General features: G+C 63.4%; 49 protein-coding genes, 2 tRNA genes, 1 pseudogene and 1 riboswitch (2 of these 53 only partly in view). Of the genes and pseudogenes, 16 read left to right on the top strand and 36 right to left on the bottom strand.

Annotated features, from left to right (window positions below):
• On the bottom strand, positions 1-1,515 hold the 5' portion of the coding sequence (rnr, locus tag APH33_RS25715) for a ribonuclease R (protein ID WP_054887855.1). Its footprint begins 1,062 nt before the window's first position; 1,515 of the gene's 2,577 nt are visible here — the first part of the coding sequence; its start codon is at positions 1,513-1,515; its stop codon lies off the left edge, out of view.
• A gap of 272 nt (positions 1,516-1,787) precedes the next feature.
• Between rnr and APH33_RS25720 the strand changes: the two genes are divergently transcribed.
• The 4 genes from APH33_RS25720 (at position 1,788) to APH33_RS25735 (ending at position 4,869) form a co-directional block, all read left to right on the top strand.
• Positions 1,788-1,874, top strand: a tRNA-Leu gene (locus tag APH33_RS25720).
• Between the two features lie 87 nt (positions 1,875-1,961).
• Positions 1,962-2,048 (top strand) — tRNA-Leu (locus tag APH33_RS25725).
• Between the two features lie 242 nt (positions 2,049-2,290).
• Positions 2,291-3,304 (top strand): extracellular solute-binding protein, encoded by a 1,014-nt coding sequence (locus tag APH33_RS25730; RefSeq protein WP_054887856.1) that lies wholly within the window; start codon positions 2,291-2,293, stop codon positions 3,302-3,304.
• Complete coding sequence (locus APH33_RS25735; protein ID WP_054887857.1) at positions 3,304-4,869, top strand: iron ABC transporter permease; 1,566 nt, start codon at positions 3,304-3,306, stop codon at positions 4,867-4,869. The genes APH33_RS25730 and APH33_RS25735 overlap by 1 nt, the downstream gene beginning before the upstream one ends.
• A gap of 9 nt (positions 4,870-4,878) precedes the next feature.
• On the opposite strand, the gene APH33_RS25740 is transcribed toward APH33_RS25735, so the two are convergent.
• The 14 genes and pseudogenes from APH33_RS25740 to APH33_RS25800 form a co-directional block, all read right to left on the bottom strand.
• Positions 4,879-5,361, bottom strand: coding sequence for a DUF2867 domain-containing protein (locus APH33_RS25740; protein WP_054887858.1), 483 nt, complete (start codon positions 5,359-5,361; stop codon positions 4,879-4,881).
• A 183-nt stretch (positions 5,362-5,544) separates the two neighbouring features.
• On the bottom strand, positions 5,545-6,429 hold the full coding sequence (locus APH33_RS28095) for a methyl-accepting chemotaxis protein (RefSeq protein ID WP_371263275.1): 885 nt from the start codon (positions 6,427-6,429) through the stop codon (positions 5,545-5,547).
• A gap of 21 nt (positions 6,430-6,450) precedes the next feature.
• Positions 6,451-7,143, bottom strand: a pseudogene (locus tag APH33_RS28100) (methyl-accepting chemotaxis protein); the annotation flags it as partial.
• 543 nt (positions 7,144-7,686) lie between these two features.
• Complete coding sequence (locus APH33_RS25750; protein ID WP_003249542.1) at positions 7,687-8,979, bottom strand: adenylosuccinate synthase; 1,293 nt, start codon at positions 8,977-8,979, stop codon at positions 7,687-7,689.
• Between the two features lie 56 nt (positions 8,980-9,035).
• Complete coding sequence (locus APH33_RS25755) at positions 9,036-10,223, bottom strand: ATP phosphoribosyltransferase regulatory subunit (protein ID WP_054887860.1); 1,188 nt, start codon at positions 10,221-10,223, stop codon at positions 9,036-9,038.
• A 301-nt stretch (positions 10,224-10,524) separates the two neighbouring features.
• Entirely contained in the window at positions 10,525-11,394 is an 870-nt protein-coding gene (gene hflC / locus APH33_RS25760) for a protease modulator HflC (RefSeq protein WP_054887861.1), read from the bottom strand.
• The gene (gene hflK / locus APH33_RS25765) at positions 11,394-12,572 is read right to left on the bottom strand and encodes an FtsH protease activity modulator HflK (protein ID WP_054887862.1); all 1,179 of its coding nucleotides are present in this window, start codon (positions 12,570-12,572) and stop codon (positions 11,394-11,396) included. Before hflK ends, hflC begins: the two co-directional genes overlap by 1 nt.
• A 96-nt stretch (positions 12,573-12,668) precedes the next feature.
• Positions 12,669-13,970, bottom strand: coding sequence for a ribosome rescue GTPase HflX (gene hflX / locus APH33_RS25770; protein WP_054887863.1), 1,302 nt, complete (start codon positions 13,968-13,970; stop codon positions 12,669-12,671).
• A gap of 12 nt (positions 13,971-13,982) precedes the next feature.
• A complete protein-coding gene (gene hfq, locus APH33_RS25775) occupies positions 13,983-14,243 on the bottom strand; it encodes an RNA chaperone Hfq (protein ID WP_027920748.1) in 261 nt (86 codons plus the stop codon).
• Between the two features lie 92 nt (positions 14,244-14,335).
• The gene (gene miaA, locus APH33_RS25780; RefSeq protein ID WP_054887864.1) at positions 14,336-15,307 is read right to left on the bottom strand and encodes a tRNA (adenosine(37)-N6)-dimethylallyltransferase MiaA; all 972 of its coding nucleotides are present in this window, start codon (positions 15,305-15,307) and stop codon (positions 14,336-14,338) included.
• 1 nt (position 15,308) lies between these two features.
• Positions 15,309-17,198, bottom strand: a complete 1,890-nt coding sequence (gene mutL, locus APH33_RS25785; protein ID WP_054887865.1) for a DNA mismatch repair endonuclease MutL — start codon at positions 17,196-17,198, stop codon at positions 15,309-15,311.
• Positions 17,195-18,625: an N-acetylmuramoyl-L-alanine amidase gene (locus APH33_RS25790; RefSeq protein WP_054887866.1), complete on the bottom strand. Its 1,431-nt coding sequence runs from the start codon at positions 18,623-18,625 to the stop codon at positions 17,195-17,197. Before APH33_RS25790 ends, mutL begins: the two co-directional genes overlap by 4 nt.
• 11 nt (positions 18,626-18,636) lie before the next feature.
• On the bottom strand, positions 18,637-19,110 hold the full coding sequence (gene tsaE / locus APH33_RS25795) for a tRNA (adenosine(37)-N6)-threonylcarbamoyltransferase complex ATPase subunit type 1 TsaE (protein ID WP_054887867.1): 474 nt from the start codon (positions 19,108-19,110) through the stop codon (positions 18,637-18,639).
• Complete coding sequence (locus APH33_RS25800; RefSeq protein WP_054887868.1) at positions 19,098-19,958, bottom strand: NAD(P)H-hydrate dehydratase; 861 nt, start codon at positions 19,956-19,958, stop codon at positions 19,098-19,100. The genes tsaE and APH33_RS25800 overlap by 13 nt, the downstream gene beginning before the upstream one ends.
• A gap of 64 nt (positions 19,959-20,022) precedes the next feature.
• Here APH33_RS25800 and queG point away from each other — a divergent pair, with 64 nt between their 5' ends.
• Positions 20,023-21,087 (top strand): tRNA epoxyqueuosine(34) reductase QueG, encoded by a 1,065-nt coding sequence (gene queG, locus APH33_RS25805; protein WP_054887869.1) that lies wholly within the window; start codon positions 20,023-20,025, stop codon positions 21,085-21,087.
• A gap of 108 nt (positions 21,088-21,195) precedes the next feature.
• On the opposite strand, the gene APH33_RS25810 is transcribed toward queG, so the two are convergent.
• Positions 21,196-21,807, bottom strand: a complete 612-nt coding sequence (locus APH33_RS25810) for a trimeric intracellular cation channel family protein (RefSeq protein ID WP_054887870.1) — start codon at positions 21,805-21,807, stop codon at positions 21,196-21,198.
• Positions 21,808-21,898: 91 nt separating this feature from the next.
• Positions 21,899-22,441 carry an oligoribonuclease gene (orn, locus tag APH33_RS25815; protein WP_054887871.1) on the bottom strand — a complete coding sequence of 181 codons (543 nt, stop codon included), beginning with the start codon at positions 22,439-22,441 and terminating at the stop codon, positions 21,899-21,901.
• A 141-nt stretch (positions 22,442-22,582) separates the two neighbouring features.
• On the opposite strand from orn, the gene rsgA reads away from it, so the two are divergent.
• Positions 22,583-23,614 (top strand): small ribosomal subunit biogenesis GTPase RsgA, encoded by a 1,032-nt coding sequence (rsgA, locus tag APH33_RS25820; RefSeq protein ID WP_054887872.1) that lies wholly within the window; start codon positions 22,583-22,585, stop codon positions 23,612-23,614.
• A 40-nt stretch (positions 23,615-23,654) separates the two neighbouring features.
• On the opposite strand, the gene motB is transcribed toward rsgA, so the two are convergent.
• A complete protein-coding gene (gene motB, locus APH33_RS25825; RefSeq protein WP_054887873.1) occupies positions 23,655-24,689 on the bottom strand; it encodes a flagellar motor protein MotB in 1,035 nt (344 codons plus the stop codon).
• A 3-nt stretch (positions 24,690-24,692) separates the two neighbouring features.
• Positions 24,693-25,544 (bottom strand): flagellar motor stator protein MotA, encoded by an 852-nt coding sequence (motA, locus tag APH33_RS25830; RefSeq protein ID WP_054887874.1) that lies wholly within the window; start codon positions 25,542-25,544, stop codon positions 24,693-24,695.
• Positions 25,545-25,674: 130 nt separating this feature from the next.
• On the opposite strand from motA, the gene APH33_RS25835 reads away from it, so the two are divergent.
• From APH33_RS25835 to asd, 3 genes are read left to right on the top strand one after another with little or no spacing between them, the layout of a single operon-like run.
• Positions 25,675-27,210 (top strand): HDOD domain-containing protein, encoded by a 1,536-nt coding sequence (locus APH33_RS25835; RefSeq protein ID WP_054887875.1) that lies wholly within the window; start codon positions 25,675-25,677, stop codon positions 27,208-27,210.
• Positions 27,211-27,254: 44 nt separating this feature from the next.
• Positions 27,255-28,082, top strand: a complete 828-nt coding sequence (locus APH33_RS25840; RefSeq protein WP_054887876.1) for a rhodanese-like domain-containing protein — start codon at positions 27,255-27,257, stop codon at positions 28,080-28,082.
• Positions 28,079-28,942 carry an archaetidylserine decarboxylase gene (asd, locus tag APH33_RS25845; RefSeq protein WP_054887877.1) on the top strand — a complete coding sequence of 288 codons (864 nt, stop codon included), beginning with the start codon at positions 28,079-28,081 and terminating at the stop codon, positions 28,940-28,942. The genes APH33_RS25840 and asd overlap by 4 nt, the downstream gene beginning before the upstream one ends.
• A gap of 57 nt (positions 28,943-28,999) precedes the next feature.
• On the opposite strand, the gene serB is transcribed toward asd, so the two are convergent.
• Positions 29,000-30,214, bottom strand: coding sequence for a phosphoserine phosphatase SerB (gene serB / locus APH33_RS25850; protein WP_054887878.1), 1,215 nt, complete (start codon positions 30,212-30,214; stop codon positions 29,000-29,002).
• Positions 30,215-30,349: 135 nt separating this feature from the next.
• Here serB and APH33_RS25855 point away from each other — a divergent pair, with 135 nt between their 5' ends.
• The gene (locus APH33_RS25855; RefSeq protein ID WP_054887879.1) at positions 30,350-31,807 is read left to right on the top strand and encodes an AhpA/YtjB family protein; all 1,458 of its coding nucleotides are present in this window, start codon (positions 30,350-30,352) and stop codon (positions 31,805-31,807) included.
• Positions 31,808-32,005: 198 nt separating this feature from the next.
• Here the strand turns inward: APH33_RS25855 and APH33_RS25860 are convergent, their stop codons facing one another.
• The 9 genes from APH33_RS25860 to APH33_RS25900 all read right to left on the bottom strand — a co-directional run bounded on the left by APH33_RS25860 (position 32,006) and on the right by APH33_RS25900 (position 41,300).
• Complete coding sequence (locus APH33_RS25860) at positions 32,006-32,716, bottom strand: membrane integrity-associated transporter subunit PqiC (protein WP_054887880.1); 711 nt, start codon at positions 32,714-32,716, stop codon at positions 32,006-32,008.
• Between the two features lie 174 nt (positions 32,717-32,890).
• A complete protein-coding gene (gene parC, locus APH33_RS25865; protein WP_054887881.1) occupies positions 32,891-35,149 on the bottom strand; it encodes a DNA topoisomerase IV subunit A in 2,259 nt (752 codons plus the stop codon).
• 10 nt (positions 35,150-35,159) lie between these two features.
• A complete protein-coding gene (locus APH33_RS25870) occupies positions 35,160-35,678 on the bottom strand; it encodes a TIGR02281 family clan AA aspartic protease (protein WP_054887882.1) in 519 nt (172 codons plus the stop codon).
• Positions 35,675-36,661: an esterase-like activity of phytase family protein gene (locus tag APH33_RS25875; protein WP_054887883.1), complete on the bottom strand. Its 987-nt coding sequence runs from the start codon at positions 36,659-36,661 to the stop codon at positions 35,675-35,677. Before APH33_RS25875 ends, APH33_RS25870 begins: the two co-directional genes overlap by 4 nt.
• Complete coding sequence (gene parE / locus APH33_RS25880; protein ID WP_054887884.1) at positions 36,658-38,562, bottom strand: DNA topoisomerase IV subunit B; 1,905 nt, start codon at positions 38,560-38,562, stop codon at positions 36,658-36,660. The genes APH33_RS25875 and parE overlap by 4 nt, the downstream gene beginning before the upstream one ends.
• Positions 38,563-38,596: 34 nt before the next feature.
• On the bottom strand, positions 38,597-39,205 hold the full coding sequence (locus APH33_RS25885) for a YqiA/YcfP family alpha/beta fold hydrolase (protein WP_054887885.1): 609 nt from the start codon (positions 39,203-39,205) through the stop codon (positions 38,597-38,599).
• 145 nt (positions 39,206-39,350) lie between these two features.
• The gene (gene cpdA / locus APH33_RS25890; RefSeq protein ID WP_054887886.1) at positions 39,351-40,154 is read right to left on the bottom strand and encodes a 3',5'-cyclic-AMP phosphodiesterase; all 804 of its coding nucleotides are present in this window, start codon (positions 40,152-40,154) and stop codon (positions 39,351-39,353) included.
• Between the two features lie 85 nt (positions 40,155-40,239).
• Positions 40,240-40,692, bottom strand: coding sequence for a DUF1249 domain-containing protein (locus APH33_RS25895; RefSeq protein ID WP_054887887.1), 453 nt, complete (start codon positions 40,690-40,692; stop codon positions 40,240-40,242).
• Complete coding sequence (locus APH33_RS25900) at positions 40,683-41,300, bottom strand: NUDIX domain-containing protein (protein WP_054887888.1); 618 nt, start codon at positions 41,298-41,300, stop codon at positions 40,683-40,685. The genes APH33_RS25895 and APH33_RS25900 overlap by 10 nt, the downstream gene beginning before the upstream one ends.
• 185 nt (positions 41,301-41,485) lie before the next feature.
• On the opposite strand from APH33_RS25900, the gene APH33_RS25905 reads away from it, so the two are divergent.
• Complete coding sequence (locus tag APH33_RS25905) at positions 41,486-42,232, top strand: RsiV family protein (RefSeq protein ID WP_054887889.1); 747 nt, start codon at positions 41,486-41,488, stop codon at positions 42,230-42,232.
• Here the strand turns inward: APH33_RS25905 and cytX are convergent.
• Positions 42,201-43,484, bottom strand: coding sequence for a putative hydroxymethylpyrimidine transporter CytX (gene cytX / locus APH33_RS25910; RefSeq protein ID WP_054887890.1), 1,284 nt, complete (start codon positions 43,482-43,484; stop codon positions 42,201-42,203). The two genes, APH33_RS25905 and cytX, sit on opposite strands and share 32 nt — an antisense overlap.
• 144 nt (positions 43,485-43,628) lie before the next feature.
• The gene (gene thiC, locus APH33_RS25915) at positions 43,629-45,509 is read right to left on the bottom strand and encodes a phosphomethylpyrimidine synthase ThiC (RefSeq protein WP_054887891.1); all 1,881 of its coding nucleotides are present in this window, start codon (positions 45,507-45,509) and stop codon (positions 43,629-43,631) included.
• A 153-nt stretch (positions 45,510-45,662) separates the two neighbouring features.
• Positions 45,663-45,769, bottom strand: a riboswitch (TPP riboswitch).
• A gap of 161 nt (positions 45,770-45,930) precedes the next feature.
• Here thiC and APH33_RS25920 point away from each other — a divergent pair.
• Positions 45,931-47,364 carry a TolC family outer membrane protein gene (locus APH33_RS25920; protein WP_054887892.1) on the top strand — a complete coding sequence of 478 codons (1,434 nt, stop codon included), beginning with the start codon at positions 45,931-45,933 and terminating at the stop codon, positions 47,362-47,364.
• Between the two features lie 152 nt (positions 47,365-47,516).
• Here the strand turns inward: APH33_RS25920 and waaA are convergent, their stop codons facing one another.
• Together waaA and APH33_RS25930 are read right to left on the bottom strand one after the other, a co-directional pair.
• The gene (gene waaA / locus APH33_RS25925) at positions 47,517-48,788 is read right to left on the bottom strand and encodes a lipid IV(A) 3-deoxy-D-manno-octulosonic acid transferase (protein WP_054887893.1); all 1,272 of its coding nucleotides are present in this window, start codon (positions 48,786-48,788) and stop codon (positions 47,517-47,519) included.
• 11 nt (positions 48,789-48,799) lie between these two features.
• Complete coding sequence (locus APH33_RS25930; RefSeq protein WP_054887894.1) at positions 48,800-49,690, bottom strand: LysR family transcriptional regulator; 891 nt, start codon at positions 49,688-49,690, stop codon at positions 48,800-48,802.
• An 87-nt stretch (positions 49,691-49,777) separates the two neighbouring features.
• Here APH33_RS25930 and APH33_RS25935 point away from each other — a divergent pair, with 87 nt between their 5' ends.
• Genes APH33_RS25935 through APH33_RS25950 form a run of 4 tightly spaced genes read left to right on the top strand, consistent with a single transcriptional unit; the run spans position 49,778 to position 53,165 of the window.
• A complete protein-coding gene (locus APH33_RS25935) occupies positions 49,778-50,110 on the top strand; it encodes a multidrug efflux SMR transporter (protein WP_054887895.1) in 333 nt (110 codons plus the stop codon).
• 46 nt (positions 50,111-50,156) lie between these two features.
• Positions 50,157-51,332 (top strand): FAD-binding oxidoreductase, encoded by a 1,176-nt coding sequence (locus tag APH33_RS25940; RefSeq protein WP_054887896.1) that lies wholly within the window; start codon positions 50,157-50,159, stop codon positions 51,330-51,332.
• Positions 51,329-52,141, top strand: a complete 813-nt coding sequence (locus APH33_RS25945) for an aldo/keto reductase (RefSeq protein ID WP_054887897.1) — start codon at positions 51,329-51,331, stop codon at positions 52,139-52,141. Before APH33_RS25940 ends, APH33_RS25945 begins: the two co-directional genes overlap by 4 nt.
• Before the next feature lie 55 nt (positions 52,142-52,196).
• Positions 52,197-53,165 carry a hypothetical protein gene (locus tag APH33_RS25950; protein ID WP_054887898.1) on the top strand — a complete coding sequence of 323 codons (969 nt, stop codon included), beginning with the start codon at positions 52,197-52,199 and terminating at the stop codon, positions 53,163-53,165.
• 34 nt (positions 53,166-53,199) lie between these two features.
• Here the strand turns inward: APH33_RS25950 and hldE are convergent, their stop codons facing one another.
• From hldE to APH33_RS25965, 3 genes are all read right to left on the bottom strand, one after another.
• Positions 53,200-54,621, bottom strand: a complete 1,422-nt coding sequence (gene hldE, locus APH33_RS25955; RefSeq protein WP_054887899.1) for a bifunctional D-glycero-beta-D-manno-heptose-7-phosphate kinase/D-glycero-beta-D-manno-heptose 1-phosphate adenylyltransferase HldE — start codon at positions 54,619-54,621, stop codon at positions 53,200-53,202.
• A 129-nt stretch (positions 54,622-54,750) separates the two neighbouring features.
• A complete protein-coding gene (msbA, locus tag APH33_RS25960; RefSeq protein WP_054887900.1) occupies positions 54,751-56,559 on the bottom strand; it encodes a lipid A export permease/ATP-binding protein MsbA in 1,809 nt (602 codons plus the stop codon).
• Between the two features lie 15 nt (positions 56,560-56,574).
• Positions 56,575-57,671, bottom strand: partial view of an O-antigen ligase gene (locus APH33_RS25965; protein ID WP_054887901.1) — the 3' portion only. Its footprint extends 79 nt past the window's final position; 1,097 of the gene's 1,176 nt are visible here — the last part of the coding sequence; its start codon lies off the right edge, out of view — the gene reads right to left on this strand; the stop codon is at positions 56,575-56,577.

The following is a 57,671-nucleotide window of genomic DNA, read 5'->3' on the forward strand; positions in this document are numbered from 1 at the left end:
GGGCGGTGGGCCGTCGTGCACACGGTAAAGGGCAGGCACTTCATGCTTCTGCAGGAACGCTGCGGTGGCGACGTTGGCCGCCAGCATGCACTCTTCGATCAGCTTGTGGGCATCGTTGCGCACGGTCGGGCGGATTTCCGCGATCTTGCGCTCGTCACCGAAGATGATGCGGGTTTCCTGGGTCTCGAAATCGATGGCACCCCGGGCGTGACGGGCGTCCAGCAGCACCTTGTACAGGTTGTACAGGTTCTTGAGGTGCGGCACGACTTCCTTGTATTCCTCGCGCAGCGCCTTGCCCTCACGGGTACGGGCATGCTCGAGCATGCTGCTGACCTTGTTGTAGGTCAGGCGGGCATGGGAATGGATCACCCCCTCGTAGAACTGGTAGTCGACCATCTGGCCGGCTTTGTTCATGGTCATTTCGCAGACCATGGCCAGGCGGTCGACATGCGGGTTCAGCGAGCACAGGCCATTGGACAGCTCCTCGGGGAGCATCGGCACCACGCGCTCTGGGAAATACACCGAGTTGCCACGCTGCTGGGCTTCGTTGTCCAGGGCCGAGCCCAGGCGCACGTAGCTGGAGACGTCGGCGATCGCCACGTACAGGCGCCAGCCGCCAGAGAACATGCGCAGCTTGCCCAACGGTTCGCAATAGACGGCGTCATCGAAGTCGCGGGCATCCTCGCCGTCGATGGTGACGAACGGCAGGTGGCGCAGGTCGATGCGCTTTTCCTTGTCTTTCTCTTCGACTTCGGAGCGGAACTTGCGCGCTTCCTTGACCACATCGTTGGGCCAGACATGGGGAATGTCATAGCTGCGCAGGGCAACGTCGATTTCCATGCCCGGGGCCATGTAGTTGCCGATCACCTCGACCACATCACCCTGTGGCTGGAAGCGCGGCGTAGGCCAGTGGGTGATCTTGATCTCGACGAACTGGCCAATCTTGGCGCCACCGTTACGCCCGGCCGTCACCAGCACTTCCTGCTGGATCTTCGGATTGTCCGGGGTCACGTAGCCAATGCCGCCTTCTTCGAAGTAGCGGCCGACCACGCTTTCATGCGCCCGGGAAATGACCTCGACCAGCACGCCTTCGCGACGACCACGGCGGTCGACGCCCGAGACGCGGGCCAGGCCACGGTCGCCGTCGAACACCAGGCGCATCTGCGACGGGCTGAGGAACAGGTCTTCGCTGCCGTCATCGGGGATAAGGAAGCCAAAGCCGTCACGGTGACCGGAGACACGGCCACAGATCAGGTCCAGCTTGTCTACCGGGGCATAAGTGCCGCGCCGGGTATAGATAAGCTGGCCGTCACGTTCCATGGCACGCAGGCGGCGGCGCAGGGCTTCGATCTGGTCTTCTTCATAAAGACCGAACTCTGCCGCCAGCTCCTCGCGCGCGGCCGGTTCGCCACGGTCGGCGAGGCGCTGCAGGATCAGCTCACGGCTGGGAATGGGGTTGTCGTATTTTTCCGCTTCGCGAGCGGCCTCGGGATCGAGGGATTGCCAATCGGCCATCAGAAGGGGTTCACCTTGGGGTATATAGATAGGAATTCTGGCATGTGTGTATTGAAACCGGAAATGTCAGCCTTGGACAGCCCCCGCTGCAGTCTGTAGAGGGGAGCAATAGGCCTTCGGAATCAACAAGTTGAATTTTTTGAAATTTTTTTCGCTTGGGGGGTTTACAGCCCCCAGGACCGTCCGTATAGTGCGCACCACAACGACGGACAAGCCCGAAGTTGTAGTAGAGATGAACGGCGCTGTAAAGCATCTTTTAATCTCGAATGTGTGCCCAGGTGGCGGAATTGGTAGACGCGCTGGTTTCAGGTATCAGTGACCGCAAGGTCGTGGAAGTTCGAGTCTTCTCCTGGGCACCAAAATTTTCTGGTAACAGATGACCAAGGATCTGTTACTACTGTGTGAAAGCGAACGATAGTCGCCTTCTCCAGATGATGTAAAGCTTTGCCCAGGTGGCGGAATTGGTAGACGCGCTGGTTTCAGGTATCAGTGACTTAACGGTCGTGGAAGTTCGAGTCTTCTCCTGGGCACCATATAAAAACCCACTAGCTTGCTAGTGGGTTTTTTCTTGCCTGCGATTTTTATATCCCCTCCCCCAATGCCCAGCACAACCCCTGTGGGAGCGGGCTTGCCCGCGAAGAGGCCAGCACTGCAGGCACACCTTCATGGGTTGCACTTTCGTCTGCCGATGAATTTCTCGTCACCCGGCCACTTGAGAAACGATTTCGTTTACCATTGTTTCCGAATATGAAGCCGTAAGCGAGGAAGTACCCGCATGACGATCCGCCCGCAACCGCTGATGCGTACACTGGCTGCCGCAGTTCTGAGCCTGGTGATCGGCGCTCCGGCAGCCCTGGCAGATGAACCGGTCACGCTGACCATGTACAACGGCCAGCACAAGGAAATCGGCGAAGCCATCGCCAAGGCCTACGAGGCCAAGACCGGTATCCATATCAATATCCGCAAGGGCAGCAGCAACCAGCTGGCCAGCCAGATCATCGAAGAAGGCGACCGCTCGCCGGCCGACATCATCTATACCGAAGAATCTCCGCCACTGAACAACCTGGGCGAACTGGGCCTGCTGGGGAAGATCGACGACGCCACGCTGAACATGCTGCCCAAGGAATACGTTGGCGCCAACGGCACCTGGATGGGCGTGACCGCCCGCACCCGCGTGGTGGTGTACAACCCGAAGAAAATCGACGAAAAAGACCTGCCGACCACCGTGATGGACTTCGCCGGCCCTGAGTGGGAAGGCCGCGTCGGCTACGTGCCAACCAGTGGCGCATTTCAGGAGCAAGCTGTAGCCATCCTGAAGATGCACGGGCGTGAAGCCACCGAAGAATGGCTGACTGGCCTGAAAGCCTTCGGCAAGACCTACACCAACAACATGGTCGCCCTCAAGGCCGTGGAAAAAGGCGAAGTCGCCGCCGTACTGGTCAACAACTACTACTGGTATGCTTTGGAGCGCGAACGCGGCAAGCTCGACTCCAAGCTGTACTACCTGGCCGACGGCGACGCCGGCAACCTGGTGACCATCTCCGGCGCGGCCGCGGTCAAGGCCAGCAAGCATCCGAAGGAAGCCCAGGCCTTGCTCAACTGGATGGCCAGTGAAGAAGGCCAGCGCGTGATCACCCAGACCACCGCCGAGTACCCGTTGCACAAGGGCATGGTGTCCGACCGTGGCCTGAAGCCGTTCGAGGACCTGCGCCCGCCGAAAATCTCGCCAGCCGACCTGGGCAATGCCGAAGAAGCGATCGAGCTTGAACGCGAGGTCGGTCTGCTCTGATGACTGCCGCCCTGTCCGAGCCGGTGCCGGTACGTTACGTGCCGCGCCGCAAGCGCCCCTCGATCTGGGTGCTGCTGCCTGTGCTGTTCCTGGTGGCGATGAGCTTGCTGCCGCTGCTGTACGTCGCCATGAAAGCCTGGGAGGCCGGCTGGCGCGAAGCCCTGCACCTGCTCTGGCGCCCTTTCGTCTGGGGGCTGATGCGCAACACCCTCATGCTGATGGCCGGGGTGACGCTGGCGTGCCTGGTGGTTGGCCTGGCCCTGGCATGGCTACTGGAGCGCAGCAACCTGCCCGGCCGCCGGCTGTGGGGCGTGGTGCTGTGCCTGCCGTTCGCGGTGCCGTCGTTCGTCAGCAGCTTCACCTGGGTATCGCTGAGCTCGGACTTCGAAGGCTTGGGCGGTGCGATCCTGGTCATGGCACTGTCCAAGTACCCGCTGGTGTTCCTGCCGGTGGCGGCAACCCTGCGCAACCTCGATACGTCGCTTGAAGAGTCGGCACGCACCCTGGGCTACAGCCGCTGGGGCGTGTTCCGCAAGATCACCCTGCCGCTGCTGTGGCCGTCGATGCTCGGCGGCGCACTGCTGATTGCGTTGCACATGCTGGTCGAGTTCGGCGCGCTGTCGATCCTTGGCCTGCAGACCTTCACCACGGCGATCTACCAGCAATTCGAGCTGGAGTTCAGCAACGCCAACGCCGCCATGCTCTCGGCCGTGCTGCTCGCACTGTGCCTGCTGATGCTGTGGCTGGAACTGCGCGTGCGCGGCAAGGCCCGTCATGTGCGTATCGGCCAGGGCGTGGCCCGCCGTGGGCAACCGGTGCGCCTGCGTGGCTGGACGCCGTTGGCGCAGCTGTTTTGCCTGGCCTTGGCGATTCTCGGCAGCGGCATCCCGCTGGCCATGCTGGGTTACTGGCTGAGCGTGGGTTCGTCGGCCGCCTTCCCGGTGGCGGCGATCAGTAAAGCGCTGCTGACTTCGCTGTCGGTCTCGCTGGGTGGCGCAGGCTTCTGTGTGCTGCTGGCCCTGCCAGTCAGCTTCCTGGTGGTGCGCTACAAAGGCCGCCTGGCGATCTGGGCCGAACGCTTGCCGTACCTGCTGCACGCCCTGCCCGGCCTGGTGATCGCCCTGACCCTGGTGGTGTTCTCGCTGCACTACGTGCCGGCCCTGTACCAGACCACCGCGCTGTTGCTGCTGGCCTATGCGCTGCTGTTCCTGCCCCTGGCGCAGTCACCGGTGCGTACTGCACTGAACAAGGCATCGCCAACGCTAGAAGAAGCCGCACGCACGCTGGGTGCGAGCAGCTTCGCCGCGTTTTGCCGGGTAACCTTGCCGATCATCTTCCCTGCGATGGCGGCGGCTTTCGCGCTGGTGTTCCTCGATGCCATGAAGGAGCTGACCGCTACCCTGCTGCTCAGTCCGACAGGCATGACCACCCTGGCCACCGAGGTCTGGGCGCATACCGCCAACGTCGAGTTCGCAGCGGCGGCGCCTTATGCGGCGCTGCTGATTGTGGTGTCGGGTTTGCCTGTCTATCTGCTGACTACGCGGATGTACCTGAACAAGGCATGAGCCCACGGCTCAGGCCGCCTGGCGGCCTGGGCCACTGCTTTCGATATTGCGCAGCATGCGCTTCACGATAGACCCATGGGCCAGCCCTACCGGCAGCATGTACAGCCGGCCAAAGGCGTTGAAACACCGCACCGACGTGGTCACTTTCAAGCGCTGCCCTTCGACATCCATGCAGACCATCACCGCCAAGTGCGTATCACGCGAAGTCAGCACCAATTGCTCGTCGCTGATGGCCTCGACGGTGAAGAAGTCCAGGTGTTCGCCGACAGCTGGCACATGCGCTGGATCGCGGGTAGAGAAGCCGTGGATATCGGCGACATTGAAACGACGGGAGATGAAGTCGCGAATGCGGAAGGCCCTGGCCAGCCAGCCTGGGACATTCGAGGTCATGGCGCAGTAGGCTTGCAGGGCGGTCATCGGGGCAGTGAGCTGTACGCTGTCACTGTGCAGGAAATCCAGGTCGGCCTGGGCGGCGACCAATTGGGCGGACATGAGCAACTCCCTTTGTCATGTGTCGCCGACAGCATAGCAACATGACTCGCTGTAGGAGCGGCCTTGTGTCGCGAAAGGGCCGCAAAGCGGCCCCGGCAATGTCAGCGTTGAAGCAGAAATCCCAGGCCTGCTGCGCAGCCCTTTCGCGACACAAGGCCGCTCCTACAAGGGACCGCGCAAGCTTCAAGCCCTGAACTGACCAAGGCTGGCGCGCAATTGGGCCGCCAAGTCATCCAGCACCTTGCTGCTGGCCGTGGTCTGCATCACCACCTCGGCCGAGCGCTCGGCCTGGGCATGGATGTTCTCCACTCGCCCGCGCACTGCCTGCGCGCCGCTGGCCTGCTGCTCAGCAGCGCGGGTCGCCAGGCCGATCGCCGCGTGCACCTGCTCCACGGCGGCTTGCACCGACTGCTGGCGACGCTCGTTGTCCCGCAACACCAACAGCCCTTCGCTGGCCTTGAGCCCGGCCTGGCTGATGGTCGCTACCGCCTCCTTGGCACCTTTCTGCAGGGCAGCAATGTGCGCCTGGATGTCGCCGGTAGAGCTTTGGGTCTTGCTCGCCAGCGCTCGCACCTCATCGGCCACCACGGCAAAGCCGCGACCCGTCTCACCAGCGCGCGCAGCTTCGATTGCAGCATTAAGGGCCAGCAGGTTGGTCTGCTCGGCAATACCATGGATGACAGTCAGCACCACTTCGATCTGCTCGCTCTGCTTGGCAAGACGCTCGATCACCTGCGAACCCGTTTCGACCTGGCCGGCCAGGTTCTCGATCAGGCTCGCCAGTTGCGTGGAAGAACGGCTGTTCTCGTCGGTTGCCTGGCGAATGTCCACGACCTGCTGCAACGCCGCCTGCATGGCGTGGCTTTCGGCCTGGGCCTCGTCAGCCATGCTCGACAGGTCGCGCAGGCTGGCGGCCACTTCATCACGCTGCAACGCCGCTGCGGCATCGGCACCGGCGTTGCGCTGGGCCATGGTGCCGATCTCGACCCCGGTACGCTGGGCCACCTCACCGGCTTCGCGGACGATAGGCTGCAGCTTGTCGACAAAGCGGTTGACCGCCGACGCCATGTCACCGATCTCGTCGCGGCTGTCGAGGGTCACGCGCTTGGTCAGGTCGCCTTCGCCGGCAGCCAGATCGTTGAGCGCTGCAATCAGCAGGCGCAGCTTGCTGAGCACGCGGCGACCCAGCACCACGGCGACCACTAGCAGCACACCCAGGCCGACCACCACCAGGCCCAGGCCAATCCGCCAACGCAGCTCGGCAGCCGCATCGCGCACGGTCTGTGCGGTGTTGGCCTGCATCGCGCTGGCGCTGGCCTGCGCGGTTTGCAGGCGCTCGCGCAGGGCCTTGCCACTGTCGGCGGCCGCCGCACCCAGGCTATCGCCAACCAGTTGCTCACCGCTGGCGATCAGGGCACTGAACCGCTGGTCGAGAGCCTTGAGCTGCTGGTCAACACCGGCCGTGGAAACCCCCATCAGCACTTTGCCGATCTCGGCACCATTGGGGTTGATCGACGCTTCGACGAAATACACCGATGGATCGCGACGCGCAGCATCGAGCACCTTATCCAGCGCTCTCTCACCCTGGCCCTTCTCGATCAAGGCCTGGTTGATCGGATTCTGCCGGTTCAAGTAGCGGGTAAGGTGCTGGCCCTGGGCATCGTCATAAATCACGAACAGCACGTTGGGGTTGCGCTGGGCGCGGCGAGCGAAGTCGGAGAGCATCGGCACATCGTTGTCCCAGATCGCCCGCGGGGCGACCGATGCCAGCAGCTCGGCCATGTCGTTGGCCGAATCCTTGAGGTTTTTCTCCAGGGTGGCCCGCAACTGCTGCTGTTCGTCCTGCAGCCGCGTGGAAAGACCCGCGCTCAAGCGCTGACGGGTGCTGCTGGAGAGGCTCTCCAGGCCCCCGCGAACATCTTGCCCGGCCTGCTCCAGCTCGCTGGCGAGCTGGCGGCTGTCTTTGCCCAAACGCTCCCCCAGGTCGGCCTCCAAAGCCGTCACGGTGCTGCGGGTCAGCGCAACGGCCACCAGCACTTGCACCAAAAGGGCGATACCAAGGGCAACAAACACAGGCCGCAAGAGGCGGCTTCGTAACAGTGAAAGGATGGCAGACACGGTGTAACCCTCGTGTTTTCTGGCGCCACTATTTTGATGGCATCTACAGAAACTTCTTACAGCAAGGGTTGTGCCGTATACCGCAGGGAAAAACGCCAAGGTCTAGCAATGAGTTTTCCTGTACTGGCCTCTTCGCGGGTAAACCCACAAATAAAAACGCCGCGATCCTTTTCAGGACCGCGGCGTCAGATCAGCCTGGAGGGCAGATCAGGCGAACGGATGACGCAGGACGATGGTCTCGTTGCGGTCCGGGCCGGTCGAAATGATGTCGATCGGCGCGCCTACCAGCTCTTCAATGCGCTTGATGTAGTCACGCGCAGCTTGTGGCAGCTCTTCCAGGGTTTTCACGCCCAGGGTCGATTCGCTCCAGCCTGGCATCTCTTCGTACACCGGCTCCAGGCCGATGTAGCTGTCGGCATCGGACGGGGCGTCAATGACGGCACCGTTCTCGTTCTTGTAGCCAACGCAGATGTTGATGGTTTCCAGGCCGTCCAGCACGTCCAGCTTGGTCAGGCAGATGCCCGAGATGCTGTTGACGTCGATGGCGCGACGCAGGATGACGGCATCGAACCAGCCGCAACGGCGGGCACGGCCGGTGGTCGAACCAAACTCGTGGCCGCGCTTGGCCAGGGTGGCGCCGGTCTCGTCGAACAGTTCGGTCGGGAACGGACCGGAACCCACGCGAGTGGTGTAGGCCTTGGTGATGCCCAGGATGTAGTCGAGGTACATCGGACCCACGCCAGAACCGGTGGAGATACCGCCAGCGGTGGTGTTGGAGCTGGTGACGTACGGGTAGGTACCGTGGTCGATGTCCAGCAGCGAACCCTGGGCGCCTTCGAACATGATGTCCTTGCCAGCGCGACGCAGGTTATGCAGCTCGGCGGTAACGTCGAGCATCATCGGCTTGAGCTGTTCAGCGTAGGCCATGCACTCGTCCAGGGTCTGCTGGAAGTCGATGGCCGGCTCTTTGTAGTAGTTCACCAGCTGGAAGTTGTGGTAGTCCAGCAGCTCACCCAGCTTGGCAGCGAAACGCTCGCGGTGGAACAGGTCGCCAACGCGCAGGCCGCGGCGTGCGACCTTGTCTTCGTAGGCTGGGCCGATGCCGCGGCCGGTGGTACCGATCTTGGCTTCGCCACGGGCTTTTTCACGGGCCTGGTCCAGGGCCACGTGGTACGACAGGATCAGCGGCGCAGCCGGGGAGATGCGCAGGCGCTCGCGCACCGGTACGCCCTTCTCTTCCAGCTTGGTGATTTCACGCATCAAGGCGTCCGGAGCAACGACCACGCCGTTGCCGATCAGGCACTGTACGCCTTCACGCAGGATGCCCGAGGGAATCAGGTGCAGAACGGTTTTCTCACCGTTGATCACCAGGGTGTGGCCCGCGTTGTGGCCACCTTGGTAGCGCACTACGGCGGCAGCATGTTCGGTCAGCAGATCGACGATCTTGCCTTTGCCCTCATCACCCCACTGGGTGCCCAGGACGACGACATTCTTACCCATTACATTGGTCCTCATTCACGCAAACTTGGTTGCCGGCCTACTGCCGACGCAGAAACTCACTGGGCCAGCGGCAGAACCTGCCAGCGCCCGTCTTGCTGAATCAATTGCCGATCACAATCCGCCTCGAGAGCAGCACTCAACGGCTGGCCAGGCAGAGCCTGGACCACACGCTGGCCCTCGTTGCGCAACTGGCAGACCTGCTGCCAGAGGGCCGCGTCGCCACTGTCCGGCATCCAGATGCCGCCAGTTGGCAATACGACCTCCGCTCGCCCCAGTGTGACCAGGGTCTTCAAATCCGTGGAGAAACCGGTGGCCGGGCGTGCCCGGCCAAAGTCGGCGCCGATGTCGTCATAGCGGCCGCCCTGGGCGATGGACTGACCTTCGCCCGGAACGAACACGGCGAACACCACGCCCGTGTGATAGTGGTAACCGCGCAGCTCGCCGAGGTCGAAGTACAGCGGCAGCTCCGGGAAGCGCGACGCCAGGCGATCGGCGATCGCCAGCAGGTCGTCGAGCGCCGCCAATACGCTGGCCGGGGCACGGCCCAGGCGCACTCGCGCTTCGGCCAGCACTTCTCGGCCACCGCACAGCTCGACCAGGGCGCGCAGCATGTTGCCCAAGTCCTTCGGCAAATCGGCAGTCAGCGCCTGTACCTCATCAACCGATTTGCGCTGCAGGGCATCGAACAACTGCTGTTCGACCGCGCCCGACAGGCCGGCGGCACGGGCCAGGCCGCGGTAGATCCCGACGTGGCCGAGGTCCATGTGCACGTCGGCAACGTCAGTCAGCTGCAGCGTGGCGAGCATCAGGCTGATCACTTCGACATCGCTGGTCGGGCTGGCGTCGCCGTACAGCTCTGCACCCAGCTGAATCGGGCTGCGCGAGGTGGACAAGGCACGTGGCTGGGCGTGCAGCACGCTACCGGCATAGCACAGGCGGCTCGGGCCTTCGCGGCGCAGGGTATGGGCGTCGATGCGCGCGACCTGCGGGGTGAAGTCGGCGCGGAAGCCCATCAGGCGACCGGACTGCGGGTCGACCACCTTGAAGGTGCGCTGATCCAGGTCCTGGCCGGCGCCGGTGAGCAGCGACTCCAGGTACTCGATATGCGGGGTGACGACCAGCTCGTAGCCCCAACTCTGGAACAGGTCCAACACCTGGCGGCGCGCGATCTCGATACGCGCAGCCTCAGGTGGCAGTACTTCCTCGATGCCATCTGGCAGCAGCCAGCGGTCTACCGTTGCCATTACGCCATTTCCCCTCTGGTCCGGGCGGCTTGCCAGCTGGCGAGCCGTCAGTAAAGCCGGTATCGCGCACAGCAGCGGGCAGCACTGATCCCAGCGCAGCCACCGTACCCGATACCCTCAAATTGCCTTGCGACCTGACCAAACCGTCAACTGGCGCTTTGCCAATCAACCTTGCAGACGCAAAAAAGCCGGGAAATTTCCCGGCTGCCTCATCATACACCCCTTTTCATACAGGATGCACCCCGCCTGGTGTTTTAGCTGCCAGGCGGGGTGCCGCTGCATGGAAATCAGGGCCTGAGCGTCACGGCTTGCTCTTGTCCAGGAAGCGGAAGAACTCGTTCTTCGCATCCAGGACCAGCACGTCGCTCTTGCTCGAGAAGCTCTCGCGGTACGCCTGCAGGCTACGGTAGAACGCATAGAAATCGGCGTCCTGGGTGTAGGCCTTGGCGTAGATGGCGGCCGCCTGGGCGTCGCCATCACCGCGGGTCTCTTCCGCCTCGCGGTAGGCTTCGGCCAGCAGTACACGGCGCTGACGGTCGGCATCGGCGCGAATACCTTCGGCCAGCTCGTTACCTTTGGCGCGGTGCTCGCGGGCCTCACGCTCACGCTCGGTACTCATGCGGTCGAAGACGCTGCGGTTGACTTCCTTCGGCAGGTCGATGGCCTTGACGCGCACGTCGATGACCTCGATACCCAACTCCTTGCTGGCCATGCGGTTCAGCGATGCGGTGATGTCAGCCATCAACGCGTCACGTTCACCGGAAACCACCTCGTGCAGGGTACGTTTACCGAACTGGTCACGCAGGCCGCTTTCCAGACGACGCGACAGACGCTCGTCGGCAATCTGCTTCATGCCGGAAGTGGCGGTGTAGAAGCGCTCGGCATCCTTGACGCGCCACTTGGCATAGGCGTCGACCATCACCGCTTTCTTCTCCAGGGTCAGGAACCGCTGGGTCGGGGCGTCGAGGGTCATCAGGCGTGCGTCGAACTTGCGTACCTGGTTCACGTACGGAATCTTCACATGCAGGCCCGGCTGGACATCCGCCTGGACCACCTTACCGAAGCGCAGCAGCACTGCACGCTCGGTCTGGGACACGATGTAGAAGCTGTTCCAGGCCACAATGGCCAGAACCACGGCGGCAATCAGGGCGATCAGCGATCGGTTGCTCATCAGCGGCTCTCCCTAGTACGCAGTGGCGGCTGTTGCTGTTGCAGGTCCTGCGCCGCACGCGCGGCCGCATCGTTGACCGACGGGCTGACGCTGGCGCCTGGCGCGGCCGTGTTGCGGCTGCCTTCGACCATCTTGTCCAGCGGCAGGTAGAGCAGGTTGTTCTGCCCATCCTTGGCCGTGACCAGGACCTTGCTCGAATTGCTGTAGACCTCTTGCATGGTCTCCAGGTACAGACGCTGACGGGTCACCTCAGGTGCCTTGCGGTACTCGCTGACCAGTTTGCTGAAGCGGTCAGCCTCACCCTTGGCGCGGGCGATGACTTCGTCGCGGTAACCGTTGGCATCCTCGATGATGCGCTGGGCCTGACCGCGGGCTTCCGGCACCACGCCATTGGCGTAGGACTCGGCCTGGTTACGGGCACGCTGCTCATCTTCGCGGGCACGGATCACGTCGTCGAAGGCTTCCTGCACTTCACGCGGGGCCGCCGCGCTCTGTACGTTGACCTGGGTGACGGTGATACCCGTGCGGTAGTTGTCGAGGAAACGCTGCAGGCGCTCGCGGATATCCACGGCCATCTGCTCACGGCCCTCGGTCAGCACCTGGTCCATCGAGGTGGAACCCACCACGTGGCGCAGGGCGCTGTCGGTCGCATGCTGCAGGCTGACCTCGGGCTGGTCGACGTTGAGCACGAAGTCCTGCAGGTTGCTGATCTTGTACTGGACGGTCAGCGGCACCTCGACGATGTTCTCGTCTTCGGTGAGCATCTGCCCCTGCTTGGTGTAGGCACGCTCGCGCGTGACGTTTTCCATGTACTTGCGATCAATTGGCGGGAAGTAGATGTTCAGGCCGGGACCGACCGTCTCATAGTACTTGCCGAAGCGCAGCACCACGGCCTGCTCCTGCTCATCGACCACGTACACGGCGCTGTACAGCCAGATTGCAGCAAGCACCGCCAGGCCGATGCCCAGCAGGCCGTAGCCGCCCCCCTTGCCGACATTGCGGTCACCGCCGCCACGTTTCTTGCCACTGCCGAACATGCCGTTCAGGCTGTCCTGCAGCTTGCGGAAGGCCTCGTCCAGATCCGGCGGACCCTTCTTGTCGCCACCACCGCCGCCACCGCGACGGCCGCCCCAGGGATCCTGATTGTTCGAGTTGCCACCCGGCTCGTTCCAAGCCATAGCGCTCTCCATCTGATAAAGCAAAGACGCGCCCACGGCGCGCCGTCCAATGCTACAGAATGCCTGCCACTGCTGCCCGGTGACCTCACCGGGCATTTATTGCAAAGTGTGTTGCTCGACAAACACTTGCGGCTCCATGCCTTCGCGACTGACCAGGCGATTCAACTCGACCCTGGGCAGGCGAACACTCAGCAGGCTGCGCCCTTCTTCGTCATGCTCTTCACTCTGCACGGCACCCAGGGCAAAGAATTGCGCGCGCAAGCGGGCAAAACGCTGCTCCAGACACAGGGTACCGACAAACAGATCATCCCCCAGCAACTCGGCAATCGCCTGGCCGACCAGCTCCAGGCCACGTCCATCTCGTGCCGACACCCAGACCCGCTGCGGCTTGCCATCGGCATCGCGCTGAATCTGTGGCTCGACATCTTCGAGCAGGTCGAGTTTGTTATAGACCTCAAGGATCGGCAAGCTTTCGGCACCAATCTCGCCCAACACGGCCAGCACTTGCTCGATCTGCTCCATGCGCTCTGGCTCATGGGCGTCGATCACATGCAGCAGCAGGTCCGAGTTGCTCGATTCTTCGAGCGTAGCCCGAAATGCCTCGACCAGCTTGTGCGGCAGGTGGCGAATGAAACCCACGGTATCGGCCAGCACGATCGGCCCCAGGTCGGCCAATTCGAGCCGGCGCAGGGTCGGATCGAGCGTGGCGAACAACTGGTCCGCCGCGTAGACCTCGGATTCAGTCAGGGCATTGAACAGCGTGGACTTGCCGGCGTTGGTATAGCCGACCAGCGACACCGACGGGATATCCGCGCGCTTGCGGCCACGACGGGCCTGCTCACGCTGGCTGCGCACCTTTTCCAGGCGCCCCTTGATCTGGCGGATACGTACCCGCAACAGACGGCGGTCGGTTTCCAGCTGGGTTTCACCCGGGCCACGCAAGCCAATCCCCCCCTTTTGCCGCTCAAGGTGAGTCCAGCCGCGCACCAGCCGTGTGCTCATGTGGTCGAGCTGGGCCAGTTCGACCTGCAGCTTGCCTTCATGGGTACGCGCCCGCTGGGCGAAGATATCGAGGATCAGCCCGGTTCGGTCAAGCACGCGACACTCGAAGACTCGCTCGAGGTTGCGCTCCTGACTGGGCGTGAGGGTGTGATTGAAAATCACCAGGTCTACCTGTTCGGCTTTGACCAGGTCGCGCAACTCCTCGACCTTGCCGCTGCCAATCAGGTATTTGGCCGTAGGCTGATGCCTGGCTACCGTGGCCAACGAGACGATGTCGGCTCCGGCCGACAGTGCCAGTTCCTGAAACTCCTGCGGGTCTTCGCGCGCCTCAGGGTTCTGACCTTCCAAGTGAACGAGCAACGCTCGCTCACCACCACCGTGGCGCTCAAAGAACAATGCAGGCTCCTATCAGGCGTTGCCTGGCTCGCTGTCGCCGTGTTCGGAATCGGACGGGCTTGGCAGGCGAACCGGACGGGCAGGTACCACGGTCGAGATGGCGTGCTTGTAGACCATTTGGCTGACGGTGTTCTTCAGCAGCACCACGAACTGGTCGAAGGATTCGATCGAGCCCTGCAGCTTGATCCCGTTGACCAGATAGATCGATACCGGGACCTTTTCTTTTCTCAGTTGGTTCAAGTAAGGGTCTTGTAGCGAATGCCCTTTTGACATATGCCGCACTCCTGTAAGGATAAATAGAAAAATCAGAAAAATTGATAAGTCAGGCCGCCCCTTCGCAAGAATAGACGGCAATCAGCAGGGACTCAGCTCAATATGGAGACCGCCCCAAGGTATTTCAAGGTGCGGGACAGATTGTCGCAGGCCAGGCTGTCAAGCCAGTGCACGCCAGGCCAGCCACGCAACCAGGTGAACTGCCGCTTGGCCAGCTGTCGAGTGGCAATGATACCGCGTTCACGCATCTCATTCTCAGTCAGCTTGCCGTCGAGGTAGTCCCAGACCTGTCTATAACCCACTGCCCGTATAGACGGCAGCCCGGCGTGCAAGTCACTTCTGGCTCGCAACGTTCGGACCTCATCGACGAAGCCCTGTTCCAGCATCTGCGAAAATCGTAGCGCAATTCGCTTATGCAAAATGTGACGATCCGCAGGCGCAATCGCCAAACTCGCGACAGTATAGGGCAAATGCCCGCCAGCGCCTGCGTCTGCGGCGCGACTTTCCGCGAATTGACGCTGGCGATGGGCAGTCATGCTCTCGCCACTCACCCGGTAGACCTCGAGCGCCCGGATCAGCCGCTGTGGGTCGTTGGGGTGAATGCGCGCCGCCGATTCGGGGTCGACCTCGGCCAATTGCCGGTGCAACTCGGCCAGGCCCAGCGCCTCGGCCTGGGCCTCGAGCTCTGCGCGCACGGCGGCATCGGCCGCCGGCATGTCCGCCAAGCCTTCGATCAGCGCCTTGTAATAAAGCATGGTGCCGCCGACCAGCAGCGGAATCTTGCCGCGCGCGGTGATATCGGCCATCGCCTCCAGGGCGTCAGCGCGAAACTGCGCGGCCGAGTAGCTTTCAGCCGGGTCGCGGATATCAATGAGCCGGTGCGGGTAGGCCGCCAGAATCTCTTTGGAAGGTTTGGCCGAACCAATATCCAGGCCGCGATAGACCAGCGCCGAATCGACACTGATCAGCTCGCAAGGCAGGACCTTGGTCAGCTCGATGGCGAGGTCGGTCTTGCCGGCCGCCGTCGGGCCCATGAGGAATATCGCAGGGGGTTTGCCGCTCATGTCATCGACCGCGCAGGAATAGTTTGTCCAGGTCGTCCAGGCCCATCTGGGTCCAGGTCGGACGGCCGTGGTTGCACTGGCCGCTGCGCTCGGTGTTTTCCATGTCGCGCAGCAAGGCGTTCATCTCGGGAATGGCCAGGCGCCGGTTGGCGCGCACGGCACCGTGGCAGGCCATGGTGCCAAGCAGTTCGTTGAGGTGCGCCTGGATGCGGTCGCTGGTGCCGTACTCCATCAGGTCGGCGAGCACATCCTGAACCAGGCGATTGGCCTCGGCCTGCTTGAGCAGTGCCGGAATCTGGCGGATCGCCAGCGTCTCGGGCCCCAGGCGCTGCAGCTCGAAGCCCAGGCGCTGGAACCACTGGCCATGTTCCTCGGCACAATCAGCCTCACGCTGGCTCAGCGCCAGGGTTTCTGGCACCAGCAATGGTTGGCCGCTGAGGCCTTCGCTGGCCATGGCCACCTTGAGCCGCTCGTACATGATGCGCTCGTGGGCAGCGTGCATGTCCACCAGTACCAGGCCAACGGCGTTCTCGGCAAGGATGTAGATACCCTTTAGTTGCGCCAGGGCATAGCCCAGCGGCGGGATGTCACCCTGGCTTTCCGGCAGTGCCGAAGAGGCTGAAGTGCCCTCGTTCAGTGGCTTGTAGAACTCGCGGTAGACCGCTTGGGACTCGGCGACCGGCAGCGGCTGCGCCGGGCGCGGGGTGTACTGGTACTGGTAACCGGCGCCACTGCCGCCATTGGAAATGGAACGCTGCGGCTGTTCGAGCACTGGCGAGGCCAGGCGCATTTCACCCTGCGGGCCGAACTCGCCGACTTGCAGCCCTGTCGGGCGAACCACTTCAGGCACGGCAGCAGGCGCGGCCAGCTGATCTTCAGGGCGCACGTCAGCCAGGGCACGGTGCAGCGTGCCATAGAGGAAGTCATGCACCGAGCGGCCTTCACGGAAGCGCACCTCGTGCTTGGTCGGGTGCACGTTGACGTCGACGCCGTTCGGCTCGAGCTCAAGGAACAGCACGAACGTCGGGTGCCGGCCGTTGAACAGTACATCGCGATAGGCCTGGCGCACGGCATGGGCGACCAGTTTGTCGCGCACCGCACGGCCATTGACGAAGAAATACTGCAAGTCGGCCTGGCTGCGCGAGAAGGTCGGCAGGCCGACCCAGCCCCACAGTCTCAGGCCATTGCGCTCGACGTCGATGGGCAGCGCCTGCTCCATGAAACCCGGGCCGCAAATCGCGCCCACCCGCCTTGCCCGGGCAGCTTCGTCATGCGCCTCATGCAGGCTGAGGATGCTCTTGCCGTTGTGGCGCAGATGGAAGCCGACATCGAAGCGGGCCAGGGCCAGGCGGCGGATGACTTCCTGCAGGTGATCGAATTCGGTCTTTTCGGCCTTGAGGAACTTGCGCCGGGCCGGGGTATTGAAGAACAGGTCGCGTACTTCCACCGAAGTGCCGACCGGATGTGCGGCGGGTTGCACGCGCGGGGTCATGTCGCGGCCTTCGGTCTCGACCTGCCAGGCCTCACTTGCGCTGGCGGTGCGCGACGTGAGGGTCAGGCGCGCCACCGAGCTGATCGATGCCAGCGCCTCACCCCGAAAGCCCAGGCTCAATACGCCTTCGAGGTCTTCCAGTTCACGAATCTTGCTGGTGGCGTGACGGGCCAGGGCCAGCGGCAGGTCATCGGCGGAAATGCCACTGCCATCGTCACGCACCCGGAGCAGTTTCACACCGCCCTGCTCGACCTCCACGTCGATGCGCCGGGCACCGGAGTCCAGGCTGTTTTCCAACAGTTCCTTGGCCACCGATGCCGGCCGCTCGACCACCTCACCCGCAGCAATCTGGTTAGCCAGCCGCGGGCTGAGCAGCTGGATGCGCGAACCACCACTCATTGCGCAGCCAGCGTGGTAGCGGGAATATCGAGGTGCTGACCGACCTTCAGCTCATCGGTCTTGAGGCTGTTGGCGCTGCGCAGGCTGGTTACGCTGACCTGATAGCGCACGGCGAGCATCGCCAGGGTTTCGCCGGGGCGGACTGTGTGCTCACGCGGCCCCTGGGCAATCTTGCCGCTATCACGCAGCCAGGCGATATAGGTGCCTGGCGGCGGGTTCTGCTGGAAGTACTGGCGCACGCCGGTATGAATCGAGCGCGCCAAGGCCTGCTGATGGCTGGCGGTGGCCAGCTTGGCCGCCTCGTTGTTGTTCGAGATGAACCCGGTTTCAACCAGGATCGATGGGATGTCCGGCGACTTCAACACCATGAAGCCTGCCTGTTCCACCCGTTGCTTGTGCAGCGAGGTGACACGCCCCATGTTGCCGAGCACCTTTTGCCCGACGTTCAGGCTGGAACTCAACGTGGCCGTCATCGACAGGTCAAGCAGTACGCCCGCCAGCATACGGTCCTTGTCGTCGAGGCTGACGTTGCCAGCGCCCCCGATCAGGTCGGAACGGTTTTCCGTGTCGGCCAGCCAGCGCGCGGTCTCGGACGTTGCACCACGGTCGGACAGGGCGAACACCGAGGCACCAAAGGCGGCGCGCGACGGTGCGGCGTCAGCGTGGATCGAGATGAACAGGTCGGCACCCTTCTTGCGGGCGATCTCGGTACGTTTGCGCAGCGGGATGAAGTAATCACCGGTGCGCGTCAGCTCGGCGCGGTAGCCCTTTTCGGTGTTGATCTGGCGCTGCAGTTCCTTGGCGATCTGCAGCACGATGTCTTTTTCGTGCTGGCCACGCGAGCCGGATGCACCCGGGTCTTCGCCGCCGTGACCGGCATCGATGGCGACCACGATGTCACGCTTGCCACTCGGCACCGGCGGCAGCTTTATTGCCGGCTGAGCCGGGCTCACCGGTACTGCAGGCGTGGTTGCCGGAGTCTGTACCGGCGTGGGCGGCGGGGTCGGTGCAGTGGCGGCTATGGCGTCGGCTTCCTGGTCATACAGGTCGACCACCAGGCGGTTGCCGTACTGGGCATTGGGCGCCAGGGTAAAGCTCTTGGGCGTGACCGACTTTTTCAGGTCGACCACCACACGCAGGTCGGTAGGGGTACGTTGGGCCGAGCGCACGCTGCTGATCGGGGTGTTTGCGGTCGACACGTTCAGCGGCGCGGCCAACGTCGCGCCATTGATGTCGATCACCAGGCGGTCGGGTGCGCTGAGGGTGAAGACGCTATGCTGCACGGGGCCGGACAGATCGAAGACCAACCGCGTGTTGTCCGGCGCGCGCCACAGGCGCACGCTCTTGACTTGAGTGACGGCCAGAGCGTCAACGGTCACCGCTGTCAGCAGCAATCCAACGACAGCGACCAGTGCGCGTATGCGCATACCTACCCCACTTACTGTTTATAGTGTTCGGCCAGTGCGGTGCACCAGGCCTCGCCGCGAGCCCCCTGCGGCGTAAGGTCAAGCGAGCGGCCGCTCGCTTGGGGGCTTATGGTAATGGTCAGGTCGGGCTTTGGCAAAACGCCCGCACCCTTTTGTGGCCATTCGAACAGGCACAGTGGGTCACCTTCGAAATAGTCACGAATCCCCATGAACTCCAGCTCTTCCGGATCGACCAGGCGATACAGGTCGAAATGGAAGGCGCGCACCTCACCGATTTCGTAGGGTTCTACCACGGTGAACGTAGGACTTTTCACTGCACCAGTATGGCCCAGCCCACGAATCAGGCCACGCGAGAGGGTGGTCTTGCCCGCCCCCAGGTCGCCTTCCAGAAAAATCACGCCGCGACCGCCGGTCACCTCGGCCAGTTTTGCGCCGAACGCGACCGTGGCCGCTTCATCGGCCAGCAACAGGGTTAAGCCAGACACGCAGAATGCTCCTCCAACAACTCACGAATGACCGGCGCCAGATCACTGGCTGCCAGGCCTCTACCTTTGACGCCCAGGCGCTCCCCTGCACAGGCGTGCAGCCATACGCCCAGGCCCGCCGCGCTCCAGGCGTCCAGCCCTTGGGCCAGCAACGCCGCCAGCACGCCGGTGAGCACGTCCCCCAGCCCGGCACCGGCCATCGCCGGATGCCCCCGCTCGCACAGCGCCAACTGGCCGGTCGGGTCCGCCACCAGGGTGCCGGCGCCCTTGAGCACGCAGACACTGGCATAGCGCCGCGCCAGCTTGCGCGCCGCACCTGGGCGATCAGCCTGCACTGCCTCGGTGGATATGCCTAGCAGCCGCGCCGCCTCGCCCGGGTGCGGGGTAAGGATGCTGCCGCTGGGCAGCGCCAGTGGTGTGCGTGCCAGCAGGTTCAGCGCGTCGGCATCCCACACCTGCGGCCGCTCGGCATTGGCCACCGCAGACAGCAGGCTGCGGCCCCAGGCGGCCTGGCCCAGGCCGGGGCCCACCACCAGCACCGAAGCACGCTCCAGCACACCGATCAACTGATTGGCCGACTCGACCCCCAGGCACATGCTTTCCGGCATGCGCGCCAGCCCGGCCACGACGTGCTCCGGGCGTGTCGCCACACTGACCAGCCCGGCACCGCAGCGCAGCGCGGCCTCGGCACTGAGCAGCACGGCACCACCGGTGCCCAGGTCGCCACCAACGACCAGCACATGGCCGAAGTCGCCTTTATGGGCATGCGCATGACGCGCCGGCAGGCGGGCGACGGTCACGCTGCTGAGCAGTTGCGGGGCGTTGCTGGGGTGTTTGGTCTGCGGCATGGGGTCAAAGGCTCCAATGTCTGGCAGAATTATACGCACCTGAGCCCGTATTGCCTGCCTATCCATGTCCGCCTGTACTCCTGACCTCGCCCAACTGGCCCAATCCATCAAGATCTGGGGTCAAGAGCTGGGTTTTGCCCACGTTGGTATCGCCGGGGTCGACCTTGGCGAACACGAACAGCACCTGCAACGCTGGCTCGACGCGGGCTACCAGGGTGAAATGGAGTACCTCGGCGCCCATGGCAGCAAGCGCGCACACCCTGACCAGCTGATTCCAGGCACGGTACGCGTGGTCTCGCTACGCATGGACTACCTGCCGGGCGACACGCAAATGGCACAACGCCTGGCCCAGCCGGAAAAGGCCTACGTGTCGCGCTACGCCCTGGGCCGCGACTACCACAAGCTGGTGCGCAAGCGCGTGCAGTTTCTGGCAGACCGCATCCAGGAAGCGATCGGCCCGTTCGGCTACCGCGCCTTCGTCGACAGCGCCCCGGTGCTGGAGAAGGCCCTGGCCGAGCAGGCCGGGCTGGGCTGGATCGGCAAGAACACGTTGCTGCTCAACCGCAAGGCCGGCAGCTACTTCTTCCTGGCCGAACTGTTCGTCGACCTGCCGCTGCCGGTGGACGAAGCGCATGCCAGTGAACACTGCGGGCGCTGCCAGGCATGCCTGGACGTCTGCCCGACCCAGGCTTTCGTCGGGCCCTACGTGCTGGATGCGCGGCGCTGCATCTCCTACCTGACCATCGAGTTGCGCGGGCCCATTCCAGTAGAGCTGCGCTCGATGATGGGCAATCGCGTGTTTGGCTGCGATGACTGCCAGATCGTCTGCCCGTGGAATCGCTTTGCCAATTACAGCCAGGAGCAAGACTTCCAGCCGAGGCATGGGTTGGAGAATGCCGAGCTGGCCGAGATGTTCCTCTGGGACGAGCGCACCTTCCTGCGCAAGACCGAAGGCGGGCCGTTGCGGCGGGCGGGGTATGAGCGGTTCTTGCGCAACCTGGCGGTGGGGCTGGGTAATGCGCCTTCGACGATTCCGGTGATCGAGGCGTTGAAGGCGCGGCGGGAGGATGAGTCCGAACTGGTGCGCGAGCATGTGGAATGGGCGCTGACGCAGCACGGCGCCCTGTAGGAGCGGGCTTGCCCGCGAAGAAGACGGCGCGGTGCATGGCACCGGCTCTGCCGGTGTTCGCGGGCAAGCCCGCTCCCACAGAGAATGCGGAGCGCCTGGATACAGGGATTATTGCTGGTCGTTGTAGTGAAACTTGGGCATTTCCCAGTGGAAACGGATCGCCAGCAAACGCACCAGGAAACCGCCGAACAAGGTCAGCAGCATCGCCTGCTCCGCCGGTAGCTTGAAGTAAACGCAACCCAGGTAGAACCATGCCGCCGCGAACGACACGCTGGCGTACAGCTCGCGACGGAACACCAGAGGGATGTCGTTGCAGAAGATGTCCCGCAGGATCCCGCCAAACACCCCGGTGATCACCCCGCTGATCGATGCCACCAGCATGCCCTGCCCCATCTCCAGCGCGGTCATGCAGCCAATCAGGGTGAAGGCCACCAGGCCCAGGGCATCCAGCACCAGGAACAGCGAACGCAAACGGCGCATCATCGGCGCGATGAAAATCGTCAGCAGCGCGGCGAAGCTGGTCAGCACCAGGTATTCCGGGTGCTTCACCCAGGTCAGCGGGTAATGCCCCAGCAGCACGTCGCGCACCGAGCCGCCACCCAGGGCAGTCACGCAGGCGATCAGCACGACGCCAAACCAGTCCATGCCGCGACGGCCGGCGGACAGGGCACCGGTCATGGCTTCGGCGGTAATGGCGATCAGGTAGAGCATCAACAACATGGCGCGGGTCCGTACGGAAAAGGCGCGCAGTCTAACCAGTTGCCCGAGGCACCAAAAGAGGGCGCAAGCACAATGCCTGCGCCCTTTCGGCTCATACCTTGATGAAATGCTCGCGGTAGTGACGCAGTTCGGCGATCGACTCGCGGATATCGTCCAGCGCCAGGTGGGTGCTGCCTTTCTTGAAACTGTCCCGCACATCCGGCGCCCAGCGCGCGGCCAGCTCCTTCAGGGTGGAAACATCGAGGTTGCGATAGTGGAAGTAGTTTTCCAGGCCGCGCATGTGCCGATAGAGGAAGCGGCGATCCTGGCAGATGCTGTTGCCGCAGATTGGCGACTTGCCTTTGGGCACCCATTGTTCGAGGAAGGCGATGGTCTGCGCTTCGGCTTCGGCCATGCTGATCTTGCTGTCACGCACGCGCTGGGTCAGGCCCGAGGCACCGTGGGTGCGGGTGTTCCACTCGTCCATGCGCGCCAGCACTTCATCACTGTGGTGGATGGCGATCACCGGGCCTTCGGCCAGGGTGTTCAGCTCGCTGTCGGTGACGATGGTGGCCATCTCGATGATGACGTCGTGGTCCGGATCCAGGCCGGTCATTTCCAGATCGATCCAGATCAGGTTCTGTGGGTTCTGCATGAAGGGCTCCTCGTATAGGCCGTCATATTAGCCTAGCGACGCCGGCCTGCGCATGCGCGGCGCAAAGGTAACCAGAATGGTCTGCGAGCGGGCGTGCTAAACTGCCTGCCGTTTTCAACTTGCCCCACCTTTGGAAGGTCCATGGCCAAACGCCAGCTCAATCGTCGCCAGAACTGGCGTATCGAAAAAATCCAGAACGAACGCGCCGCTCGCGCCGCCAAACGCGAGCAGCACGTGCTGCAAGAGCTGGAGGGCGGGGATCTGGGGCCGGAACAACTCGGCCTGGTGATCGCTCACTTCGGTGTGCAGGTCGAGGTAGAAGCCCAGGACGGCGAAGCTGCCGGCCAGGTATTTCGCTGCCACCTGCGGGCCAACCTGCCGGCACTGGTCACTGGCGACCGCGTAGTCTGGCGCGCCGGCAACCAGGGCATCGGCGTGATCGTCGCGCAGATGCCGCGCAGCACAGAACTGTGCCGTCCGAACAACCACGGCCAGCTCAAGCCGGTCGCGGCCAACGTCGACCTGATCGTGATCGTCTTCGCCCCGGCGCCGGAGCCACACCCGAACCTGATCGACCGTTACCTGGTGGCCGCTGAGCACGCCGGCATCCGCCCGCTGCTGCTGCTGAACAAGGCCGACCTGATCGACGACCAGAACGGCCCTGGCCTGCATGCGCTGCTAGAGGTCTACCGCGAACTGGGCTATCCGCTACTTGAGGTCTCCGCACACCACGGCGACGGCATGCAACGCCTGCAGCAGATGCTCGACGGGCACATCAGTGTGTTCGTCGGCCAGTCGGGCGTGGGCAAGTCGTCGCTGGTCAATAGCCTGCTGCCGGATGCCGGCACCCGCGTGGGCGAGCTGTCCGAATGGTCTGGCCAGGGCCAGCACACCACCACCACGGCACGCCTGTATCACTTCCCTAACGGCGGCGACCTGATCGACTCGCCGGGCATCCGCGAATTCGGCCTCGGTCATGTCAGCCGCGACGACGTGGAAGATGGCTTCATCGAGTTTCGCGACCTGTTCGGTACCTGTCGCTTCCGCGACTGCAAGCATGATCGCGAGCCCGGGTGTGCACTGCTCAAGGCACTCGAAGAAGGCCGTATCAAGCCGCAGCGGATGAACAGCTACCGCTCGATCATCGCCAGCCTGCCAGAAGACAGCTTCTGATCTGCAAGGAGGAACCTGAGGGCACTGTGTGCCCCCAGTGCTACTGGTCCTTTTGCTCATCCATCTTCAAGGTTCCATCCTCGAAGATATTCAGCTTCTGGCGCAGCTCACGCGGCTGCATCGGCGCCTGGGCAGCAGCATCACCTGTCGTCGGGGCTGTCGGGGCTGCTGCCCCGGGCGCCGCACCTGCAGGCGAAGCTGGTTGCGCTGGCGCCTCGGGCGCGCCCTGCTCACCCTCGATGCTGCGCTGCGCCTTCTTGGTCAGGACGATGATGTCGATACGGCGGTTGACCGGGTTGAACGGATTCTTGCGGTCGAACAGCGATGACGAGGCATACCCCACCACCCGCGCCACCTGGCCGTCCGGGTAGCCACCGGCAACCAGGGCTCGACGGGCGGCGTTGGCGCGGTTGGCCGACAGCTCCCAGTTACCGAAATCGCCGGTGCCGGAGTACGGCTTGGCATCGGTGTGCCCGCTGATACTGATCTTGTTCGGCACCGCCTTGATGGTGTCGGCCATGGCCAGCAGGATGTCCTCGAAATACGGCTGCAGGCGCGCACTGCCGATGTCGAACATCGGCCGGTTCTCAGCGTCCATGATCTGGATGCGCAGGCCGTCCTGGGTGATCTCGAACAGGATCTGGTCCTTGAACTTCTGCAGCTGCGGGTTTTCCTCAACCTTGTTCTGCAGTTCCTGCAACAGCAGTTCGAGGCGCTCGCGCTCGACCTGTTCGGCCATGGTCTCGACCTGGTCCTTATCCAGCTGGATGCTGGTATCAGGCGTAGGTTCGGACTTCATTTCCGGGTTGATAGTCTTTTCCGGCGCCATCTGCGGCGAGCCGCCCAGGTCGATGACGTAAGGCGTACCACTTTCGGAAAAACCGATCGGGTCCTTGAAGTAGCCGGCAATGGCGATCTTTTGTTCAGGCGTAGCCGTGGATAACAGCCACAGCACCAGGAAGAACGCCATCATCGCCGTGGCAAAGTCGGCGAAGGCGATCTTCCAGGCACCGCCATGGTGCCCGCCACCGAAGCGCTTGACGCGCTTGATGATTATCGGCTGATTGTTCTCCATGACTCAGCGACCGCGAACCGCTTGTTCCAGCTCGGCGAAGCTTGGGCGATGCTTCGGATACAGCACCTTGCGCCCGAACTCGACGGCCAGCGAAGGTGGCATGCCGGAAGCCGAGGCCACCAGCGAGGCCTTGATCGACTCATAGAGATTGAGCTCTTCCTTGGCATCGTGCTCAAGGCACTTGGCCAGCGGGCCGAAGAAACCATAGGCGGCGAGAATACCGAAGAAGGTACCGACCAGCGCCGCACCCACGTGCAGGCCGATCGACTTCTGGTCACCATCACCCAGCGATGCCATGGTCACCACGATACCCAATACCGCCGCGACGATACCGAAGCCGGGCATGCCATCGGCGATGCCGCTGACGGCGTGAGACGGGTGCTCGAGCTCTTCCTTCATGCTCAGCAGCTCCATGTCGAACAGGCCTTCGAGCTCATGGGGCGCCATGTTGCCGGTGGACATGATGCGCAGGTAGTCGCAGATGAACGCGGTCATGCGCTCATCGCCCAGTACTGCCGGGTACTTGGCAAAGATCGGGCTGGCGGCGGCGTCTTCGATATCGCTCTCGATCGCCATCATGCCTTCGCGGCGGCTCTTGTTGAGGATTTCGTACACCAGGCCCAGCACTTCCAGGTAGAACGTATGGGTGAAGCGAGAGCCGAACATCTTCATCGACTTCTTGATTACATGCATGGTCATGTAACCCGGGTTGGCCTGCATGAAGGCGCCAAAGGCTGCACCGCCAATGATCAGCACTTCGAACGGCTGGATCAGCGCCGCGATCTTGCCGTGGGAGAGTACATATCCGCCGAGCACGCTCGCGAATACGACGATGATGCCGATAATTTTAGCCATAGGATCAAAGCACTTGCTGTCGTGGTCAGGGAGAGGGACGGGAGCTTTAAAACTCTTCTTCTACTTATCGGCAGAACTGCGCCAGACTATAGCCACTCAAAGCGAAAAGCCAGTTCGGACTGATGTCAAAATGCCAATGGAATCCAAGGTGCCCACTCAGAATCCGCGTACCCTAGAGGCCTGGGTCAAGCTGCTCGATGGTGTTCGCGTGCCGGTACCCAAGCAGAGTTACGACCGGGTAATGGCCGCGATCAACGACAGTCGCCGCTCGTTGCGCGACATCGCCGAACTGATGCAGGACAGTCCCGCCCTGGTGCTGTCGGTGATGCGCGAGGCCAACCACCCCGCCAACGCCAGCCAGGCCGAACCGGCTGAAAGCCTGGAAATTGCCCTGAACCGCCTGGGCCTGGCACGTAGCAGGGAACTGCTGATGCGCCTGCCTGCCGTACCGGAAGACGACATCCCGCCGGTGCTGCGCCAATTCCTGTTGATCAGCCAGCATGCCGCACAACAGGCCAGCGGCCTTTTCGCCAGCCGCCTGGCGCGCCTGTGGCAGGAAATCCACTGGGGCAGCCTGCTGTTCCTCGCCCCTCTGTGGCCACTGGCCCTGGCCTACCCCAAGCTGCTTGACGCCTGGGAGCTGCGGGTCATCCACAAGGGCGAAACCGCAGCCGACGTGGAGCAGGAACTGTTCGGCGTGCGTATCTTCGCCCTGTGCCAGGCAATGGCCGAACACTGGCGCCTGCCCAAATGGGTGACCCAAGGCTATCGCCTGCTGCTCGAAGAACGCGAGCAGTTGGCCTCGGTACTGAGCATCGCCCGCGAAGACGACCTGCTCAACCAGCAGCATCGCCTGGACGAGGCGCCCGGATTGCGCCGCTGGTTCAACGAACCGGCCAACACCGTACTGCTGGCCAACAACCTGGCGCTGGCAGCCCAGGTCGGCTGGGACAACCCTCATTTGTTGCGCTGGCAACTGCTGACCGCGCTCTACCTGCAAACCTCACTGGAAGACGTGCAGCAGCAGGTGCACCAACAAGCCGCCGCCAGCGCCCGGCGTCACGCCAGGCATGCACTGTTCCATCCGGCCGAAGCGCTGATCTGGCCTTGGCAGCAGCGTCGCCCGCACCCGGACATGCTCACGCCACCACCACCCTCCAGCGACGACCTCGGCCGCTGGCGCAAGTTGTGCCAGGCGTTGTTGGCGCAACCCAGCCCGTTCACCAACGCCGTGCACCTGGCTACCCAGGCGCGCGAAGCCATGCTCGCCTGCGGCATGCAGCGCATCATGCTACTGACGCTGGACCGTGCCAGCGACCACCTGCGCGTGCAGCAGACCGCCGGCCTGCCCCAGGAGGCCGCCGCCATGGACTTGCCCTTGGCGCAAAACAAACTGTTGCAAAAGCTCATGAGCAAAGCCGGCCAGTTGCGCCTGACGCCCGACAATCACGCCAAGTTATCGGCACTGCTACCGGCACCGTTGCAGGCACTGTTCCGCAGTGAGCACCTGCTGCTGCGATCACTGGCAGTCAGCGGCCAAGTACTGATGCTGGCCGTGGCCGACCAGGGCGGCAAGCCGCTGGCCGATGTCAGCGTGCAAGCCTTCGGCAAGACTTCGCAATGTATCGAGCATGCCTTGGCGGTGTTTGCCAACCGCGGCGCCTGAGCCTTGCGCTACAATCGCCCCTCTTTCCACACTGGAGACCGTGGATGACTGACTTTTCCGGCCTGCCTTTGGTGATCGAAGCCGCAGACCTGCTGCCGCGCCTGGGTTCATCCCAGTTGATCCTGGTCGACCTGAGCAGCGCCAACCGCTATGTCAGCGGCCATATCCCTGGCGCCCGCTTCGTCGAAGGCAAGCGCACCCAGCTCGGCCAGCCGCCGGCGCCCGGCTTGCTGCCGGCCCTGGGCGATCTGGAAAAGCTGTTCAGCGAACTGGGCCACCGTGACGATGCCGTCTACGTGGTATACGACGACGAAGGTGGCGGCTGGGCCGGGCGCTTCATCTGGCTGCTCGATGTGATCGGCCATTCGCGCTACCACTATCTCAATGGCGGCATCCAGGCCTGGCCGGCGGACAGGCTCTCCACCGACGTGCCAACGCCGGGCAATGCCCCCGTGCATCTGCAACTGCATAGCGAACCGACTGCCACCCGTGAGTACCTGCAAAGCCGCCTGGGCGAAAAAGACCTTGTGATCTGGGATGCCCGCGGCCCACAGGAATTCAACGGCGAAAAAGTCCTGGCTGCCAAGGCCGGGCACATTCCCGGTGCCGTCAATTTCGAGTGGACGGCCGGCATGGACCTCAACGACCATCTGCGCATCCGCAAGGACATCGCTGAAGTCCTGCAACAATTGGGCATCACGCCGGACAAGGAAGTCATCACCCACTGCCAGACCCACCGCCGCTCCGGTTTCACCTACCTGGTGGCCAAGTCCCTCGGCTACCCACGCATCAAGGCCTATGCCGGCTCGTGGAGCGAATGGGGCAACCACCCGGACACGCCTGTCGAAGTTCAAGGACCATCAACCCAATGAAATCCCGTCTGTTCATCCTCAGCCAGTACCTGCTGCCGCACCATCTGCTGTCGCGCCTGGCTGGCTGCGTCGCCGAGTGCCGTGCGCGCTGGTTCAAGAACGCCTTCACCGCCTGGTTCGCCAAGCGTTACCAGGTGAACATGAGTGAAGCACTGGTCGAAGACCTCACCGCCTACGAGCACTTCAACGCCTTCTTCACTCGCGCCCTGAAACCCGGTGCACGCCCGCTCGACGAAACCCCGGGCGCCATCCTCTGCCCGGCCGATGGTGCGGTCAGCCAACTGGGCCCGATCGAACACGGGCGTATCTTCCAGGCCAAGGGCCACAGCTTCAGCGCGCTCGAGTTGCTTGGCGGTGACCCGGCCCTGGCCGCGCCGTTCATGGGCGGCGAGTTCGCCACCATCTACCTGTCGCCGAAGGACTACCACCGCGTGCACATGCCGCTGGCCGGCACCCTTCGCGAAATGGTCTACGTGCCAGGCCGCCTGTTCTCGGTCAACCAGACCACTGCCGAAAACGTTCCTGAGCTGTTCGCCCGCAACGAGCGTGTGGTGTGCCTGTTCGATACCGAGCGCGGCCCGATGGCGGTGGTGCTGGTGGGTGCCATGATCGTCGCTTCGATCGAAACCGTGTGGGCTGGCCTGGTCACCCCGCCGAAGCGCGAACTCAAGACCTTCCGTTACGACGAAGGCAGCCGTGCACCGATCCACCTGGAAAAAGGCGCCGAACTGGGCCGTTTCAAACTGGGTTCGACCGCCATCGTGCTGTTCGGGCCTGAGCAAGTGAAGTGGGCCGAGACCTTGGGCGCAGGCTCTGCAGTGCGCATGGGTGAGCTGCTGGCGAGTCCTGCCCAGGCTTGACCCTGAAAACAAAAAAAGGCCCTGCATGCACATGCAGGGCCTTTTTTTTACTGCGAATCAGCCGCGGCCGTCGCGATCGCGCAGGCCCAGCAGGTACAGCACGCCATCCAGCCCCAAGGTGGAAATCGCCTGCTTGGCCGACTGACGTACCAGTGGCTTGGCGCGGAAGGCTACGCCCAGGCCGGCCAGCGACAGCATCGGCAGGTCGTTGGCACCATCACCCACCGCGATGGTCTGTTCCAGCTGCAGGCCTTCTTCACTGGCCAGTTGTTGCAGCAGGTCAGCCTTGCGCTGGGCATCGACGATCGGCTCCACCGCCACGCCGGTTACCTTGCCATCGACCACTTCCAGTTCGTTGGCGAACACGTAATCGATGCCCAGGCGCGCCTGCACCTGTTTGGCGAAGTACGAGAAGCCACCGGACAGGATTGCTGTCTTGTAGCCCAGGCGCTTGAGCTCGGCGAACAGGTTCTCGGCACCTTCGGTGAGGCGCAGGGAAGCACCGATCTCGTCGAGTACGCCGACATCCAGGCCCTTGAGCAGCGCCATCCGCTCCTTGAAGCTGGCGCGGAAATCCAGCTCGCCGCGCATGGCCCGTTCGGTGATCGCAGCAACCTGCTCGCCCACACCAGCGGCCTTGGCCAGTTCGTCGATGACTTCCGCCTCGATCAGCGTCGAGTCCATGTCGAATACCGCCAGGCGGCGATTGCGGCGGAACAGGTCGTCCTTCTGGAACGCGATGTCGACGTTCAGTTCTTCGGACAATGCGAAGAAGTCAGCCCGCAATGCCTGGGCGTCGCTCGGCACGCCACGCACGGAAATTTCCAGCGCCGCCTTGCTCTTCTCGCTCGAAGCGTTCAAGGCAACCCGCGCCGACAGGCGCTCGATACGCTCGATGGTCAGGCCATACTGGCTGATGACTGCACTGACGCGTTGCAACTGCTCGGGGGTGATCTTGCGGCTGAGCAGAGTCACGATATGACGTGCTTCGCCCTGGGCATCGGCCCAATGCTGGTAGTCGGCCTCGGAGATCGGCGTGTAACGCGCTTGCAGGTTCAGCTCGTGGGCTTTGGACTGCACGCTCTGCAGCAGGCTGGTAGCCACTTCGTTATCCGGGATATCGACCAGAATTCCGAACGACAGCGTGCCGTGCATGACCGCCAGGCCGATGTCGAGGATGTTCACACCGCCCTGGAGCAGGACGCCGGTGATGGCGGCGGTAAGACCCGGGCGGTCCTCACCGGTGATGTTGATCAGAACGATTTCGCGCACAACCTGGCTCCGACTTCGATGAAAAATGCGCATTCTACCGATTTTCCATGACCGTCGGGCGCCAACTCTACTTTGCCGACAAAACACTGCTCGCTATACTGCCCAACACTTTTATGCCATTAAGAGCCGCGCTCTGTGAACCGGCCCACGCCCGTCAAAACCGACAACTTCTTCATAATGATCTTCCGAGCCCTGCGCCAACGTCGCGTGCCCCTGGCATTGCGTATCGCCACCACCAACATTTTCCTGGTGGCGCTGGCGCTGGTGATCTATGCCTGCGTGATGGGCCTGCAGTTCAAGCAGGCCATGCACGAGCAGGCCGACGCCCTCGGCCAGAGCCTGACCACCCAGACCGCCACCTCGGCAACCGAGCTGCTGGTGTCCAATGACATCCTCAGCCTCAATGTGTTGCTGGGCAACCTGGTGAAGAACCCGCTGGTGGCCCATGCGGCCATCTACAGCGTGGATAACCGTATCCTCGCCGAGGCTGGCCAGCGCCCGCGCAACAGCCTGCTGGGTGAAGCCGAAGGCCTGTACCAGACCAAGATCACCTTCCAGGACGTGACCGCCGGTCAGCTGCGCATCAGCCTGGACATGAGCCAGTTCCAGCAGCCGATGCTGATCAGCCTGCAGAGCATGGGCATCCTCGCTGCCATCCTGCTGGCGTTGGCGCTGAGCCTGAGCCTGCGCCAGGGCCGCCACATCACCCTGCCCCTGCTGCAACTGCGGGTGTGGCTGCGTGACCCGCACCCTTACACCCCGGCCATCGATCGCCAGGACGAAATCGGCGACATCGCTCGCCAGCTTCATGCACGCCTGGCACCACCACCTCCGCCCGAGCCGGAACCGGAGGAGGAAGAAGACGAGTTCGACGACCTGCACCACGAGACCCCGGTCAAGCCCGCACAGCGAGCCAAGGCCGTGGTCCAGGCGGATGAGGATGACGACGCGGCCTTCGCCGGTCTGCTGGACGACGAGGAGCAAGCTGCTGTCAAACCTGCCATGGTCGAATCCGATGAGCCGCAAAACACCGCCGTACTGGCCGTTCAGCTGGGTTCCCAAGAGCAACTGCGTCGCCTGCCGCGCACACGCCTGACCGAGCTGCTGGAACGCTATCGCGGCTGCCTGGAGCAGGCTGCCTCGCTGTATGAAGGCGACATCCACACACTCAACGACGGCAGTACCCTGGTCCTGTTCCACAGCCGCGATTGCGGTGAGGACTACCTGACCAACGCCATCTGTTGTGGCGAGTTGCTGCGCGCGCTGGGCCATGCCCTGCAGATCGAAGTGGCCGACAGCGGCATCACCCTGCAATTGCAGCTGGGCCTGGCCCTGGGCGATGACTTGCAAGGGCTGGAGCAGGTCGACCTGCTGATGGCCGAAAAGGCTCAGGACGCGCTGGCGCTGTCGCAGCACAGCCGCAACCTGCTGCTGGTGGAGCGGCAGATCAGCGATGACGAGTTGATCCGCAAGCGCGCCCGCATCCGGCCGATTGCCAGCCCTGAAGGGGCATGCTGTGTGGAGCGCCTGATGGAGCCTTACCCGTCGATGCTGGAGCGCCAGTTGGCGCGGATGCACGAACGCCGGGCCTGACTTCAGATCCAGGGGGCCGCTTTGCGGCCCTTTCGCGACACAAGGCCGCTCCCACAGGTCAGCGCAATTCTCAAGAACTGCGCGCAACCTGTGGGAGCGGCCTTGTGTCGCGAAAGGGCTGCAAAGCAGCCCCAGCCATTTCGAATACCCACAAAAAAGCCCGCGAGTATGCGGGCTTTCTTGTATCTGGCGGTTCGGTCAGAACCGATAGACTTCCATATCGGTGCGAATCGGCGAAGCCATCGGGATCTTCGACTTCTCCGGTTCTTTCTTGACCTGTACCGGCGCCGCCTGCTTCTTCGGTGCTTCTTCAACAACCGCGGGCTGATTGGCCAGCGGCTTGACCGCCGTGCTCAACTGCTCGGCAAGCTTCTGCAGCAACTGCCCCTGGGCTTGAACCTGGGACGACTCGCTGCCCTCATGGTGCTGCTCGAGGTGAACGATACGGTTGTCACGCACACGGCCACGACGATCGAGCAGGCGCCATTGCGCATCGAGAATCGCAGGCTGGTTCTTGCCCGAGTCCAGGCGAGTGATCGACAGCAGCACCTGCACGTCCGGAGTGAAGCCGGCGCTGGCCGGAGCCAGTACCACGCGCTGGCTGTCCAGACGCCATGCCAGCTGACGTACCAGCAACTGATCGATGTCCGCCGACAGGCTACCCGCCCAACGACCGTCGGTCGCCGAACTCAGGCTACCATCGGCCTGACGCTGCAAGAAGGTTTCACGCTGCAGGTAATCGGCTATCGACACCGGGCCGAGTACCACGGCCATGCCCGCACTCTGCGAAGGCTGGCCAGGATCACCGCTGTCGAGTTGGTACAGGGCAACTGGCTGATGCATGCTGCACCCGCCCAGTCCCAGCAAACCCGTCATCAACAGCGCAAATGGAAGGCGCAGGAGTTTCATTCAACCCATCCAGGCGGTCGCACCAGGCAAACCGCAGTGATACTGATAGAGATTCAATCGGGCACACGGCCACGCCGGCACCGCAGGGGCACTATCATCCGCGAAATATCGGCCCGACTCCAGCATTTCCGCCTGAAACGGCGCTGAAATTGCCGTTCCAGACATTTCGTCGGATTATGCCGGGGCTTCCACCTGCAGGCTGTCGACCCGCTGGAAGCCCCGGGGCAGCTTGCTGCCGCGTCGGCCACGTTCGCCCTTGTAGTGCTCCAGGTCGTCTGGTTTAAGAGACAGGGTACGCTTGCCGGCCTGCAATACAAGGGTCGAACCCTCGCCAATCACCGCCAGGTCGGTGACAAATTCTTCACGACTGGCGACCCGATCACCGGGCACACCGATGATCTTGTTGCCCTTGCCTTTGCCCAGTTGTGGCAGGTCGGAAACCTTGAACACCAACAGGCGACCTTCTGTGGTCACCGCTGCCAGCCAGTCCTGTTCACGGTCGGCCACCGGGCGTGGGGTCATGACCTTGGCGCCGTTGGGCAAGCTGAGCAAGCCTTTGCCAGCCTTGTTCTTGGCCTGCAGGTCCTCGCCCTTGACCACGAAGCCGTAACCGGCATCCGAGGCCACCACATACAGCGCCTCATCGTCTGGCAGCAGCACGCATTCGAACGTTGCCCCGGGCGGGGGCGCCAGGCGGCCGGTCAGCGGTTCGCCCTGGCCTCGCGCCGATGGCAGGGTATGCGCGGCCAGCGAATAACTGCGCCCGGTGGAGTCGATCAGCACGGCAAACTGGTTGGAACGGCCCGCAGCAGCAGCCTTGAAGCCGTCGCCGGCCTTGTAGGACAAGCCGGTAGCGTCGATGTCGTGGCCCTTGGCGCAGCGCACCCAGCCCTTTTCCGACAACACAACGGTGACCGGCTCGGTCGGCATCAGTTCGTTTTCCGACAGGGCCTTGGCTTCAGCTCGCTCGACGATGGGCGAGCGGCGGTCGTCGCCATAGGTTTCGGCATCCTTGATCAGTTCGCTGCGCACCAGCTTGCGCAGCTTGGCGTCGCTACCCAGCAGGGCCAGCAGCTTGGCCTGCTCCTTGAGCAGTTCGTCCTGCTCGCCACGAATCTTCATCTCTTCCAGGCGCGCCAGCTGACGCAGGCGGGTTTCGAGGATGTAGTCGGCCTGGATCTCGGTCAGCTGGAAGCGCTCGATCAGGGCCTGCCTGGGGTGCTCTTCAGTGCGGATGATGTGGATCACTTCATCCAGGTTGAGGAACGCGGTGAGCAAGCCTTCCAACAGGTCCAGGCGCTTCTCGACCTTGTCCAGGCGGTGCTGCAGACGGCGGCGAACGGTGTTGGTGCGGAATTCCAGCCACTCCAGCAGCAGCGCCCGCAGGTTCTTCAGTTGCGGGCGACCGTCGAGGCCGATGATATTGACGTTGACCCGGTAGCTGCTTTCCAGGTCGGTGGTGGCAAACAGGTGCTGCATCAGTTCGTCGGCATCGACGCGGTTGGAGCGCGGGATGATGACGATACGGCACGGGTTTTCGTGGTCCGACTCGTCACGCAGGTCAGCGACCATCGGCAGCTTCTTGGCCTGCATCTGCGCGGCAATCTGCTCAAGCACCTTGGCCCCGGAGACCTGGTGCGGCAGCGCGGTGACAACGATGTCGCCATCTTCGACACGGTACACGGCGCGCATGCGGATCGAGCCACGACCGCTCTCATAGATCTTCTGGATTTCCGCACGCGGCGTAATGATCTCGGCTTCGGTCGGGTAGTCCGGCCCCTGGATGTGTTCGCACAGCTGCTCGATGGTGGCCTTGGGCTCGTCGAGCAGGCGCACACAGGCACTGGCCACTTCACGCAGGTTGTGTGGCGGCACGTCGGTAGCCATGCCCACGGCAATACCGGTGGTACCGTTGAGCAGGATGTTCGGCAGGCGTGCCGGCAGTACCGCAGGCTCCTCCAGCGTGCCGTCGAAGTTCGGTACCCAGTCGACGGTGCCTTGGCCCACTTCGCTGAGCAGCACTTCCGAATAGCGCGACAGGCGTGCCTCGGTGTAACGCATGGCGGCAAACGACTTCGGGTCGTCCGGCGCACCCCAGTTGCCTTGACCATCGACCAGGGTGTAGCGGTAGCTGAACGGCTGGGCCATCAGCACCATGGCTTCGTAGCAGGCCGAATCGCCGTGGGGGTGGAACTTGCCGAGCACGTCGCCGACGGTACGGGCAGACTTCTTGTGCTTGGCGTCGGCGTTGAGCCCCAACTCGCTCATGGCATAGACGATGCGTCGTTGCACCGGCTTCAGGCCATCGCCGATGTGCGGCAAGGCCCGGTCCATGATCACGTACATGGAATAGTTGAGGTAGGCCTGTTCGGTGAAGTCAGCCAGCGAGCGGCGTTCGACGCCGTCCAGGCTGAGTTCCAGTGAGTCGCTCATGCGGGCCTCGTCATTTCAGGTTCTGGCGCAACAGCATGGTGCCGCCGCGCTGGGTAAATTCAAGTTGTTTCAGGGCGCTCATGCCCAGTAGCACGGTGTGCCCGTCCAGGCCCGGCACCACCAGGGCGCGCACGTTCTGCAGGCGGATATCACCCAACTGCAGGGTAGTCAGCCGGGTGCGGTAGCCTTCGGTCCGGCCGTTGGCAGTGCTCAGCATCACCGGGCTGCCGCGCTGCAGGTCCAGGTCGCTGGCCAGTGACTCCGGGATCGCCACGTCGGTGGCGCCGGTGTCGAGCATGAAATGCACCCCCTGGCCATTGATCGCGCCGTCCAGCACGAAGTGGCCCTGGCCATTGCTCAGCAGCCGCAACTCGATGAAACCGTCGCCATGGGACGACTGTACCTGGGTGTTCGGGTTGCGCTCATGGTCCTCCCATTGCCCGAAGAATCGCGTGGCAAGGAACAACCCCGCCGCCCAGGCGACGATCATCAGGACCTTGCCGGCACGCTTGCCCGGTGGTGCGGTCATGGGTTGGCGCTCCAGCCGCCCTGCGGCGCTTCGAAGCGCCAGACGATCGGCCGGCTTTCGCCGTCGGCACGGTCACCGTTGTTGTTGTCCAGGCCGATCCAGGCACCCTTGGCGTCGATCACCAGCGCTTCAGCCAGGCCATACGGCTGATCATAGCGGCGCTCCGGTACCAGCGCCTCGGCGGCGAATGACCAGCACTGCTCGACCTTGCCGCTCGTAGCGTCGCGCCGGCACACACGGTAAGCGTTGCGTTCGAGGGTAAACAACTTGCCCTCGAACCAGGCCAGGTCGGCAAAATCGCGCGACAGCGCCCGGGGGTTGGGCATTTGTGGCGGCTGCATCTCGACCCCGGCTTCGCTCAGCAACACGCAGCTGCGCCCGCACGTCCATACCGACTGCTGGCGCTCGATGGCCACCAGGCCGCGCCGCTCGCGCTCGGCCGCCAGCCACAGGCGGTCACCTTGCGGGTTGATCGCCAGGCCCTCGAACAAGGCATTGAAGTTGAGCAGCATGCCGCTGGCCCGGGCCTGGCGGACCATCGCCGGGTCGATCTTCAGCCACTCCGGCTCGCCCTCGGCAGGCAACTGCAGCACCGCTGCGTGGGCCTCGCTGACCAGGAAGAGATTGCCCGCCTGGTCACAGGTGATGCCTTCGTAATCCAGTTCGCCACCGCGCACATAGGACGCCGCCCAGTTACGCGACTTCAGCCCCCATGGCAGGCCGCTCTCGGGTACCGGCGGTGGTGTGAAGATCAGCGGCTGCGCGCGCCAGACGGCGCTCTGCTGGTCAAAGCGGTAAATACGGTCGTCATCCCGATCGGAAACACCCCACAGCCCGCCCCGACACTCGACAAGGCCGGACAGGTTGCCGCCGCGCATACCCTCGATCGGGTGCTCGGAGGCCAGCTTCAGTTCCGGCCAGTTGCCCGCCAGGCTCGGCAGGGCAACCAGCGTCAGGCAGGCCGCGACCAGCAGACGAATCAAACCAGAACCTCAGCCAGGTTGCCTTTGGTCTCCAGCCAGTTCTTGCGGTCACCGGCGCGCTTCTTGGCCAGCAGCATGTCCATGATCTCGGTAGTGCCCTGCACATCATCCAGGGTCAGCTGGACCAGGCGCCGGGTGTTCGGGTCCATGGTGGTTTCCCGCAGCTGCGGCGGGTTCATTTCACCCAGCCCCTTGAATCGGGTGACCTGCGGCTTGCCGCGCTTCTTCTCGGCTACCAGGCGGTCGAGAATGCCGTCACGCTCGGCTTCGTCGAGGGCGTAGTAGATTTCCTTGCCCAGGTCGATGCGGTACAGCGGCGGCATGGCGACGTAGACGTGGCCAGCCTCGACCAGCGGACGGAAGTGCTGGACGAACAGTGCGCAGAGCAAGGTGGCGATGTGCAAGCCGTCGGAGTCGGCGTCGGCGAGGATGCAGATCTTGCCGTAGCGCAGCTGCGACAGGTCGGTCGCGCCCGGGTCGACACCGATGGCTACGGCGATGTTGTGCACTTCCTGGCTGGCCAGGACTTCGCCGCCATCCACTTCCCAGGTGTTGAGGATCTTGCCACGCAGCGGCAGGATGGCCTGGTATTCCTTGTCACGCGCCTGCTTGGCCGAACCACCGGCGGAGTCACCCTCGACCAGGAACAGTTCGGCACGCATCGGGTCCTGCCCGGCGCAATCGGCCAGCTTGCCTGGCAAGGCCGGGCCCTGGGTGATGCGCTTGCGCTCGACCTTCTTGCTGGCCTTGAGGCGACGGCCGGCGTTGCTGATGGCCAGTTCCGCCAGCTGCATGCCCAGCTCCGGGTGGGCGTTGAGCCACAGGCTGAAGGCGTCCTTGACCACGCCCGAAACGAACGCTGCGGCCTCTCGGGACGACAGGCGCTCCTTGGTCTGGCCGGAGAACTGCGGTTCCTGCATCTTCATCGAGAGGACGAAGGTGATGCGTTCCCAGACGTCTTCCGGCGCCAGCTTGACGCCACGCGGCAACAGGTTGCGGAACTCGCAGAACTCGCGCATGGCATCGAGCAGGCCCTGGCGCAGGCCATTGACGTGGGTACCACCCTGGGCGGTGGGGATCAGGTTGACGTAGCTTTCCTGAACGCTGTCTCCGCCTTCGGGCAGCCACAACAGCGCCCAGTCGACGGCCTCCTTGTTACCCGCCAGGCTGCCGCAGAACGGCTCGTCGGGCAGGCGCTGGAACTCGCTGACCGAATCGACCAGGTAGGAACGCAGGCCATCTTCATAGTGCCACTCGACCTTCTCGCCGCTGGCTTTGTCCTCGAAGCTGACCAGCAGGCCCGGGCACAGTACGGCCTTGGCCTTGAGCACGTGCTTGAGGCGGCTGATGGAGAACTTCGCCGAATCGAAGTACTTCGGGTCCGGGCTGAAATACACGCTGGTGCCGGTGTTGCGCTTGCCGACCGTGCCAACCACCTCCAGCTCGCTGGCCTTGAAGCCATCGGCAAAGGTCATCTGGTACTCGTTGCCGTCGCGCTTGACGCGCACACGCACCTGGGTCGACAAGGCGTTGACCACCGAAATCCCCACGCCGTGCAGGCCGCCGGAGAACTGATAGTTCTTGTTGGAGAACTTGCCGCCGGCGTGCAGCTTGGTGAGGATCAGCTCGACGCCCGACACCCCTTCTTCAGGGTGGATGTCCACCGGCATGCCACGGCCATCGTCGCTGACTTCCAGCGAATGATCGGCGTGGAGGATGACCTGCACCGAGCGGGCATGGCCGGCCAGGGCTTCGTCGACACTGTTGTCGATGACTTCCTGGGCCAGGTGGTTGGGCCGGCTGGTGTCGGTGTACATGCCCGGGCGTTTACGCACCGGGTCGAGGCCGGAGAGGACTTCGATGGCGTCTGCGTTATAGGCGCTAGCGCTGGGATTGGCCATGGATTCTCGTCGTCAGTCTGGTGAATGCAAAAGATCAAAATACAGAAAAATCGAGCGCCGCATACTGCTGCCGGGCAATACCGGCAAACGCCAGCAGGCCTGGCAGCTGCTCGGCAAAGCCCTGGAAGCTGTGATCGCCTCCGGCCTGGATGCGCAGGGCGCACGCCCGGTAATAATGTTCGGCATGGCGGTAGTCCAGGGTTTCGTCGGCGGTCTGCAGCCACACCTGGTAGCGGCCAGGGTCGGTCGGCGCCGGCACTTCCAGCTCGGCCAGCGCCTGCACATGATCCAGCGTCAGCTCCCAGGTCTCGCCCGTGTAGTGGTTGCGCTGGGTCCCCAGATAACCATCGAAACGCTTGTGCGGGGTGACGGCCGGGTTGACCAGCAGGGCCTTCAGCCCATGGCGCTCGGCCAGATGGGTGGCATAGTAGCCGCCGAGCGAACTGCCGACCAGCAGCGGCGCACCGAGCTCGGCGATGGCGGCTTCGAGCTGGGCAATCGCCTGCCGTGGATGGTGGTGCAACTCCGGGATGCGCAGCTGCTGCGACAGGCCCAGTTGCTGCATGACGGCCGCCAGCTGGCGTGCCTTGGTGGACAGCGCCGAGCTGTTGAAGCCATGGATATAGAGGATGGAACCCGACATGCTGACCCCGGAATCTGTGGCTTCGCACCCGATCGAGCGGGCGCAGGGACGCGCAGTGTAGCGCGTTCGCCGGGCTTTGGCGCCGCGGCAGGGATTTAGCAACACATTCTTCAAAGAGCCGGGGCCGCGGCGTGGCGCCAGGTCTTCAATAACCCGCGCTGTTGAAGTCGAGCTTCACTTCAAAATCAGCGGCCCGCTCTACCCCCGTCTCCACCCGCCCATCGGCATGCAGGCGCAACCAGCGATAGCCAGGCTGTTCTTCGCTGACCTTGAAGTCCTCGCTGCCCACCGCAAACTGGATGCAGGTCGAAGGCGTGGCCAGCAGGCGCAAGCCATCGCGCTGCTCATCCCACTCCTGGTGAATGTGCCCCCAAAGCAACACTTTCACCTGTGGATAACCCTGCAGGCGCCGCAGCAGCTGATCGGCATTGCGCAGACCGATCGGGGCGATCCAGGCACAGCCGATATCCACCGGCTGATGGTGACAGCACACCAGGCAATGGCGCTCGCCGGCCGAGGCCAAGGCGTCATCAAGGATCGACAACTGGTCCTGCTCGAGCAGCCCATGGGTAGCGCCCTGCACCGCCGTGTTCAGCGTGACCACGCGCCAGCTTCCTATATCCGTCACCGATTGCACCAGCTCTGGCGCAACCTGTGCCATGACCTCGGCTTCATCATGGTTGCCCGGCAACCAGCGGGTCGGTGCGGCAAAGCCGCCGGTCAGCGCGCGGAAAGCTTGGTACGACGCGACACTGCCATCCTGTGAAAGGTCGCCGGTACATAGCAGCAAGTCGATACGCGGCTGCTCGCGACCCACCTGGGCCACCACGTGCTGAAGGCTGTCGCGGGTATTGAGGCCCAGCAAGGTGCCCGCCGGGCTGGCGAACAGGTGAGCGTCGGTCAGTTGCACCACATGCACGGGCGCAGGGCTAGGGTCTGGGTGCGGCAAGGGCCGTCTCCTCGAACGGATTCTGCACGAATTATGGCGCTGGAACGGTTGCGAGCAAACACTCGAAACCGACCCAGGTCACATTTCAGCGCACACTTGCCAGTTCGTGGCCACAGGCCAGGCAATGGCTGAGCCATTCGCCGAGGAACAGATTGAGCTGCGCCTTCTCGTCCGGCTGGTGCATGGCCTCGTTGGGGTACGGATAAATGCTGCGCAGGCGGCGGGTGTGCTCGGCGCTGATCACTTCGGCCATACGCGCATCGTGATACACCTGCACTTCAAGGTGCGGCACCGGCAGCCAGGGCAGGCTGTGCTCCTGGCGCACACGCAAGGTGGTGGTATAGGGGCAGGCCAGCAGCACATCGAGCACCAGCACGCCGAGCATCTGGTCGCCCTGGGTCATGCCGATGCGCCGCGAACTCTGGGTAGTGCGCATATCGGGCAGCAGGCGCATGAGCCGGGCATAGTTGGCCTCGCAGGCTGCTTGCAGCCCGGCCAGATCGACCCGATAACGCTCACGCAACAGGTTCACTTCCACATACCTCGAACTTCATCTTTGTTCAGCGCCAGCCACTGCAGGCTGATGATGGTCGCCGCGTTGCAGATTTGACCATCGCGCACTGCCTGCATTGCATCGTCGAACGACCACACGCGCACGCGGATGTCCTCGGCCTCTTCTTCCAGGCCATGCAGGCCACCCGCGCCTTCACTGGTGCAGCGGCCGAGGTAAAGGTGCACATACTCATCACTGCCACCGGGCGAAGGGAAGTAACGGGTAATCGGCCACAAGGCGCCTATCGCCAACCCGGCTTCTTCCTGGGCTTCGCGATGCGCGACGTCTTCCAGTTCTTCCTCGCGGTCGATCAGCCCGGCAACCATCTCGATCAGCCATGGGTTGTCGACCTTGCCCAGGGCACCGACACGGAACTGCTCGATGAGCACCACCTCATCGCGCAATGGGTCGTAAGGCAGCACACAGACCGCATCGTGGCGCACGAACAGCTCACGGCTGATCTCTCGGCTCATGCCGCCTGCGAACAATTCATGGCGCAGGTGCACCTTGTCGAGCTTGTAGAAGCCCTTGAAGCAGTTGGCCCGCTCGACGATCTCGACCGCCCTGGGCACCGAATTCAACGTGTCTGACATGGAAATCCTCATCACCTCATTTACCGCATCGCGCCATCCTACTCTGCACGGTTGCCCGTTTCACCCCTTTCCGGCAACCGTTCGCACACTCGGGACAGGCCGCCTTCACTCTGTTAGCTTAGTGGCGAACTGAAGGCCGCGCAGACGGTCAAAGGCCGACTTTTCCCTGTTCTGCAAGGATCACCATGACACTTGTCAAACTGACTTCCGTGGCCGTGCTGGCACTCGCTCTGGGTGCCTGCCAGAGCCTGTTCGCACCCAATTACCGGACCCCGCTCGAGGTCAAGCGTGATGCCTGGGAGCACGTCAAGCCAGGCTGCAGCGCAAGCGACTGCCCGCTGGTGAACATCGACACCGTCCACTTTCCGGCCCAGCCCAAGCTCGATGCCATCGTCGAAAAACGCCTGCTGCAGCTGACTGAAGACAATCAGCATGGCACCGCGCCAAGCACTCTGCAGGCTTACGAGCAGCAGTACCTGGCCAGTGCCGACAAACGCAACAGCAGCTACCTGCAAGCCAAGGTACGCGAGCAGCATGACGGACTGGTGATCATCGAGTTGTCCAGCTACCTCGACAGCGGCGGTGCCCACGGCATGCCGGGGCGCGGCTTCATCAACTACTCACGCAAACTGGACAAGGTGCTGACCCTGCAGGACATGCTGGTGCCAAGCCAGGAGGAAGCCTTCTGGAAGACCGTGGAGGAGTCGCACCGGGCCTGGTTGATCAGCGTGGGCATGGACAAGGACGCCGAGTTCGTCAAGACCTGGCCCTTCAAGCGGTCGCCGCACATCGCCCTGACGTACGGCGCGCTGGTGGTGAAGTACGAGGTCTACGCCATTGCGCCCTACTCCATGGGCCACGTGGAACTGAAGATCCCCTACCCACGCCTCAACGGCGTGCTCAAGCCTGAGCTGTTTCCCGGCCGCGGCTGAAGCTCAGCAGGCCATGCAGCCCACCTGCCAGCAGCAGTGCTGGCAGGGTAGCCCCCAGCTCCGGCGCCTTGGCGGCGATCAGGTGATAGGCCGCCACACCCACCACCCAGGCCAGCAGCGCCTGCCAGTGCAAGCCACCGATTTGTGTCGGCAAGCGACGACGACGGATCACGTAGTGGTCCATCAGTACCACGCCGAACAGCGGTGCAAACACCGACCCGATCAACAGCAGGAAGTTTTCGTACTGGGCCAGTGGCGCCAGCAAGGCGATCAGGGTGCAGAGCACGCCGATGGCCAAGGCAAGGTGCTCGACCTTCAGGGGCAACAGCACGCCAGTGGAAACGGCAGCCGAGTGAATATCGGCAAAGGCCTTTTCCGACTCGTCCAGCAGGATCAGCAGCAGCGGTATGCCCATACCGGCACCTGCAAGGGCCAGCAGCAGCGCATTGACCTCGCCGCTGGCGGCAAAGGCCAGGGTATAGGCCACGCCCAGGCTCATCAGCCAGGTGTTGCCGATGAAGTAGCCGGCAACGGTACCGCCGAACACAGGCTTGCCGTTACGGGCGAAACGCGAGTAGTCGGCGATCAGCGGCAACCATGACAACGGCATGGCGATGGCGATGTCGAAGCCCACCGCCAGCGACATCGAACCATCACCAGCGCGGTTCCACAGCGCCGCTAGGTCGGCCTTGGCGAACAGGTTCCAGGTCAGCCACAGGCACGCGCCCAGCAGCAGCCAGATACCCCAGGCACGCAGCACCTTGCGCACGAACGCCAACGGGCCGCTGACCGCCAGCAGGGTGGCCAGGCCACCGAAGCACAGTGTCCACAGCATTGGGCTGTTCCAGGCGCTGGCCTCGCCGAACGCCCGCGCGCCCAGCAGGCTGGCGGCGTCGCGCATGACGATGAGTTCGAATGCGCCCCAGCCCACCAGTTGCAACAGGTTGAGCAGTGCTGGCAGGCGCGCGCCATGGCTACCCAGGCTGAGCTTCAGGGTGCCCATGGCTGAGAGGCCGGTGTCACTGCCGATGACCCCGGCAGCGCCGAGCAGCAGCACACCGACACCGGTGCCAAGGGCAATGGCCAGGACCGCGCCGGCCAGGCCAAGGCCAGGGGCGAGCATGGCGCCTACCTGCAGGACCATCAGGCCGATGCCAAGGGAGAACCACAGCGAGAACAGGTCGCGGGCGCCGAAGATGCGCTGGTGGGTGGGGACCGGGTGGTCGGGGGAAAACTGGCTGGGTGATGTCATTGTTGTGTTCGCAGGAAGAATGTTGAGTTGCATGCAGCACCCTGTGGGAGCGGGCTCGCCCGCGAACACCGGCAAAGCCGGTGCCATGCACCGCGGTGCTTGCTTCGCGGGCAAGCCCGCTCCCGCAGGGTGAGGTGCCGCGTCTTAGACTTTGTGGTACAGCTGGCTGCCTTCCTGGCGGAACCGTTCGGCCTGCTCGCGCATGCCTTGCTCGACCGTCACGTCCACGGTCTCGATCTTGGCGGCGTATTCACGCACTTCCTGGGTGATCTTCATCGAGCAGAACTTCGGCCCGCACATCGAGCAGAAGTGCGCGACCTTGGCCGATTCCTTCGGCAGGGTTTCGTCGTGGAAGGCTCGCGCGGTGTCCGGGTCCAGGCCCAGGTTGAACTGGTCTTCCCAGCGGAATTCGAAACGCGCCTTGGACAAGGCATTGTCACGAATCTGCGCGCCTGGATGACCCTTGGCAAGGTCGGCAGCATGGGCGGCGATCTTGTAGGTGATGATGCCGGTCTTGACGTCATCCTTGTTCGGCAGGCCCAGGTGCTCTTTCGGCGTGACGTAGCAGAGCATGGCGCAACCGAACCAGCCGATCATTGCCGCACCAATGCCGGAGGTGATGTGGTCGTAACCCGGGGCGATGTCGGTAGTCAGCGGGCCGAGGGTGTAGAACGGCGCCTCGTCGCAGCACTCCAGCTGCTTGTCCATGTTCTCCTTGATCAGTTGCATCGGCACGTGGCCAGGGCCTTCGATCATGCACTGCACATCGTGCTTCCAGGCGATCTTGGTCAGCTCGCCAAGGGTTTCCAGCTCACCGAACTGGGCGGCGTCGTTGGCGTCGGCGATCGAGCCAGGGCGCAGGCCGTCGCCTAGCGAGAAGCTGACGTCGTAGGCCTTCATGATTTCGCAAATCTCATCGAAGTGCGTGTACAGGAAGTTCTCTTTATGGTGCGCCAGGCACCACTTGGCCATGATCGAGCCGCCGCGGCTTACGATCCCGGTGACCCGCTTGGCAGTCAGCGGCACATAGCGCAGCAGCACCCCGGCGTGGATGGTGAAGTAGTCCACGCCCTGCTCGGCCTGTTCGATCAGGGTGTCGCGGAACAGCTCCCAGGTCAGGTCCTCGGCGACGCCGTTGACCTTTTCCAGGGCCTGGTAGATCGGCACGGTACCGATCGGCACCGGCGAGTTGCGGATGATCCACTCGCGGGTTTCGTGAATGTGCTTGCCGGTGGACAGGTCCATGACAGTGTCCGAACCCCAGCGGATACCCCAGGTCAGCTTGGCCACTTCTTCCTCGATCGAGGAGCCCAGGGCACTGTTGCCGATGTTGCCGTTGATCTTCACCAGGAAGTTGCGGCCAATGATCATTGGCTCCAGCTCCGGGTGGTTGATGTTGGCCGGAATGATCGCGCGGCCACGGGCGATTTCCTGGCGTACGAATTCCGGGGTGATTTCTTTCGGGATGTTGGCACCGAAGCTGTGGCCGGCATGCTGCTCGTTGAGCAGGCCGGCAGCGCGGGCCTCTTGCAGCTTCATGTTCTCGCGGATGGCCACGTATTCCATCTCGGCGGTGATGATGCCCTTGCGCGCGTAATGCATCTGCGAAACGTTGGCGCCAGCCTTGGCCCGGCGCGGGTTGCGCACATGGGCGAAGCGCAGCTTGGCAAGTTCCGCATCGTTCAGGCGCTGCTGGCCGAAGTCGGAGCTCAGGCCATCGAGGCGCTCGGTGTCACCGCGTGCATCGATCCAGGCCGAACGCACATCGGCCAGGCCCTTGCGCACGTCGATGATGACGTTGGGGTCGGTGTACGGGCCGGAGGTGTCGTAGACCAGAACTGGCGCATTGCTTTCGCCGCCGAAGTCGGTGGGCGTGTCGTCCAGGCTGATTTCGCGCATGGGCACGCGGATGTCCGGGCGCGAGCCTTCGACGTAGACCTTGCGCGAACGCGGGAACGGTTGCACGGACTGCTGATCGACTTGTGCCGATTCGCTGAGGTTGATCGTTTTTTCTTGTTTGGTCATCACAGGCTCTCCAGACGGCTTCCTAGCAGGGGAATGTCGGGGTGAACCTGAAAGACGTGGACGCACCCTGGGACGGGTGCAGTGCCGGATGGGGGTGCCTGAAGCTGCGTGCAGCTGCGACATTCCCGGACCTGGCACAAGAGGCTCCCCGGGAAGGCGAGCAATCTTGTTCCCTACGCAGGCGCTAACCTGATCAGGTTCAACGGGATCCGCACCTCTGCGATCTCAGCCTTTGCTTCAAGGCACCCCGACAAGAACATGCGCAGTCTAGACTGGAGTGGTCGGCAAAGCCAAGCGGGTAAAACGCAGGGCAGATGAAAGGCGCAACCTGTGATTGTTGGCGGATGCGCATGGCACTACACTGGCCCGTCGCTCGATACTCAACAGTTCAGTAATTAAATTTCGTACAAGGATTGCCTCTATGCTGCGCAAACTTTCACTGGCGATAGCCGTGTCTTGTGCGTCCAACGGAGTGGTCTGGGCAGCAGACATGCCCATGACGGTAAGGACCGATCTGGTCAGCGTTTACCAGGAAGCGGTAGATAACAACGCCGATCTTGCTGCCGCCCGTGCCGATTATGGCGCTCAGAAAGAAGTGGTACCGCAGGCGCGTGCCGGCCTGCTGCCAAACCTCTCGGCCGGCGCCGAGATGATGAATGCCCGCACCAAGATCGACCACCCATCAGCCACCACCAACCGCAGTGGCAACACCTGGAGCGCGACCCTCGCGCAACCGATCTTCCGCGCGGATCGCTGGTTCCAGCTGCAGGCTGCCGAAGCGGTCAACGAGCAGGCGGCGCTGCAACTGTCGGCTACCGAGCAGAACCTGATCCTGCAAACTGCGCAGGACTACTTCTCCGTGCTGCGCGCCCAGGACAACCTGGCGGCGACCAAAGCTGAAGAAGCCGCCTTCAAGCGCCAGTTGGACCAGTCCAACGAACGGTTCGACGTCGGCCTGTCCGACAAGACCGACGTGCTGCAATCCCAGGCCAGCTACGATACCGCCCGGGCCAACCGGATCATTGCCGAACGCCAAGTGCAGGATGCTTTCGAGGCCCTGGTCACCCTGACCAACCGCGAATACACCTCCATCCAGGGTGTGGTCCACACGCTACCGGTGAAGGTGCCGACCCCCAACGACGCCAAGGCCTGGGTGGAAACCGCCGGGCGCCAGAACCTCAACCTGCTGGCCACCAACTACGCGGTTGCCGCCGCCGAAGAAACCCTGCGCCAGCGCAAAGCCGGCCATGCGCCGACCCTCGATGCGGTGGCCAAGTACGAAAAAGGCGACAACGATAGCCTGGGCTTCACCAACCCGTCGCCGTTCGGCCAGCGCTACAGTGGTGATGTGGAGCAGACCAGCGTCGGCCTGCAGTTGAACATCCCGATCTACAGCGGTGGCCTTACCAGTTCGCAGGTACGCGAGGCCTACCAGCGCCTCAGCCAGAGCGAACAGCAACGGGAAAGCCTGCGCCGCCAGGTGGTGGAGAACACCCGTAACCTGCACCGCGCGGTGAACACCGATGTGGAGCAGGTGCAGGCGCGCAAGCAGTCGATCATCTCCAACCAGAGCGCCCTGGAAGCCACCGAAATCGGCTACCAGGTCGGCACCCGCAACATCGTCGACGTGCTCGACGCCCAGCGCCAGCTGTACACCTCGGTACGCGACTACAACAACAGCCGCTATGACTACATCCTCGACAACCTGAGCCTGAAACAGGCGGCTGGGACCTTGAGCCCGCAGGACCTGCAGGACCTCAAGCAGTACCTGAAACCGGACTACAACCCGGACAAGGACTTCCTGCCACCGGACCTGGCGGCAGCCGCTGCGAAAAACTTCGAGCGCAGGCCTTGAGATAGACACCCGCCCTGTGGGAGCGGCCTTGTGTCGCGAAAGGGCTGCAAAGCAGCCCCGGCAATTTGTGCTTTTACGCTGACATCCTGGGGCCGCTTTGCGGCCCTTTCGCGACACAAGGCCGCTCCCACAGGATCCGAGCAAGCTGGCTTTCAGCGGATGAGCTTGCCCAGCCCATCCAGCAAGCGCTGCAAGGCGCCCTGGTTGGCCCGCATCACCGCCCTGCCCGCCTCGCCCATGCGCTGCGCATCCTGGGGCAACTCGATCAAGCGACGCACCGCCTCGGCCAGCCCGTCGGCATCATCAACCTGCTGCAACGCCCCCGCCTCGCGCAACATCGCGCTGATTTCAAGGAAGTTGAACACATGTGGCCCCATGAGCACCGGCAATGCCAATGCCGCAGGCTCCAGCGGGTTATGGCCGCCCGTGGCCACCAGGCTGCCGCCGACAAAGGCGATGTCGGCCAGGGCATAGAGAAACAGCAACTCACCCATGGTGTCGCCCAGCAGCACCTGCGTTCGCGCATCCACCGGCGTGCCGGCAGCGCGGCGCACCGTGGCGAAGTGCTCGGCGCACAGGGCATGCACGGCATCGAACCGCTCAGGATGACGCGGCACCAGGATCAGCAGCGCATCACCATGCACCTGCAGCAGCTGCCGGTGCGCCTGCAGGATCAAGGCATCCTCACCCTCATGGGTGCTGGCAGCGATCCACACCGGGCGCTGGTCGGCGCCCCACTGTTCGCGAAGTGCCTTGGCACGGGGCTGCAAGTGCTCATCGAGCTTCAGGTCGAACTTGATCGAGCCGGTCACCTGCACGCAGTCGGGCCGCGCGCCCAGCTCACGGAAGCGTTGGGCCTCGGTTTCGGTCTGCACGGCGATCAGGCTCATCTCACCCAGCATTGGCCGGGTCAGCTTGGCAAAGCGCCCGTAGCCACGGGCCGAGCGCTCGGACAGCCGGGCATTGGCCAGGGCCACCGGAATGCCGCGCCTGGCGCATTGGTGGATATGGTTGGGCCACAGTTCGGTTTCCATGATGATGCCCAGCCGCGGGCGCACATGATCAAGAAATCGCCCGGCCGCCCATGGCAGGTCGTAAGGCAGGTAGCAATGCTGGATGCGCGGCTCGTCGGCGAACATCGCGCGAATGCGCTCGGAGCCGGTCGGGGTCATGCAGGTGAGCGTGATCGGCAGGTCCGGGTAGGCCTTGAGCAGCGCACGCACCATCGGTGCGGCGGCAATGCTTTCGCCGACCGACACCGCATGCACCCAGATCCCTCCCTGACGCATGGCCGGCAGGCTACAGGCAAAGCGCTCGCCGATGCGCTGGCCGTAGGCCGGGGCCTTGCGAGCACGCAGGTACAGGCGCAGCGCCACCAGCGGCAGGCCCAGATGAAACAGCAAGGTATAGAGTGTTCTGTTCATGGCCGCGGAGTTTACCCGATCGCACGCAAGTGCACTGCAAAGCGCTCGGCCAACCATTGCGCGGCCGGCCCCAGCGGTTCATCGCGGCGCCAGGCCAGCTCCGCCACCAGTGCAGGCGGGCGCCATTCGCTGTCGAGCTCGACCATGTGCGCCTGGTAGGTCGGGTATTGCACCACATGCCGCGGCAGCCACGCCCAGCCCAGGCCACGCATCAGCAGCTCAGCCATGGCGTAGAAGCTGTCGGCGCGCCAGACCTGCGGGCTGATTGCCTCGCCGCCAGGATAGCCACTCTGCTGTGGGGTGATCAGCAATTGCCGGTGGCGGGCCAGCTGCTGGCGAGTGACCCGCCCTTCATGTGCAAGCGGATGATCAACTGCACAGACCGTCACCATTTCCACACTGCCCAAAGCTCGGCGCTCCAAAGCTGCCGGGATGCTTTCATGGTGGAAGAACAACCCCAGGTCGGCGCGTCGCTCGGCCAGCTTTCGCGCTACATCCCCCTGGGCACCACTGGCCAGTTGCACCTCCAGATAAGGATAACGGCTAGCCAGTTCGTCAAGGCTGTCGATCACTGGCTGGTAAGGCATCGCTTCGTCCTGAGCCACCCGCAACAAGGCCTCCTGGCCGCGCATCAATGCCAGGGCACGACCATCCAGGCGTTCGCACTGGCGCAAGAGCTCACGGGCATCTTCGAGCAACGCCGTACCGTTTTCAGTCAGTCTGGGTTGGCGTCCGCTGCTGCGTTCGAACAGCGTGACACCGAGGTCGGTTTCAAGCAGGGCAATCGCATTGCTGATGGCCGACTGTGCCTTGCGCTGCTCGCGGGCCACGGCGGAAAACGAGCGCAACTCTGCGACCCGCAGGAAAATGCGCAGTTGTTCAAGGTTCCATTGTTCGGCCATCAACCTATCTCCAATTCGGATAGGTAATGACTTTACCGCATCCGGGCAATCGCTAGAATGCCGAGCCAGTTACCGGAGGAGCCCGTCATGAATGCCTATACCTATCTCGCCATCGCCATCTGCGCCGAAGTCATCGCCACTGCCTCCATGAAGGCGGTCAAGGGGCTGAGCACGCCGTTGCCGCTGCTGCTGATGGTGGTGGGCTACGGGATCGCGTTCTGGATGCTGACCCTGGTGGTGCGCAGCATCCCGGTAGGTATCGCCTACGCGATCTGGTCGGGCCTTGGCATCGTGCTGATCAGCGTTGCGGCGCTGGTGGTCTATGGGCAGAAGCTGGATGTACCGGCGATGCTGGGCATGGCCATGATCGTGGGCGGCGTGGTTGTGATTCAGCTGTTTTCCAAAACTGCCGGGCACTGAGGCAGCCTGTATACTTGCCAGCTGTCCCAGTCTTCGAGGTACCGCCATGCCATCCGCCATTTCCACTGACGTACTGATCGTCGGCGCCGGGGTCGCAGGCCTCTGGCTCAATGCCCGCCTGCGTCGCCTGGGTTACTCGACAGTGCTGGTGGAGCGCGCCAGCCTCGGTGGCGAGCAGACCATCAAGTCCCAGGGCATCATCCACGGTGGTACCAAGTACGCCCTGCATGGCGCCCTGACCGGTGCCTCGGAAGCCATCGCCGACATGCCGCGGCGCTGGCGCGAAGCGATCAACGGCAGCGGCGAACTGGACCTGACCGGCACCCGCCTGCTTTCCGACGCGCATTACCTGTGGTCGCCTGGCACCCTGGCCGGCAACCTGACCAGCTTCTTTGCCAGCAAGGCGGTGCGTGGCCGGGTCGATCAGGTAAAAGGCGAGCAATTGCCGCCGGCCCTGCAGGATCGTGGCTTCAAGGGCAAGGTCTACCGCCTGGCAGAGCTGGTGATCGACGTGCCGAGCCTGCTGGCGAACCTGGCCGAACTGGCCGGCGACAGCCTGCTCGCTGGCGAACGGATCGAACCGCTGCGCGAGGGCGAACAGCTAACTGGCCTGCGCATCGACGGCCGCGAAATCCGCGCCCAGCGCATCGTCCTCAGCGCCGGCGCCGGCACCGAACAGCTGCTGCATGCGCTGGGCCTGGAGCAACCCGCCATGCAGACCCGGCCGTTGCACATGGTCCTGGCCAAAGGGCCAAACCTCAAGCCGCTGTATGCACACTGCCTGGGCGGTGGGCCAAAACCGCGTGTAACCGTCACCACCCACCCGGCCGCCGACGGCCAGTGGGTCTGGTACCTCGGCGGCGATCTCGCCGAAGCCGACGGTGTGGCCCGCGAGCCTGCCGCGCAGATTGCCGCAGCGCAGAAGGAAATCGCCAGCCTGCTGCCATGGGTCGATCAGAGCCAGGTGCGCTGGGCGACCCTGCGCGTTGATCGCGCCGAGCCGGCGCAGTCCGGCCTGGTCCGCCCCGACAACGCCTTCCTTGCCGAACAGCAACGCCTGCTGGTGGGCTGGCCGACCAAACTGGCACTGGCACCAGACTTCAGTGACCGCGTACTGGCCAGCCTCGACCGCGATGGCGTGCGCCCGGCAGCGCAGGCCGACCTTTCCGGCCTGCCGCGCCCGGCGCTGGGCCTACCAGCCTGGGAGCAACTGCTGCCATGACCTTGCCTACCTTGCATGGCTTGCACCGCCCACTGGGCAGCAGCGGCCTCACGGTTTCGCCATTGGGCCTGGGCACGGTCAAGCTGGGCCGAGACCAGGGCGTCAAATACCCCACTGGCTTCACCATCCCCGGCGATGACGAAGCGCGAATGCTGCTGGCCCAGGCTCGCGAGCTGGGTATCAACCTGATCGACACTGCGCCGGCCTATGGCCGCAGTGAAGAGCGCCTGGGGCCGTTGCTACGCGGCCAGCGCGATGAATGGGTGATTGTCAGCAAGGTGGGAGAGGAGTTCGAGGAGGGTCAGTCCAGCTTCGACTTCAGCGCCGCCCACACCCGCCGCTCGGTGGAGCGCAGCTTGCGCCGGCTGGAAACTGACCGCATCGAACTGGTGCTGGTGCACTCCGATGGCAATGATCTGGAAATCCTCGAGCAGCAAGAGGTCTACCAGACCCTGGCCGCGCTCAAGCAGGAAGGCAAGATTCTCGGCTATGGCCTCTCCGGCAAGACGGTCGCCGGTGGCTTGAAGGCACTGGAGCAAGGCGATTGCGCCATGGTCACCTACAACCTCAACGAGCAGGCAGAGCGCCCGGTGCTGGACTACGCTGCCGAACACGGCAAAGCCATTCTGGTAAAGAAGGCACTGGCCAGCGGGCACATCTGCCTTGCACCGGGGGTCGATCCGGTGCAAGCCAGCTTCGAGCTACTGTTCGCCCACCCGGGCGTGAGCAGTGCTATCGTCGGCACCATCAATCCGTTGCACCTGGCCCACAACGTGGCCACCGTCGCCCGCATCCTGGGCCAGCATTGAGTTTTCACTCTGCCAAGCTGGGCCTGGAGAATGACCCGACGCAAGGAGGAGCCTCGTGGCGCGTACGCTGATCCGCAAGAACCCGAGCAACTTCAAGACACTGCCACTGCATGTCGAAGCCACCCCCGAAGGCCTGGTCTACCAGAGCATCGGTATGCCGCTGAACTTCGCCCAGACCCAGCAACGGCGGCGCGCCATCCAGCTTGCCGACAAGCAGCGCTTCGTCGTCGAACTGGCCAACCTGGGCGTTTCGGTACGCCTGACCCTGCACTGGCAGAACCGTGACTACTGGGTACTGGTGAGGCAGCGCCGCCAGGACCGCGGGGATGTGGTCCTTAAACTGATTTCCGGCTATGTCCCCGCTCAGGAACTCAACCTGCCGCTGCACACCGCAGTTCAGGAGGTCGCTGAAGAATGCCTGCTGGAAACCCCGGAAGGCTGGCTGAGCGGGCGTTTCAACGACACCTGGCTGCCCGCCCCCTACGCCGCCGCACTGCATTACCGTGAAGCCTTGCCGTTCGTACTGATGCCGGAATCAGGGGCTGCCCGCCCGGTGCACTGCGGCAACCTGATGTTGCTGGAACGGCCGCGGGCCTATGTGCACCTGCCAACGGCCTCACTGCAGCTGATCTACGATATGCGCCTGCAGGTGCCAAGGGAGGCCAAGACACTCAGCCTGTTCCATGTCGATGAGCGCCTGGAAGGCGACCAACTGGTGGCACGGCTCAACCGCAAGCGACCGGATCTGTACCTGATGCCGGTACAGGATGGTCAACCGTTGGCAGAGCTTTACACACTCAAGAAGGATGAGCTTGTGCCGGCGAGTACCCGCGGGCTGTACCTTGCCGAGAGCTTTGCCCGGCAGGACGGCTGGGTGGTGGCCGACGAGCGGATTCGCTGGAGGGACTGGGTGAAGCAGCAGGGGCTGGTCGAGCGCAAGGTGGCGCCGGCTTCGCCTCTGCAGCGCTTTGGCGACAAGGCACGAGCACTGCTGGAGCGGGCCCGCACTTCACTTCACAAGTAACATCTGGGGCCGCTTTGCGGCCCCAGATGGTCAATCAGTTCTTGCGGATCTTCTCGACGATGGCCGTGGTCGAGCTGTTTTCGACCAGCCCCAGCACCTTCACGGTGCCGCCATAACCTTTGACGATATCGGCACCCACCACCTGGTCGATGCCGTAGTCACCGCCCTTGACCAGCACATCCGGCTTGACCTGACTCAGCAGGTTTTCCGGCGTGCCTTCAGGGAAGCTGATCACCCAGTCCACCGCCCCCAGGCCGGCGAGCACGGCCATGCGCCGGTCAACGCTGTTGATCGGACGGCCCGGCCCCTTCAGGCGGCTGACCGACGCATCGTCGTTGACGGCGACGATCAGGCGATCACCCTGTGCACGCGCCTGCTCCAGGTAGGTGACATGCCCGGCGTGCAGAATGTCGAAGCAGCCGTTGGTGAAGACGATCTTCTCTTTGTGCGCCCGCGCATCGTCGATGGCCAGCAGCAGTTGCTCCAGGCCCAACACGCCTCGCTCGGAGCCCTCCTCACGCTGGATCGCCCGGCGCAGTTCCGGGGCACTGATTGCGGCGGTACCCAGCTTGCCGACCACGATGCCAGCAGCCAGGTTGGCCAGGGCCACCGCGTGGGGCAGGTCTTCACCTGCGGCAATGGCAGCCGCCAGGGTCGAGATGACGGTATCGCCGGCACCGGTCACATCGAACACTTCACGAGCGCGGGCAGGCAGGTGCAGCGCCGGCTGGCCGCTGCGCAGCAGGGTCATGCCATGCTCGCCACGGGTCACCAGCAGCGCACCAAGGTCCAGGTCCTGAAGCAACTGCAGGCCTTTGGCGACCAGTTCGGCCTCATCGGCGCAGCGGCCGACAATGGTCTCGAATTCGCTGAGGTTCGGAGTGATCAGGCTGGCGCCTCGGTAGATGGAAAAATCCTTGCCCTTGGGGTCGGCCAGCACGGGAATGCCCTTGGCTCGAGCGGCCTGGATCAGGCTCTGGTGGTTCTTCAGCGCACCCTTGCCGTAGTCGGACAGGACCAGGACCTTGACGCCTTCGAGCAACGTGTCGACTTCCGCACCAAGCGACAGTGGGTCGGTGGCGAACGGCTCTTCGAAATCGATGCGTAGCAGTTGCTGGTGACGGCTCATGACCCGCAGCTTGACGATGGTCGGCTGATGCGCGATGCGCTGGAACACCGAACGCACGCCAGCGGCCTGCAGGCTGTTGGCCAGGCTGTCGGCGGCCTCATCCTGGCCGGTGACACCGATCAGTGAGGCAGGTGCGCCGAGGGCGGCGATGTTCAAGGCAACGTTGGCCGCGCCGCCGGGGCGATCCTCGATCTGATCGACCTTGACCACCGGCACTGGCGCTTCAGGCGAGATACGCGAAGTACCGCCATGCCAGTAGCGGTCGAGCATGACATCGCCGACCACCAGTACCGGGGCTTGATCGAAACGCGGCATGGACAACTTCATGGGCAACCCATATGGAAATAATGAACAGGGGCAGGATATTAGCACAGGGTAGTCGACGGCTTTACGGCCAGATGCACCCTGGAAAATTCCCGTGACAATCGGGGCCGATACGGCCCCGATCAAGGCGGGTCAGGTGATATCGGCCTTGGCCGGCTCATCCAGGCCCATGGCATGCAGACGGGCATAATGACCATTGGCCGCGAGCAATTCGGAATGGGTACCGCGCTCGACCAGGCGCCCCTGGTCCATCACCAGGATCTGATCGGCCTTCTCGATGGTCGATAGGCGGTGGGCGATCACCAGCGTGGTCCTGCCTTCCATGACGTGGTCCAGGGCGGCCTGGATATGCCGCTCGGACTCGGTATCCAGCGCCGACGTGGCTTCGTCGAGGATCAGCAGCGGGGCGTTCTTCAACAGAGCCCGGGCAATCGCCAGGCGCTGACGCTGGCCACCGGAGAGCAGCACGCCGTTTTCACCGACTTCGGTATCGAAGCCTTTTGGCAGTCGGTCGACGAATTCCTTGGCATAGGCATCTGCGGCAGCCGCTTCGATATCGGCACGCGGGGCGCCAGCCAGGTCGCCATAGGCGATGTTGTTGGCCACGGTGTCGTTGAACAGGGTGACGTGCTGGGTCACCTGGGACACATGGCGACGCAGGTTGCGCAGGCGATAGTTCTCGATCTCCACGCCATCGAGCAAGATCTGCCCTTGGTCATGATGATAGAAACGCGGTATCAGCGCCGCCAGCGTCGACTTGCCGCTACCCGAACGCCCGACCAGCGCGATCATCTGCCCAGGCTCGGCGACGAAGCTGATGTCGCTCAACACCTCGCGCTCGGTGCCAGGATAGGTGAAGCTCAGGTTACGCACTTCAAGCCGTCCCTCCACACGCTCCTTCTCGACGGTGCCAGTGTCGATCTCCGGCTGCTCGTCCAGCTGCTCGAAGATGCTCTCTGCTCCAGCCAGGCCCTTCTGGATGGTCGAGCTGACTTCCGACAGCTGGCGAATGGGCTTGGGCAACAGTCCCGCCGCCGTGATGTAGGCCACCAGGTCACCGGCGGTGGACTCACCGCGCAGGAACAGCACCAGAAACATCAATGCTGCCATGGCGCTGTAGATCACCAACTGCAGCAGCGGCGTGTACAACGAGCCGGTCTTGGTCATGTGCAGCTGCTTGTCGGTGTTGCTCTGGCTGGCATTGCCGAAGCGCTGCCGCTCGTAGGCTTCACCGCCGAAGCTGCGCACCACGCGGTAACCCTGGATGGTTTCGGACGCGACATGCGTCACGTCGCCCATGGCAGTCTGGATTTTCTTGCTCTGCTTGCGGAATTTCTTGCTGGCGACGCTGACCATCACCGCGATCACCGGCAGGATGGCGACCATCACCAGGGTCAGGTGCCAGTTCATCCACAGCAGGTAGCCAAACAGGAATACCACCGTCAGGCCTTCACGAATGACCACCTTGATCGCATCGGTGGCAGCACCGGTAACCATGGTCACGTTGAAGGTGATCCGCGAAATCAGGTGGCCTGAGTTGTGGTTGTCGAAGTAGCGATTGGGCAGCACCAGCAGCTTGTTGAACAGTTCTACGCGCAGGTCGTGCACCAGGCACAGGGAAACCTTGGCCAGAAAGTAGTTACCCAGGAACGAGCCCAGGCCTTGCCACGCAGCGATCAGGATGATCAGCAGCGGAACCGCCTGCAGCAGCTGCAGGTCGCGCAGGTAGGGGACATTGGGGAACAATACCGCTTCCGGGTTGCTCAGCCCGTCGACGAAATACTTGAGAATCCCGGCCAGCATGGGCTGGGTCGAAGCAAAGATCACAAAACCGACAATGCTCAGCAGGAAAATGCCGACATAGGGTTTCACGTAGCTCAGCAGCCGGAAGTAGATCTTCAGACTGGAGCTGTGCTCCGCCGGTAGCGGTGTTTCGGCCATCATCGAGCTCGCTGTTCAGGTTGAACCGGAAATTTTACCACAGGCGTCATTTTCGGCACGTACCCATGGCAGTAGCATGACCAGGCCAACTGGCAGCCAGCTGACGAACCATTCTGCACGGGGCGTCGTGGTGAGGCTGGCGGCGTCGAACTGCATGGCCATGGTCGAGTAGATCCAGAGGCTGAGCAGAATCTTGCCAAAGATCGTGCCGCGCGCTCGAACGATCTCGCCGAGGGTGAACAGCCACACGGCAATCCACAGCAGCATCCCGGGCAACCCGAGCTCAACCGCAACATGGGTGAACATGTTATGGGTGTGATCGAACTGCAAACCCGCGGCTTCTACCTTGTAATAAGCACCCAGCCCCAACCCGCCCCATGGGTGCTCACTGATCATGTGCAACGTTGCGCGGAAAATTTCGGGACGGAAGGACGAGCCACGCAAGGCGATGAGGTCGTAGGCGACGTAGAAAGCCAGTCCGGTGCTGACCACTGCGAGCAGCGCCATGAGCTGGCTGTGCCTGTCACGGAACCACAGGGGTGCCAGGATCACAGGGATGATCAGTGCCAGTACCGCGCCACGGCTCTGGCTCAAGGCGACAAATGCGGCCAGGCAGGCCAGCGCCAATATCCAGCCCAGGCGCAAGGCAGGCTGCCTTGGAAGATCGTACAGCAGCAGCAAAGCCGCGATGCCGACAACATAGGCGCCAAGGATCGGGTGCGAAATCTCGCCGATACCTTCCAGGCGATCAACCAGCGGCATGCCCTGGACACCGTAGAACCTAACAATCGAGATCAGCGCGGCAATCGCCAGCAATGCAGCCCCTATCCGTAACAACTGGCGAATACGGTCCGTCCCCAACTGCCCTATGATCGGGAACGCCAGCAAGAACACCAGAATGTAAAGCAGCCGCTTGCCTTCGCGCCAGAATTGTTCATTATTTGACCAGGCCATGCTCAGCGCGCCCCAGATCAACAACAGCGCCAACGCCCCCCACAGCGCGGGCTGATGCCGCCAGGCATCAACCAGAATACGTCTCGCCGACCATGCCACTACCAACGTGGGCAGCCACATGAACAAGATCATGCCTTGCTGATACAGCTTGTTGCTGG

Source organism: Pseudomonas sp. NBRC 111130 (genome assembly GCF_001320485.1).
Classification (GTDB): domain Bacteria; phylum Pseudomonadota; class Gammaproteobacteria; order Pseudomonadales; family Pseudomonadaceae; genus Aquipseudomonas; species Aquipseudomonas vlassakiae.

Bases quoted from the DNA above. Each gene is read 5' to 3' on its own strand.
- APH33_RS25730 (WP_054887856.1), top strand. From the start codon at position 2,291: ATGACGATCCGCCCGCAACCGCTGATGCGTACACTGGCTGCCGCAGTT.
- APH33_RS25735 (WP_054887857.1), top strand. From the start codon at position 3,304: ATGACTGCCGCCCTGTCCGAGCCGGTGCCGGTACGTTACGTGCCGCGC.
- APH33_RS25740 (WP_054887858.1), bottom strand. From the start codon at position 5,361: ATGTCCGCCCAATTGGTCGCCGCCCAGGCCGACCTGGATTTCCTGCAC.
- APH33_RS28095 (WP_371263275.1), bottom strand. From the start codon at position 6,429: ATGGCGTCGGCGGTCAACCGCTTTGTCGACAAGCTGCAGCCTATCGTC.
- APH33_RS25750 (WP_003249542.1), bottom strand. From the start codon at position 8,979: ATGGGTAAGAATGTCGTCGTCCTGGGCACCCAGTGGGGTGATGAGGGC.
- APH33_RS25755 (WP_054887860.1), bottom strand. From the start codon at position 10,223: ATGGCAACGGTAGACCGCTGGCTGCTGCCAGATGGCATCGAGGAAGTA.
- hflC (WP_054887861.1), bottom strand. From the start codon at position 11,394: ATGAGCAACCGATCGCTGATCGCCCTGATTGCCGCCGTGGTTCTGGCC.
- hflK (WP_054887862.1), bottom strand. From the start codon at position 12,572: ATGGCTTGGAACGAGCCGGGTGGCAACTCGAACAATCAGGATCCCTGG.
- hfq (WP_027920748.1), bottom strand. From the start codon at position 14,243: ATGTCAAAAGGGCATTCGCTACAAGACCCTTACTTGAACCAACTGAGA.
- miaA (WP_054887864.1), bottom strand. From the start codon at position 15,307: ATGAGCGGCAAACCCCCTGCGATATTCCTCATGGGCCCGACGGCGGCC.
- mutL (WP_054887865.1), bottom strand. From the start codon at position 17,198: ATGAGTGGTGGTTCGCGCATCCAGCTGCTCAGCCCGCGGCTGGCTAAC.
- APH33_RS25790 (WP_054887866.1), bottom strand. From the start codon at position 18,625: ATGCGCATACGCGCACTGGTCGCTGTCGTTGGATTGCTGCTGACAGCG.
- APH33_RS25800 (WP_054887868.1), bottom strand. From the start codon at position 19,958: ATGCCGCAGACCAAACACCCCAGCAACGCCCCGCAACTGCTCAGCAGC.
- queG (WP_054887869.1), top strand. From the start codon at position 20,023: ATGTCCGCCTGTACTCCTGACCTCGCCCAACTGGCCCAATCCATCAAG.
- APH33_RS25810 (WP_054887870.1), bottom strand. From the start codon at position 21,807: ATGTTGTTGATGCTCTACCTGATCGCCATTACCGCCGAAGCCATGACC.
- orn (WP_054887871.1), bottom strand. From the start codon at position 22,441: ATGCAGAACCCACAGAACCTGATCTGGATCGATCTGGAAATGACCGGC.
- rsgA (WP_054887872.1), top strand. From the start codon at position 22,583: ATGGCCAAACGCCAGCTCAATCGTCGCCAGAACTGGCGTATCGAAAAA.
- motB (WP_054887873.1), bottom strand. From the start codon at position 24,689: ATGGAGAACAATCAGCCGATAATCATCAAGCGCGTCAAGCGCTTCGGT.
- motA (WP_054887874.1), bottom strand. From the start codon at position 25,544: ATGGCTAAAATTATCGGCATCATCGTCGTATTCGCGAGCGTGCTCGGC.
- APH33_RS25835 (WP_054887875.1), top strand. From the start codon at position 25,675: ATGCCAATGGAATCCAAGGTGCCCACTCAGAATCCGCGTACCCTAGAG.
- APH33_RS25840 (WP_054887876.1), top strand. From the start codon at position 27,255: ATGACTGACTTTTCCGGCCTGCCTTTGGTGATCGAAGCCGCAGACCTG.
- asd (WP_054887877.1), top strand. From the start codon at position 28,079: ATGAAATCCCGTCTGTTCATCCTCAGCCAGTACCTGCTGCCGCACCAT.
- APH33_RS25860 (WP_054887880.1), bottom strand. From the start codon at position 32,716: ATGAAACTCCTGCGCCTTCCATTTGCGCTGTTGATGACGGGTTTGCTG.
- parC (WP_054887881.1), bottom strand. From the start codon at position 35,149: ATGAGCGACTCACTGGAACTCAGCCTGGACGGCGTCGAACGCCGCTCG.
- APH33_RS25870 (WP_054887882.1), bottom strand. From the start codon at position 35,678: ATGACCGCACCACCGGGCAAGCGTGCCGGCAAGGTCCTGATGATCGTC.
- parE (WP_054887884.1), bottom strand. From the start codon at position 38,562: ATGGCCAATCCCAGCGCTAGCGCCTATAACGCAGACGCCATCGAAGTC.
- APH33_RS25885 (WP_054887885.1), bottom strand. From the start codon at position 39,205: ATGTCGGGTTCCATCCTCTATATCCATGGCTTCAACAGCTCGGCGCTG.
- APH33_RS25900 (WP_054887888.1), bottom strand. From the start codon at position 41,300: ATGTCAGACACGTTGAATTCGGTGCCCAGGGCGGTCGAGATCGTCGAG.
- APH33_RS25905 (WP_054887889.1), top strand. From the start codon at position 41,486: ATGACACTTGTCAAACTGACTTCCGTGGCCGTGCTGGCACTCGCTCTG.
- cytX (WP_054887890.1), bottom strand. From the start codon at position 43,484: ATGACATCACCCAGCCAGTTTTCCCCCGACCACCCGGTCCCCACCCAC.
- thiC (WP_054887891.1), bottom strand. From the start codon at position 45,509: ATGACCAAACAAGAAAAAACGATCAACCTCAGCGAATCGGCACAAGTC.
- APH33_RS25920 (WP_054887892.1), top strand. From the start codon at position 45,931: ATGCTGCGCAAACTTTCACTGGCGATAGCCGTGTCTTGTGCGTCCAAC.
- waaA (WP_054887893.1), bottom strand. From the start codon at position 48,788: ATGAACAGAACACTCTATACCTTGCTGTTTCATCTGGGCCTGCCGCTG.
- APH33_RS25930 (WP_054887894.1), bottom strand. From the start codon at position 49,690: ATGGCCGAACAATGGAACCTTGAACAACTGCGCATTTTCCTGCGGGTC.
- APH33_RS25935 (WP_054887895.1), top strand. From the start codon at position 49,778: ATGAATGCCTATACCTATCTCGCCATCGCCATCTGCGCCGAAGTCATC.
- APH33_RS25940 (WP_054887896.1), top strand. From the start codon at position 50,157: ATGCCATCCGCCATTTCCACTGACGTACTGATCGTCGGCGCCGGGGTC.
- APH33_RS25945 (WP_054887897.1), top strand. From the start codon at position 51,329: ATGACCTTGCCTACCTTGCATGGCTTGCACCGCCCACTGGGCAGCAGC.
- hldE (WP_054887899.1), bottom strand. From the start codon at position 54,621: ATGAAGTTGTCCATGCCGCGTTTCGATCAAGCCCCGGTACTGGTGGTC.
- msbA (WP_054887900.1), bottom strand. From the start codon at position 56,559: ATGGCCGAAACACCGCTACCGGCGGAGCACAGCTCCAGTCTGAAGATC.